General features: G+C 30.7%; 56 protein-coding genes and 1 pseudogene (1 of these 57 running past the window's edge). 8 read left to right on the forward strand and 49 right to left on the reverse strand.

Annotated elements, in window-relative coordinates:
- Positions 1-152: 152 nt before the first annotated feature.
- From HMPREF2647_RS05510 to rpmG, 4 genes are all read right to left on the reverse strand, one after another.
- Positions 153-1,178 (reverse strand): CAP domain-containing protein, encoded by a 1,026-nt coding sequence (locus HMPREF2647_RS05510; protein WP_019835491.1) that lies wholly within the window; start codon positions 1,176-1,178, stop codon positions 153-155.
- Between the two features lie 14 nt (positions 1,179-1,192).
- Entirely contained in the window at positions 1,193-2,170 is a 978-nt protein-coding gene (gene guaC / locus HMPREF2647_RS05515; RefSeq protein ID WP_070813188.1) for a GMP reductase, read from the reverse strand.
- A gap of 194 nt (positions 2,171-2,364) precedes the next feature.
- Entirely contained in the window at positions 2,365-2,634 is a 270-nt protein-coding gene (gene rpsN, locus HMPREF2647_RS05520) for a 30S ribosomal protein S14 (RefSeq protein WP_002449108.1), read from the reverse strand.
- Between the two features lie 171 nt (positions 2,635-2,805).
- Positions 2,806-2,955 carry a 50S ribosomal protein L33 gene (rpmG, locus tag HMPREF2647_RS05525; protein ID WP_001265708.1) on the reverse strand — a complete coding sequence of 50 codons (150 nt, stop codon included), beginning with the start codon at positions 2,953-2,955 and terminating at the stop codon, positions 2,806-2,808.
- 249 nt (positions 2,956-3,204) lie between these two features.
- On the opposite strand from rpmG, the gene HMPREF2647_RS05530 reads away from it, so the two are divergent.
- Positions 3,205-4,653 carry an amino acid permease gene (locus HMPREF2647_RS05530; protein WP_019835492.1) on the forward strand — a complete coding sequence of 483 codons (1,449 nt, stop codon included), beginning with the start codon at positions 3,205-3,207 and terminating at the stop codon, positions 4,651-4,653.
- Positions 4,654-4,789: 136 nt separating this feature from the next.
- The gene (locus tag HMPREF2647_RS05535) at positions 4,790-5,104 is read left to right on the forward strand and encodes a hypothetical protein (RefSeq protein ID WP_017174660.1); all 315 of its coding nucleotides are present in this window, start codon (positions 4,790-4,792) and stop codon (positions 5,102-5,104) included.
- An 83-nt stretch (positions 5,105-5,187) separates the two neighbouring features.
- Here HMPREF2647_RS05535 and HMPREF2647_RS05540 read toward each other — a convergent pair whose 3' ends face one another.
- Genes HMPREF2647_RS05540 through HMPREF2647_RS05555 form a run of 4 tightly spaced genes read right to left on the reverse strand, consistent with a single transcriptional unit; the run spans position 5,188 to position 9,305 of the window.
- Positions 5,188-5,991, reverse strand: a complete 804-nt coding sequence (locus tag HMPREF2647_RS05540; protein WP_017174659.1) for a Cof-type HAD-IIB family hydrolase — start codon at positions 5,989-5,991, stop codon at positions 5,188-5,190.
- Between the two features lie 50 nt (positions 5,992-6,041).
- Positions 6,042-6,959, reverse strand: a complete 918-nt coding sequence (thrB, locus tag HMPREF2647_RS05545) for a homoserine kinase (protein WP_017174658.1) — start codon at positions 6,957-6,959, stop codon at positions 6,042-6,044.
- A 1-nt stretch (position 6,960) separates the two neighbouring features.
- Positions 6,961-8,022 carry a threonine synthase gene (gene thrC / locus HMPREF2647_RS05550; protein ID WP_017174657.1) on the reverse strand — a complete coding sequence of 354 codons (1,062 nt, stop codon included), beginning with the start codon at positions 8,020-8,022 and terminating at the stop codon, positions 6,961-6,963.
- Positions 8,023-8,027: 5 nt separating this feature from the next.
- Positions 8,028-9,305: a homoserine dehydrogenase gene (locus HMPREF2647_RS05555; protein WP_070444116.1), complete on the reverse strand. Its 1,278-nt coding sequence runs from the start codon at positions 9,303-9,305 to the stop codon at positions 8,028-8,030.
- Positions 9,306-9,504: 199 nt separating this feature from the next.
- Here HMPREF2647_RS05555 and HMPREF2647_RS05560 point away from each other — a divergent pair, with 199 nt between their 5' ends.
- A complete protein-coding gene (locus HMPREF2647_RS05560; protein ID WP_019835493.1) occupies positions 9,505-10,884 on the forward strand; it encodes an aspartate kinase in 1,380 nt (459 codons plus the stop codon).
- A 50-nt stretch (positions 10,885-10,934) separates the two neighbouring features.
- On the opposite strand, the gene HMPREF2647_RS05565 is transcribed toward HMPREF2647_RS05560, so the two are convergent.
- Complete coding sequence (locus HMPREF2647_RS05565) at positions 10,935-11,516, reverse strand: hypothetical protein (RefSeq protein WP_017174654.1); 582 nt, start codon at positions 11,514-11,516, stop codon at positions 10,935-10,937.
- Between the two features lie 318 nt (positions 11,517-11,834).
- Here HMPREF2647_RS05565 and HMPREF2647_RS05570 point away from each other — a divergent pair, with 318 nt between their 5' ends.
- Entirely contained in the window at positions 11,835-12,692 is an 858-nt protein-coding gene (locus HMPREF2647_RS05570) for a hypothetical protein (protein WP_017174653.1), read from the forward strand.
- Positions 12,693-12,743: 51 nt separating this feature from the next.
- Here the strand turns inward: HMPREF2647_RS05570 and HMPREF2647_RS05575 are convergent, their stop codons facing one another.
- On the reverse strand, positions 12,744-13,289 hold the full coding sequence (locus tag HMPREF2647_RS05575; RefSeq protein WP_061544293.1) for a thermonuclease NucI: 546 nt from the start codon (positions 13,287-13,289) through the stop codon (positions 12,744-12,746).
- Positions 13,290-13,457: 168 nt separating this feature from the next.
- Here HMPREF2647_RS05575 and HMPREF2647_RS05580 point away from each other — a divergent pair, with 168 nt between their 5' ends.
- The gene (locus HMPREF2647_RS05580) at positions 13,458-13,649 is read left to right on the forward strand and encodes a hypothetical protein (protein ID WP_017174651.1); all 192 of its coding nucleotides are present in this window, start codon (positions 13,458-13,460) and stop codon (positions 13,647-13,649) included.
- A gap of 105 nt (positions 13,650-13,754) precedes the next feature.
- On the opposite strand, the gene HMPREF2647_RS05585 is transcribed toward HMPREF2647_RS05580, so the two are convergent.
- The 6 genes from HMPREF2647_RS05585 to HMPREF2647_RS05610 all read right to left on the reverse strand — a co-directional run bounded on the left by HMPREF2647_RS05585 (position 13,755) and on the right by HMPREF2647_RS05610 (position 18,905).
- Positions 13,755-14,357 carry a response regulator transcription factor gene (locus HMPREF2647_RS05585; protein ID WP_017174650.1) on the reverse strand — a complete coding sequence of 201 codons (603 nt, stop codon included), beginning with the start codon at positions 14,355-14,357 and terminating at the stop codon, positions 13,755-13,757.
- The gene (locus HMPREF2647_RS05590) at positions 14,354-15,448 is read right to left on the reverse strand and encodes a sensor histidine kinase (protein WP_017174649.1); all 1,095 of its coding nucleotides are present in this window, start codon (positions 15,446-15,448) and stop codon (positions 14,354-14,356) included. The genes HMPREF2647_RS05585 and HMPREF2647_RS05590 overlap by 4 nt, the downstream gene beginning before the upstream one ends.
- Positions 15,449-16,183 (reverse strand): ABC transporter permease, encoded by a 735-nt coding sequence (locus tag HMPREF2647_RS05595; RefSeq protein WP_017174648.1) that lies wholly within the window; start codon positions 16,181-16,183, stop codon positions 15,449-15,451.
- The gene (locus HMPREF2647_RS05600) at positions 16,176-17,054 is read right to left on the reverse strand and encodes an ABC transporter ATP-binding protein (RefSeq protein ID WP_061544292.1); all 879 of its coding nucleotides are present in this window, start codon (positions 17,052-17,054) and stop codon (positions 16,176-16,178) included. Before HMPREF2647_RS05600 ends, HMPREF2647_RS05595 begins: the two co-directional genes overlap by 8 nt.
- A 142-nt stretch (positions 17,055-17,196) precedes the next feature.
- The gene (cls, locus tag HMPREF2647_RS05605; protein ID WP_017174646.1) at positions 17,197-18,678 is read right to left on the reverse strand and encodes a cardiolipin synthase; all 1,482 of its coding nucleotides are present in this window, start codon (positions 18,676-18,678) and stop codon (positions 17,197-17,199) included.
- Between the two features lie 32 nt (positions 18,679-18,710).
- On the reverse strand, positions 18,711-18,905 hold the full coding sequence (locus tag HMPREF2647_RS05610; protein WP_017174645.1) for a hypothetical protein: 195 nt from the start codon (positions 18,903-18,905) through the stop codon (positions 18,711-18,713).
- A 224-nt stretch (positions 18,906-19,129) separates the two neighbouring features.
- Here HMPREF2647_RS05610 and HMPREF2647_RS05615 point away from each other — a divergent pair, with 224 nt between their 5' ends.
- Complete coding sequence (locus HMPREF2647_RS05615; RefSeq protein WP_017174644.1) at positions 19,130-20,155, forward strand: threonine aldolase family protein; 1,026 nt, start codon at positions 19,130-19,132, stop codon at positions 20,153-20,155.
- Positions 20,156-20,543: 388 nt separating this feature from the next.
- Here the strand turns inward: HMPREF2647_RS05615 and glnA are convergent, their stop codons facing one another.
- The 5 genes from glnA to hflX form a co-directional block, all read right to left on the reverse strand.
- Positions 20,544-21,884 carry a type I glutamate--ammonia ligase gene (gene glnA / locus HMPREF2647_RS05620; protein ID WP_017174642.1) on the reverse strand — a complete coding sequence of 447 codons (1,341 nt, stop codon included), beginning with the start codon at positions 21,882-21,884 and terminating at the stop codon, positions 20,544-20,546.
- A 20-nt stretch (positions 21,885-21,904) separates the two neighbouring features.
- Entirely contained in the window at positions 21,905-22,273 is a 369-nt protein-coding gene (locus HMPREF2647_RS05625) for a MerR family transcriptional regulator (protein ID WP_025987220.1), read from the reverse strand.
- 224 nt (positions 22,274-22,497) lie between these two features.
- Positions 22,498-23,472 carry a tRNA dihydrouridine synthase gene (locus HMPREF2647_RS05630; RefSeq protein WP_049379239.1) on the reverse strand — a complete coding sequence of 325 codons (975 nt, stop codon included), beginning with the start codon at positions 23,470-23,472 and terminating at the stop codon, positions 22,498-22,500.
- A 140-nt stretch (positions 23,473-23,612) separates the two neighbouring features.
- The gene (locus HMPREF2647_RS05635; RefSeq protein WP_049420067.1) at positions 23,613-24,851 is read right to left on the reverse strand and encodes a methionine gamma-lyase family protein; all 1,239 of its coding nucleotides are present in this window, start codon (positions 24,849-24,851) and stop codon (positions 23,613-23,615) included.
- 25 nt (positions 24,852-24,876) lie between these two features.
- Positions 24,877-26,115 (reverse strand): GTPase HflX, encoded by a 1,239-nt coding sequence (gene hflX / locus HMPREF2647_RS05640; RefSeq protein ID WP_037541003.1) that lies wholly within the window; start codon positions 26,113-26,115, stop codon positions 24,877-24,879.
- A 109-nt stretch (positions 26,116-26,224) separates the two neighbouring features.
- Between hflX and HMPREF2647_RS05645 the strand changes: the two genes are divergently transcribed.
- Positions 26,225-26,701 (forward strand): glutathione peroxidase, encoded by a 477-nt coding sequence (locus HMPREF2647_RS05645; RefSeq protein ID WP_037541002.1) that lies wholly within the window; start codon positions 26,225-26,227, stop codon positions 26,699-26,701.
- A 190-nt stretch (positions 26,702-26,891) separates the two neighbouring features.
- Here HMPREF2647_RS05645 and hfq read toward each other — a convergent pair whose 3' ends face one another.
- The 17 genes from hfq to HMPREF2647_RS05730 form a co-directional block, all read right to left on the reverse strand.
- A complete protein-coding gene (hfq, locus tag HMPREF2647_RS05650) occupies positions 26,892-27,134 on the reverse strand; it encodes an RNA chaperone Hfq (RefSeq protein WP_002448741.1) in 243 nt (80 codons plus the stop codon).
- Entirely contained in the window at positions 27,088-28,086 is a 999-nt protein-coding gene (gene miaA, locus HMPREF2647_RS05655) for a tRNA (adenosine(37)-N6)-dimethylallyltransferase MiaA (protein ID WP_037541000.1), read from the reverse strand. Before miaA ends, hfq begins: the two co-directional genes overlap by 47 nt.
- A 3-nt stretch (positions 28,087-28,089) precedes the next feature.
- Positions 28,090-29,025: an alpha/beta hydrolase gene (locus HMPREF2647_RS05660; RefSeq protein WP_049420066.1), complete on the reverse strand. Its 936-nt coding sequence runs from the start codon at positions 29,023-29,025 to the stop codon at positions 28,090-28,092.
- A 205-nt stretch (positions 29,026-29,230) separates the two neighbouring features.
- Positions 29,231-30,901, reverse strand: coding sequence for a glycerol-3-phosphate dehydrogenase/oxidase (locus tag HMPREF2647_RS05665; protein WP_017174637.1), 1,671 nt, complete (start codon positions 30,899-30,901; stop codon positions 29,231-29,233).
- Between the two features lie 147 nt (positions 30,902-31,048).
- Complete coding sequence (gene glpK, locus HMPREF2647_RS05670) at positions 31,049-32,548, reverse strand: glycerol kinase GlpK (protein ID WP_061815408.1); 1,500 nt, start codon at positions 32,546-32,548, stop codon at positions 31,049-31,051.
- 95 nt (positions 32,549-32,643) lie between these two features.
- Complete coding sequence (locus HMPREF2647_RS05675) at positions 32,644-33,462, reverse strand: MIP/aquaporin family protein (protein WP_048682785.1); 819 nt, start codon at positions 33,460-33,462, stop codon at positions 32,644-32,646.
- A 250-nt stretch (positions 33,463-33,712) separates the two neighbouring features.
- Complete coding sequence (locus tag HMPREF2647_RS05680) at positions 33,713-34,246, reverse strand: glycerol-3-phosphate responsive antiterminator (RefSeq protein WP_017174634.1); 534 nt, start codon at positions 34,244-34,246, stop codon at positions 33,713-33,715.
- Positions 34,247-34,261: 15 nt separating this feature from the next.
- On the reverse strand, positions 34,262-36,286 hold the full coding sequence (gene mutL, locus HMPREF2647_RS05685) for a DNA mismatch repair endonuclease MutL (protein WP_037540998.1): 2,025 nt from the start codon (positions 36,284-36,286) through the stop codon (positions 34,262-34,264).
- 12 nt (positions 36,287-36,298) lie between these two features.
- Positions 36,299-38,920: a DNA mismatch repair protein MutS gene (gene mutS, locus HMPREF2647_RS05690; RefSeq protein ID WP_070859710.1), complete on the reverse strand. Its 2,622-nt coding sequence runs from the start codon at positions 38,918-38,920 to the stop codon at positions 36,299-36,301.
- A 201-nt stretch (positions 38,921-39,121) separates the two neighbouring features.
- A complete protein-coding gene (gene thiW / locus HMPREF2647_RS05695) occupies positions 39,122-39,610 on the reverse strand; it encodes an energy coupling factor transporter S component ThiW (protein ID WP_017174631.1) in 489 nt (162 codons plus the stop codon).
- Between the two features lie 20 nt (positions 39,611-39,630).
- Entirely contained in the window at positions 39,631-39,999 is a 369-nt protein-coding gene (locus tag HMPREF2647_RS05700) for a YlbF/YmcA family competence regulator (protein ID WP_017174630.1), read from the reverse strand.
- Position 40,000: 1 nt separating this feature from the next.
- Complete coding sequence (gene miaB / locus HMPREF2647_RS05705; protein WP_017174629.1) at positions 40,001-41,545, reverse strand: tRNA (N6-isopentenyl adenosine(37)-C2)-methylthiotransferase MiaB; 1,545 nt, start codon at positions 41,543-41,545, stop codon at positions 40,001-40,003.
- A 184-nt stretch (positions 41,546-41,729) separates the two neighbouring features.
- Positions 41,730-42,026 carry a thiamine-binding protein gene (locus tag HMPREF2647_RS05710; RefSeq protein WP_002448768.1) on the reverse strand — a complete coding sequence of 99 codons (297 nt, stop codon included), beginning with the start codon at positions 42,024-42,026 and terminating at the stop codon, positions 41,730-41,732.
- 63 nt (positions 42,027-42,089) lie between these two features.
- Positions 42,090-42,710, reverse strand: a complete 621-nt coding sequence (locus HMPREF2647_RS05715) for a poly-gamma-glutamate hydrolase family protein (protein WP_017174628.1) — start codon at positions 42,708-42,710, stop codon at positions 42,090-42,092.
- A 146-nt stretch (positions 42,711-42,856) separates the two neighbouring features.
- On the reverse strand, positions 42,857-43,723 hold the full coding sequence (locus HMPREF2647_RS05720; protein ID WP_002448821.1) for a 2-oxoacid:ferredoxin oxidoreductase subunit beta: 867 nt from the start codon (positions 43,721-43,723) through the stop codon (positions 42,857-42,859).
- Complete coding sequence (locus HMPREF2647_RS05725; RefSeq protein WP_070859712.1) at positions 43,724-45,484, reverse strand: 2-oxoacid:acceptor oxidoreductase subunit alpha; 1,761 nt, start codon at positions 45,482-45,484, stop codon at positions 43,724-43,726. It abuts the gene before it with no gap.
- A gap of 109 nt (positions 45,485-45,593) precedes the next feature.
- Positions 45,594-46,388: a TIGR00282 family metallophosphoesterase gene (locus HMPREF2647_RS05730; protein ID WP_017174625.1), complete on the reverse strand. Its 795-nt coding sequence runs from the start codon at positions 46,386-46,388 to the stop codon at positions 45,594-45,596.
- Positions 46,389-46,541: 153 nt separating this feature from the next.
- On the opposite strand from HMPREF2647_RS05730, the gene HMPREF2647_RS05735 reads away from it, so the two are divergent.
- Positions 46,542-46,757, forward strand: a complete 216-nt coding sequence (locus tag HMPREF2647_RS05735) for a hypothetical protein (RefSeq protein ID WP_002448781.1) — start codon at positions 46,542-46,544, stop codon at positions 46,755-46,757.
- Between the two features lie 73 nt (positions 46,758-46,830).
- Here the strand turns inward: HMPREF2647_RS05735 and rny are convergent, their stop codons facing one another.
- The 11 genes and pseudogenes from rny to HMPREF2647_RS05790 form a co-directional block, all read right to left on the reverse strand.
- Positions 46,831-48,390, reverse strand: coding sequence for a ribonuclease Y (gene rny / locus HMPREF2647_RS05740; RefSeq protein WP_070436712.1), 1,560 nt, complete (start codon positions 48,388-48,390; stop codon positions 46,831-46,833).
- A 263-nt stretch (positions 48,391-48,653) separates the two neighbouring features.
- Positions 48,654-49,700: a recombinase RecA gene (gene recA, locus HMPREF2647_RS05745; RefSeq protein ID WP_002448773.1), complete on the reverse strand. Its 1,047-nt coding sequence runs from the start codon at positions 49,698-49,700 to the stop codon at positions 48,654-48,656.
- Between the two features lie 175 nt (positions 49,701-49,875).
- Positions 49,876-51,015, reverse strand: coding sequence for a CinA family nicotinamide mononucleotide deamidase-related protein (locus HMPREF2647_RS05750; protein ID WP_019835105.1), 1,140 nt, complete (start codon positions 51,013-51,015; stop codon positions 49,876-49,878).
- A 132-nt stretch (positions 51,016-51,147) separates the two neighbouring features.
- On the reverse strand, positions 51,148-51,723 hold the full coding sequence (gene pgsA, locus HMPREF2647_RS05755; protein ID WP_017174623.1) for a CDP-diacylglycerol--glycerol-3-phosphate 3-phosphatidyltransferase: 576 nt from the start codon (positions 51,721-51,723) through the stop codon (positions 51,148-51,150).
- Between the two features lie 32 nt (positions 51,724-51,755).
- Positions 51,756-52,148, reverse strand: coding sequence for a helix-turn-helix domain-containing protein (locus tag HMPREF2647_RS05760; RefSeq protein ID WP_017174622.1), 393 nt, complete (start codon positions 52,146-52,148; stop codon positions 51,756-51,758).
- A gap of 20 nt (positions 52,149-52,168) precedes the next feature.
- Positions 52,169-53,011, reverse strand: a complete 843-nt coding sequence (locus HMPREF2647_RS05765; protein WP_002448864.1) for a DUF3388 domain-containing protein — start codon at positions 53,009-53,011, stop codon at positions 52,169-52,171.
- Positions 53,012-53,129: 118 nt separating this feature from the next.
- Positions 53,130-53,834 carry an elongation factor P 5-aminopentanone reductase gene (gene ymfI / locus HMPREF2647_RS05770; protein WP_019835106.1) on the reverse strand — a complete coding sequence of 235 codons (705 nt, stop codon included), beginning with the start codon at positions 53,832-53,834 and terminating at the stop codon, positions 53,130-53,132.
- Positions 53,835-53,836: 2 nt separating this feature from the next.
- Positions 53,837-55,123 (reverse strand): EF-P 5-aminopentanol modification-associated protein YfmH, encoded by a 1,287-nt coding sequence (gene yfmH, locus HMPREF2647_RS05775; protein ID WP_048679827.1) that lies wholly within the window; start codon positions 55,121-55,123, stop codon positions 53,837-53,839.
- On the reverse strand, positions 55,123-56,322 hold the full coding sequence (gene yfmF / locus HMPREF2647_RS05780) for an EF-P 5-aminopentanol modification-associated protein YfmF (RefSeq protein ID WP_371089566.1): 1,200 nt from the start codon (positions 56,320-56,322) through the stop codon (positions 55,123-55,125). Before yfmF ends, yfmH begins: the two co-directional genes overlap by 1 nt.
- Before the next feature lie 93 nt (positions 56,323-56,415).
- The gene (locus HMPREF2647_RS05785; RefSeq protein WP_048762400.1) at positions 56,416-57,132 is read right to left on the reverse strand and encodes a GntR family transcriptional regulator; all 717 of its coding nucleotides are present in this window, start codon (positions 57,130-57,132) and stop codon (positions 56,416-56,418) included.
- A gap of 2 nt (positions 57,133-57,134) precedes the next feature.
- Positions 57,135-57,671, reverse strand: a pseudogene (locus HMPREF2647_RS05790) (DNA translocase FtsK) (its annotated part continues 1,137 nt past the right edge of the window); the annotation flags it as partial.

Here is a 57,671-nt window from a genome sequence, read left to right on the forward strand (position 1 = left end):
TAATTTGTTAGAAATTATGTCCCAGCCTCTTTATTTTTTATTTAAAATCTCTTTAACTTTATCAAGTATATCTTTTTTCTTATTTTTCTTTGTAGGCATAATATCAACTTCCTTGCAAAAAGAACATACCCCTATATATTATAAATCAAACATTATCCAGCATAGTTTTCTGTCCAAAATGGTTGTCGCTTATTATTAAAATCTACACCTACACCTAATGTATTAACGTGTGTATTTAAAATATTTTCCCGATGTCCTAGAGAATTCATAAGTCCTTCGTGAGCATAAATACTACTTTGTTGACCATAAGCTAAATTTTCAGCAGCAGCATTAAATTGTATACCATCACGTTTCATTCTATCGAAAGGTGAATGACCATTTAAATCAGTATGCTCAAAATAATTATTTTTAACCATATCTTCACTATGTTTTCTTGCAGTATTAGATATTTTTTTAGAGTAATCCAATGTATTTAATCCGTGTTGTTTTCTTTCTGCATTAACTAAATCAAAGTTTTGATATTCAAAGCTTTTTTCTAGCGTTGTAGAAGGTGCACCATATTGCTTTTGTAATCGGTTTTCCATCGATTCACTCACTTGCAACAACCCTGTTAAGTTATTTTTATTATGTTTATCGTAAAATGCAGTTGTATAAATGTGATCTTTATAAAAAACATCATATTCATCATTTTTTACAACAAAACGATTACGTCCTTTTGCAATTTTATCTACTGGCTTACCAAGACGTTGTTCAACCACTTTTTTAGGGGTATTATATTTAATTTTAGATTTAGAAGTTATAATGTTTTGATTACTAAATAAAGCATTAACTTTATTATTAATATAACTTACCATTAAAAAATTTTGATAATCATCATTATAATAAGTGTACCATTTTGTACCATATTCATTTGAAGTCACTCTTTTTGGTCGCCCTATCTTATTTTCTACTTCCTTTTGTGACATATTTAATTGAATATTATTAACTGCGAATTCTTGTTTTTTTGGAACTTTAAGCACATTATTTTTATAGCTTGTATCTTCATTTAATAAAACTTCTACTTTATCTCTTACATTATTTTGCAAATGAATAAAAAACTGGTTTTCTTCGATGGGTTTTATAATGATAAATAACAGAAATATTGCAGTAAATAAAAGGAATTTTTTAATAACATTCACCTACTAAATATATATTAATCTCTATCACCATTAAAAATTGAGTTTCTTACAATAACATAGTCAACAGTAGTTAGTGATTTTAAATCTTTGCCGCCAGCATAGGAAATTGAACTTTGAAGATCTTGTTGCATTTCAACTAAGGTATCTTTTAATGAACCTTTATGTTCCACAAACATTTTCTTCCCTTCAACATTCTTATGTTCTCCTTTTTGGAATTCGGAAGCACTACCAAAATATTCTTTATAACGTTTACCATCTAACTCAACTGTTTTGCCAGGAGATTCTTCATGCGCTGCAAATAATGAACCAATCATAACCATAGTGGCTCCAAAACGAATAGATTTCGCGATATCACCATGTGTTCTAATACCTCCATCAGCAATAATTGGTTTACGTGCAGCTTTACTACAAATGTTTAATGCAGCTAATTGCCATCCTCCTGTACCAAATCCAGTTTTAATTTTAGTAATACACACTCGTCCTGGTCCTATACCAACTTTAGTAGCATCTGCACCAGCATTTTCTAATTCTCTTACTCCCTCAGGCGTTCCTACATTACCAGCAATAACAAATGATTGAGGAATATGTTTTTTAATATGTTTAATCATATTAATAACCGAATTAGCATGACCATGGGCGATATCAATTGTAATATATTCAGGTATTAAATGCTCAGTTTTTAATTTTTCTATAAATTCAAATTCAGTTTCCTTTACACCCACTGAAATAGAAGCGAAAAGTCCTTTATTTTGCATTTTTTTTATAAAAGGTATGCGACCTGCTTCATCAAAACGATGCATAATATAAAAATAATCATTTTCTGCAAACCATTCAGCTAAAGATTCATTCATAACTGTTTGCATATTAGCAGGAACCACTGGCAACTTAAAAGTTTTAGGTCCAAATTGTACAGTTGTATCACATGCAGATCTACTATTAACAATACATTTATTTGGAATTAATTGAATATCTTCATAATCAAAAATTTTCATACTTTAAATTTCCCCTATACATTAAAAATTAAAAAGACACTGTAGACATAAATAAAATATCTGACGCTTTAAAAAATCATTTATAACGTAATCTAGAGCGAGAAATCACCTTTTCCTCGCTCTTATTATTTATATCCTTATATACTTTACAATTTTTTAAATACAATGTAAATGGACTAAAGTATTAGTTTCAGTTACCAACTAGATTTTTTCACACCAGGAATTTGACCTTTATGAGCATGTTCTCGAAATGCAATTCTAGACATTTCAAATTTTCTCATTACACCTCTTGGGCGTCCTGTAACTTTGCATCTTCTTGTTAAACGAGTTGGAGATGAATCTCTTGGCAATTTTTTTAATGCTTTATAATCTCCTTTTTCTTTCAGTTCTTTACGTAATTCATAATATTGATTTACTAATTTTTCTCTTTTTAATTCTTTAGCTATTTTAGATTTTTTAGCCATATAATATCTCCTTTTTACAAATCGTAATAATTACGTTTTATATCTTAACATACTTTTAAAAAATTACAAAGACAATTATTTTAAAATTAAAAGACTCACACATGTTATTCATCTTAAACATGTATGAGTCTATAATAGTTTATCTTTTTGTCGTATTTAAAAGATAAGGAATTATTTAGTTTCACGGTGTAGCGTGTATTTATTTAGTCTTGGGCAATATTTTTTCATTTCAATACGCTCAGGGTTATTACGTTTATTTTTTGTTGTAATATAATTACGATCGCCACATTCAGTGCAAGCTAAAGTTACATTAACGCGCATCAATAACATCCTTTCTTGTTATATATAATTAGGAATTCTTACGATTTAAAATTCTATCATATCCTTTATTTTTACGCAATAAGTTTCTTTTAATTTAATCAGTTTCCTTCTACGTACCAAAAACTAATCGTTTTAAAAAATCAGAAAATTTAAAATTTTTAAAACAAATTGTTCAAAAGTTATTGAATACTTGACCTAAAACGATTAAAATGATTTGTATATTTTAAATTTTAATTTAGGAGATATTATATGGAAGATAACAATATGAAACGCGGTCTTAAGTCAAGACACATATCTATGATTGCTATCGGAGGCGCAATAGGTACTGGACTTTTTGTTGCTACAGGTAGTGTCGTTTCTCAGGCAGGACCTGGAGGAGCTATCTTAGCTTATTTATTGATAGGAATCATGCTTTATTTTTTAATGTCGTCTATTGGAGAACTTGCTACATTTTATCCTGTATCTGGTTCGTTTAGTTCATATGCTACCCGTTTCATTGATCCGTCTATCGGTTTTACAATGGGATGGTTGTATTACATTCTATGGTCTTTAGTATCAAGCGTTGATGTAATGGTAGCTTCTAATGTTTTATTTTATTGGGATGTATTTAAAATTTTCAGTCCTCTGGTATGGAGTTTAATTTTTATAACGATTATATTCCTATTAAATATCTTTACTGTTAAAGCATTTGGCGAAACAGAATTTTGGTTATCATTAATTAAAGTAATCACAATTATTGTATTTATTGTTGTTGGTATATTAATGATTTTTGGTATTCTTGGTGGACATACATATGGATTCGAGAATTATACCAAAGGTGAAGCACCTTTTGTAGGTGGTTTATCTGGTTTCTTAGCAGTATTACTTGTAGCAGGATTTTCTGTGGGTGGTACGGAAGTTGTAGCTGTCACTGCAGGTGAATCTGATAATCCTGAAAAAACTATGCCAAGGGCTGTTAAGCAAGTATTTTGGAGAATTTTATTGTTTTATGTTTTATCTATTGTCGTCATTGCAGCTATTATTCCTTATACTGATCCTTTATTATTAAATAAAAATCAATCGGTATCTCAAAGTCCATTTACTATAGTTTTCGATCGAATCGGTATAGCATTTGCAGCATCAATTATTAATGCTGTCATTCTTACATCGTTACTATCTGCAGCGAATTCTGGAATGTATACAACAAGTAGAATGCTTTTCTCTTTGAGTGATGAAAAGCAAGCACCAAAGTTTTTAAGTAAATTAAATAATAAAACGAAATTACCGATGCGTTCAATAGTCACTACTTACATTTTAGTAGTAGCAATTATTATTCTAGCTAATTTCTATGCTAATGCAGTATTTAGCTTGTTAAATATCATTGGCTCTTTAGTAATTATTGTATGGGCAATAAGTGCATGGGCTCAAATACGTTTACGTAGAGGGATTAAACGTCAAGGCAAAGATATTAACACATTATTGCCTTACAAATCACCACTTTTCCCTCTAGGCCCTATCATTGTGTTTGCTACATTAATTTTCTTATACCTTGGTAATTCTATCGGTGATTTATTTAATGGTAATATAGGCGATTTTTTTGTTAATATCATGCCTTTAATTGTCTTAGCAATTATCTTTATCGTGCATAAATTGATTCGTAAAACTAAATTTGTAAAATTAGATCACATGGATCTTACAACCCATCATTATCATGATTAATATCATCGTTTATTTAGGAGTAGAATTAAATACAATTCTACTCCCGTTTTTATTCCTAAACACAATATGTATATTTTCTAATAGTCGTTTATTTTGTATAATGAGTATAACGATAACGACTTAGAGGTGACTGAGTATGGTAGGTCAAACAAATTTATTTGATGACGTAATAAAGAGTGATGAACGTTTTGTTATTGTCGTACAATCTTTAGAAGAAAGAAATGGACAATTACTGAAACGTACATTGCGTGAGTATCCTAGTCTAACTCATGATCAAATGGAAAACTTATTTACACACTTAAAAGATGTATTTCGAGATGAGCCATTTCACGTTAACCAATCTGCATATACAATAACAGTATATACAAATTTAGATTATGCAGCTGATCAAGTATATGCTCATGTAAAAAGAAATAAAGGTAAACATGACTGGACACATACTGCTAAATAATTAGTTATGATAATAAAAAAGAGGAAGCGAAACATGATTCAATACGAATTCATTCCGCTTCCTTTTTAATTTATATAAATGTTTTATAGCAATTCTTTAAGCGCTACTGGTATACCATTAGAATCATTATCTAATGTAACTTTATCTGCAATTTTTTTTAATTCTTCACTCGCATTTCCCATTGCTACAGCATATCCTACAACTTTAAACATTGATTGGTCATTGAGGCTATCTCCAAAACAAATCACTTCTGATAATGAAATATTTAACTTTTCGCATAAAGCTTTAATTGCATTACCTTTAGAAACATCTTTAGCCATGAATTCCAGGAAGAAAGGTTTGCTCGTCGTCACATCAATATCAGAATTAAATGTTCCATTTAATTCGTTACGTGCTTTTGAAATATTTTCTTCATAATCAACGCCCATTGTTTTAGGTACATCAGACTGAATATACGCTTTAATATCATCCACTTGTTTCATAGGTAGACCAGTTAATTCTGATTCAATTTTACGATATTCATGTTCTGTATCAAAGATAATTTGTCCGTCTTGATACGTTAATGTTAAAAAGCCTTTTTTACGACAATAGTCTGTAATTTTATCAAAATGATCTTTAGTTACACTTTTACTTACTTCAATTTCTTCTGTTTTAGCGTTAATTGTTTTACCGCCATTATAACTAATGATATAGCTTTGATAATGATCTAACTTTAATTCTTTAGCTACTGGAATCATTCCTTCAGTTGGTCTTCCAGAAGCTAAAACAATTTTATATCCTTCTTCTTGTAGTTGAATTAAATAGTCTTTGGTTTCAGGACTAACTACATTATCACTTGTCATTAAAGTGTCATCCATATCCATAACAATCATTTTATAGTTACTCATTTCTTAGTTGCTCTCCTTTCATTTTTGCTCTTATCTATTTTACAATAATTTTATGAAGGATACACAACTTCTTCAATAACACCTACATTATTAATTGTTGCATGTTCAGAATCGCAAGTTGTTATTTCTGATTTTAATGTTCTAACAAGTTCTCCACTTTTTTCTTTACGACTCAATGTCAATATCGTTGGACCTGCTCCACTAATCACTGTAGCATAAGCATCATATTTTTGGGATAGTACTTTTACTTTTTCAAATTCAGGAATCAAGTGTTGACGATAAGGTTCATGAAAACCATCTTGTGTCATCATTTTTCCGGCAAGGTCATAATTATGTTGAATTAATGCACAAATCATTGTATTGCTAATCGCACTATTTTGAACTGCCTTCTCATGAGAATAATTATCTGGAAGTACCCTACGTGAGTCTTCTGTTTTGAGTTCATATGTTGGGATAGTAAGAATTACATCTACATCAGGTATATCAATATGTGCCACATTTGTCTCTTTGGTTTCAGGATTATAATATCCTGCGAGTAATCCACCATAAATTGTAGGTGCTACATTATCAGGGTGCCCTTCTATTTCAGTAGCTAGTTGTAGTAATTCATACTTAGATAATTGAATATTACCGAAGTAGTTAGCGATATATAATGCTCCAACTAAAGCGGATGCAGATGATCCTAATCCTCTTGCTAATGGAATTTCACTTCTCATCGACACTTTTAAATTAGGTAAAGTTACATTATATTTTTCAGCTACTTGTTGTGCAACTTTATAGACATAATTACTTTTATCTTTCGGTAATGAGTCTAACTCTTCATTTAAATATTTAAATTCCCAGTTACTGCCTTCCGCTTCCTCAACATATAGGTATAAATATTTATTAATTGCCATACCAATAGAATCAAATCCTACTCCTAAGTTAGCAGTTGATGCAGGTATTTTCAGGTGAAGTGATGGCTTCATATTAAAGTGTTCCTTTAATATAATTGATAATACTTTCTTTATTGTTTGGAAGCGGTTGAATTGGATTATCTAAAATTGAGATAGCAGTGTCTGGATCTTTTAATCCATTACCAGTTAATATTGCTACTACTTTTTTACCTTTCGGCAATTTTCCTGCACGTTGTAATTTGATTAAACCAGCAATTGAAGCATTACTTGCTGGTTCACTAAATACGCCTTCTTTAGATGTCATTAATTGATATGCTTCTAAAATTTCATCATCAGTCACACTATCAATGAGGCCATTCGATTCTTCTAACGCAACAGTTGCTTTTTTCCAACTTGCTGGATTACCGATACGGATTGCTGTAGCGATTGTTTCAGGATTTTTAATGACTTTATTTTGAACAATTGGTGAGGCTCCTTCTGCTTGGAAACCAAATAATTGAGGAAGTTGACTTCCTTTTTTCTCATGATACTCTTTAAAGCCTTTCCAATAAGCAGTAATGTTTCCTGCGTTTCCTACTGGGATTGCTAGAACATCTGGAGCTTCTTCTAATTGTTCGACAATTTCAAATGCACCTGTTTTTTGTCCTTCTATTCTAAATGGATTAACAGAATTTACTAATTCAATATCATCATCATTTTGTGCAATCTCTTTAACGATTTCTAATGCTTCATCGAAGTTACCTTCAATTGAGACAATTTCTGCACCATACATGACCGCTTGCGAAAGTTTACCTAAAGCAATCTTTCCTTCGGGAATCACTACAATTGCTTTTAAACCTGCACGTGCAGCATAAGCTGCTGCTGAGGCAGAGGTGTTTCCTGTTGAAGCACAAATCACCACTTTTTTACCTTGTTCTTTCGCTTTTGTTACAGCCATTACCATTCCTCTATCTTTAAAAGAACCGGTTGGATTAGCACCCTCATATTTAACATATAAATCAATATCTAGCATTTCTGATATATTAGCACAGTGAATCAGTGGTGTATGTCCTTCATTTAAAGTAAGTTTAGGTGTATCTTCATTCACCGGTAAATAATCTTTAAATTCTTCTACTAAACCTTGCCATCTTTTCATAATTATTAAACTCCTTCAACTGGATAAATTTTTTCAATGTTGTAATTTTCTTTACTAAGTAGTGATTCAGGTGATTGGTCTAATCCGGTAACCACAACTCCATAAGAACTAGAATCACGTTGTTCTATTTGAAGTGATTTGTGGAATGGTAAATCTGATTTAAGTTGATCTTTAAGTTTATCAATTGATTCATCACTATGAATGACAACATAGTAATTTAATTTTTCTCCAATAGCAATTGCGTCACCATTATCCATTAATTCTCGAGTTTTATTTGTTTTTAATTCGAAATGAGGTGGAAGTGTATGTAAATTTGATTCAAAGAAGAGTGCTACATTTAATAAATCACTCACTACTGCACTACCAGTAGCTAAGCTACCTGCTCCTTTACCATAAAACATTGTATCCCCTACAGCATCTCCAATAACGTAAATTGCATTGTATTCATTTTCTACTGCTGCAAGCTGATGTGATTTATGTATTAAGGTTGGTTCAACGGATGCATTAACTTCTCTATGATGATATGTACTTTTACCAATCAATTTAATCTTATAACCTAATTTGTCAGCTACATTAATATCAGATAATGTTGTTTTACTGATACCTTTTACTTTCACATCATTTAACTTAATTACTTGGTTAAATGATAAATAAGACGTAATCACTACTTTTCTAGCTGCATCAATACCTTCTACATCATCAGTAGGATCTGCTTCAGCAAATCCTAATCTTTGTGCTTCAGCAAGTGCATCTTCAAATGAAGTTTGTTCTCTCGTCATTTTTGAAAGAATAAAATTTGACGTACCATTTAAAATTCCCATAAATTTAGAGATATTATTAGCATTTAACCCATTATTAATCGCGTTAACAATGGGAATACCACCTGCAACACTTGCTTCAAATTTTAAGGCTACGCCTTGTTGTTCTGCTAGGTTCTCTAGTAATTCTAAATGCACAGCAAGTAGATCTTTGTTTGCTGTAATGACATGTTTTTTTCTTTTTAAAGATTCTCTTAACCAATCAACAGTTGGTTCAATTCCTCCCATTACTTCTATAACGATATCAATATCATCATCGTTTAAAATTTCATTAATGTCTTCTGTTAAATGATATTGACTAATATTAATAGGTCTTTTTTTAGTGGTATCTCTTACTAAAATATGTTTAATAACAATATCTTTATTTAGAGTATCTTTAATTTGTTGTCGATTTTCTTCAATAATTTTTACTACACCTGAGCCTACTGTTCCTAACCCTAGTAACGCGACGTTTAATTCCTTCATAATTTTTATCTTCCTCCCATTTGTATTATTGAGAAGTACAATTGTTTTATTGAAAAACACTTAAATTTATTATACTATTAAATCAAATTAATTGAATAGGACTTTTAAAAGAAAAAGTGAATATGTAGATATATATTATCATGTAGTATCAGGAAATTAAATAGAATTTTCTGATTTTTTAGAAAGGTTGGTAAATTTTATGAAAGTTGCTAAGTTTGGTGGAAGTTCAGTTTCAAATGCAACACAAATTAAAAAAGTCCTAAATATTGTCAATGATGACCCAGACAGAAAAATTATTATTGTATCTGCACCTGGTAAAAGACATAAGAATGATGTTAAAACGACTGACTTACTTATTCGTTTATATGAAAAAGTAATCAATCAATTGGATTATCAAGATAAAAAAAGAGAGATTATTCAACGTTATGCAGATATTTTAGAAGAATTACATATGGAGTCTACACTCTTAGAAACAATAGATGAAACACTTGAAACAATCATTAAACAATTAAACGATAAGCATGATCGTTTATACGATGCATTGTTATCATGTGGTGAGAATTTTAATGCTCAACTTATCGCTAAATACAACGATTCACAAGGCATTAAAACAACATATCTCTCACCAAAAGATGCTGGTATCTTAGTAACTGACTTACCACAACAAGCACAAATTTTAGAAGACGCTTATGATAAAATTTATAAATTAAGAGAAATTGAAGGAAAAATTATTATCCCAGGTTTCTTTGGTGTTTCTAAACATAACTATGTTGTTACATTTCCGAGAGGCGGTTCGGATATCACAGGTGCAATCATAGCGCGTGGTATTAAAGCATCATTATATGAGAATTTTACAGATGTCTCTGGTATTTTTAAGGCAAATCCAAATGTAATTGAAAATCCTGAACTTATTGAAGAAATTACATATAGAGAAATGCGTGAGTTATCATATGCCGGCTTTAGTGTATTTCACGATGAAGCATTACAGCCTTTATATAAACATAGAATACCCGTAGTCATAAAAAACACAAATCATCCAGAGGACAAAGGAACCTTTATTCGCCATGATCGTGAAGTCACAGATAAAAATCAAATTATTGGCATTAGTTGCGATAAAGATTTCACAGTTATAAATATTAAGAAATACTTAATGAATAGACAAATAGGTTTTACAAGAAGAATTTTAGAAATATTAGAAAACTATCATATCTCTTTCGATCATATGCCATCAGGTATTGATAATATTAGTATTATAATGCGTTCTAATCAAATTAAAAATAAAGAGAATGAAGTATTAAGTGCGATTAGAAAAAAATGTGATATTGATGAATTAAGCATTGACCATGACCTTGCCATCTTAATGATTGTCGGTGAAGGAATGACTCAATCTGTCGGAACTGCTAACAAAATCACACATGCTCTAGCAGAATCAAATATCAACCTAAAAATGATTAATCAGGGTGCTTCTGAAATTTCTATGATGTTTGGTATTTCAAGAGAAAATGCAGATAAAGCTGTGTTATCAACTTATGAGTATTGCTATCATGGTGTATGCTTAAAAAATTTATGTCCTAAATAACAATTACATAAAAAAATCTGAGACATCTATTTTGTCTCAGATTTTTTATATTAAACTTTTTGTGTAAGTGCTTTTTTAATTTTATGCTCTCCCACTACCATTTTTAAAATCACAAATTGATAATAGCTTAGAGCATCTAAAACTGACTTATAATTGGCTTCTGAATTGTTTTGTTGATAATCTAGTAAATCATACATTAATACGATTTCAGGTTTGATATAATCGACATCCCAGGTTAATGAATGAAAATAAATACTATTTTTAGGTAATCGGATATTAGTGTTTAGTCTAAATATCCATTCCTCATTTATAACATCATAAATAAAAATACTTAAAATAACTTTATCATTATTAACAACGTTTATATGAGAAATAGATGGAATATCTAAATTATCTTTATCCATGTTATGATTGGACGTATCATAATATTTAAATGTATAACTTGAAGGAATAACTTTTAAAACCTCTACTATTCGTTTTCTTTCTACACAAATATCGACTTTCGAAGGTAATTCAAAAAGTTCATTTAAAAATAGTTGAATAGCAACTTCACCGTGAAATTTGAATGCTGTACGGCATTGATTTTTTAATATTCCAACTAGTTCTTCTACATGATTTTGGTGATGAGACATACAACTGTCCTCCTTAAAGGAAACGCTTTCATAAGTTAATTATACAGACACAATTTAATGTTTTCAATTTTTAATTTGTGAAAAATTTGTAAATCTTCTAATTCTTCTTTAGGGTGTGAGATATAATTTTACACAATTTTATATTTATAATAATGAATAAATTATATCCTGTTATTATGTTCTTTTTCAACTTAAATTATCATTTTTTGTTTATTGAACAATAAATATATTTTGTTTATAATTAATTATTGATTTCTATAGAAAATTAATTTAATCATTAATCTTCTAATTTACAAATATTAAATAGGAGGTGAGCATATGACACATACGATTATTCTAATTATTATTATTGTTATTCTTATACTTGCATTTGTACTCAATCAAAGATACATGCAAGATAGAATAGATACTGAAGTTTACGCTAAAAATCAAATGGTCTCTAAAAATTCTTTACTCAGTAAAGAAAATTTAGAACTTAAAAATAAAATATTAAGTTCTAATAACGAGATTAGTCCTCATTCCAAACGTAATGCTAAACGTGAATTACAAGATATCTTAGACCGTTTTAAAGCTTTAGGAAAATTAAAATATTATAATATTATTACGACTAGTAATTTAGCTACTAAACATCCACTGTTTGAGTATGCAAGAACATTTGACTATATAGTTGTGTCTGACGTAGGTCTTATTAATATTGACGTTAAAAGTTGGAAACAAAAAACATTTTATCATTTTGATTTACCTACTTCTGATCACTTAGAGGGTGATAATCAAAGTGTAGAACAAATTGTAGGGCATTATATTAGTAAACAATATCATAGTCAATTTGATTCAAATCGTAATGAAATATATACTTTTATTGAAAAAATTCAAAACAATCGAGTTATCTATGAGTTTTATCAACATGACCCTTATGAACAAGCCGCTATTAACGCAAAAATCTTAAAAGATGGCATTGAAAAATATTTTAATCATAAAGTTCAAAGTATTGGTGTCATTTATTTTAGTGATGGTAGTGTTAATATAATTGAAGGTGCTGAAGAAAGAGAAAAATATATTGATACAGTATCCACTAAATCTTCTTTAGAATCTGTTATTAATAATGCTATTGAATTATCTAAACACCCTCTATCTGAAACTCAAGTTAATACTATTGTTGAAAACTTTCATAACTAAAAAATGAGTATGGGAGAACATTCGTCAAGAATGTTCTCCCATACTCATTTTTTAACTCCAAAGATTCACTTTATCTTTTTTAGCTTGCTGTTCATCTTTTTCAAATGTACTTCTATATTTACCATTAGGTGAGAAGTATTTTTCACGAGCTAATCCTTTTTTAACTAATTCTTCGTTATACATTGTTTTTTCATCTAACCATACATAGGCTAATGTACGACCATAACGGTCTTCTTTTTCCTTATCATATTCTAAATACACATCTTTATTATTTAAATGTTGTTTGCTGTAATTAGAAGCTTCTTTTCCATAAGGTTGAACTGATGTGTTAGGTTTAACCGTTTCTGGTGTATCAACACCAATTAAACGTACCTTAATTTGCTCACCATTTGATTTCTTAGCCACAAATGTGTCTCCATCTACAACCCGATCAACGTGGACTTTTTCTTTTCCTTTAAGTTCTATCTGTGTTGAATTAGATGAAGAATGTTGACTATCGTCTTTAAATGGCCCTGTATGATTTAAAAATTGAAATGCTAATACGCCAATAACAATGATAGCAAGAACAATTATTGTTAAATTTTTCTTTGAATTCATAGGTGCCTCCTATATTATATTTTTAATACTCAAATATAATATATAATATGTATTTAATAATCAATCAATACTTTCGACCTAAAAAGTCTACCTATATTGAATTTATTTTCAAAAAATGATTAATTGATATTCAACATGATATAATTATACATGTTAGGAGTGAAATACATGAGCGAACGTAATGAAAATTTAGTCACGATGATTGCTGTCGTAATTGCTATTATCGTTGGCGTTATTTTACAAATCGTTTATAAACTGCCTATTATTGTTTCGGTTGTTATAGCAGTATTGTTAGGCATTTTAGTTGGATTTATTGTTTATATTATTCAAAGTATTATACGTAAACGAAAAGGTAAATAAGGGAGTATCATACAATGTCACTCTCAATAAAAGATTGAATTGAAAACATTAAATATTATTCAATTCAGTCTTTTTTATACATTCCTTAAATATTTTTCTTACTTTTTATATCCAGCCTTTTTCCTTTGCTTTCTTCCAAGCATTAAATCGATTCTCTGCATTTAATTTATCAATTATATTAGACGTATAATTTCTCACTGTCCCATCTGAAAGATAAAGTTTTTCTGCAATTTCTTTACTACTTAAATTATCTCCAATTTCACGTAATACCACTTGTTCTTTATGTGTTAAGGGATTAGATTCTTTGAATAAAGTAGTCATTAATGAAGTACTATATTCCTTTTCACCATTCATGACATGTTTAATAGTTTGTATTAAATCTTCTACGGAACGTTCTTTTAATACATAAGCATCTACTTCATTTGCCACAGCTTTTTCAAAATAACCTGGTCTTTTAAATGTAGTTACAATTATTACTTTAGTATCAATTTTAAATTCTCTTATTTTAGATAATACTTCTAAACCTGTTAGCCCTGGCATTTCGATATCTAAAATTGCAATATCTGGATGATATTTTTCAATAAACTCAAATGCGTCACCCCCATTATTACAATCATTAACTACTTTCATTTGCTCGTTAAATTCAATCAGTTGAACCATCGCTTTTCTCAACATATATTGATCTTCAGCTATTATAATGCTAATCATTTAATATCCTCTCTTGGTATCATAATACGTATATGCATACCATTTTTAGATTTAATTTCTAATTTTCCTTTAAGAAGTTGAACTCTATTTTCTATACTTTTTAATTTAAAGTCTTCAGTGGTGTTACAACCTTTTCCATTATCTTGAATAATTAGGTATAGATTATTATCTTCTTGTATCATTTCACAATAAATCTTACTAGCCTTTGCATGTTTAATGACATTATTGATTGCTTCTCTCAAAATCATTGATAGTATCGATTGCTTTGTTGGAGTTAAAACATTTACCTTTCTTATATTTTTTAATTCAAATTGAATGTTTGCATCTTTTAAAACATTTTTTATGGATTGAACTTCCTCTTCAAAACTTTGAGATTTTAAATTTTCAATAATATTTCTTACCTTAATTAAGGTATCTTTAGATATCTGATTAATCGCCAATATTTCATTTTTAGCTTTTTCTTGATCTTTATCAATCAACTTATATGCCAATTCTGATTTTAAACTAAGACTTACAAATACATGACCTAGTGTATCATGTAAATCTTGCCCTATACGTTGACGTTCTTGTTCTGCAATTAATGTATTAATATACTTATTTTTCTCTTCTATTTCATTTTTTAATGCTCCATCTTTTTTAGTTTTAAAATTCCCTAAAGTAATAATTAAAATAACTAAATAAAAGATAACTAATACAGTTATATATTGTATTTGATAAATACTTGTAATTATAAGACATAAAAATATTGCAATTATAAATGTGATAAATTCTTTTGACTTAATTGTTACTTCAAACATAAAAGGTAATGCAAATGCGCTAAAGAAAAAGAATAAGCTATTCATTGGATTAATTGCATAAACAAAATATATAATTCCTACATAATGAACCACTAATAGGCTATATATTACGTTATTGTTAAATCGATAATAATATATTACTAGCATAAGATATGACACAATAAAAATAGCTAAAACAATTAAATATACAGTTTGAGAACCTCGTTTTTCATTAAAGATACTTATAATTGGAAATAACAAATATATAAGCGTAGACAGCTCTCCTAATCTAACGCTCCATTTTCTTTTTTTCATCTAACTCACTTCTTTTCTGTGATTGATCCACACTGTAATAATTAAAAATAGTATACTATATACAATTAAAATAAATAATGAAGTAATATTTAAACCTTGATTTTTAGCTAATTCTAATGCAAAATTTTTCAAATGATATGTTGGAGTAATATTTGAAATTCTTTGTAACCAACTCGGAAATGTTTGAATTGGAAACCACAATCCTCCTAATATCGCTAATACCATATTAACTATATTGGCTAAACTACTTGCTTTTTGTGTTTCATTAAATTGAGCAATGATTAGTCCTAATGTTAAAAATAAACTTGCACCTATCCATAATGAAACACCTGAAAGCAACCATTGTTGTATACTCATATTTACGTGTTTATATAGATGAGCAACAGTAAAAATCAAAATAATAGCCAATAAAAATAACAATATTGTTTTTATCATTTTAGTAGTAAAATAGGTTTTACTAGATAAAGGCGTTACCATTAATCGTTTAAACCAACCTGTGTTTCTTTCTTCAATAATCTCTATAGGAAATTGCATTAAACAAAAACTCATCAAGCTAAACACTGTCATACTATACATATATTCTTTATAGAACTGCTGTTTCGCCTCTTCTGGTAAGTCTAGTAAAGAAGTAAATAATAAATAAAAGCCTACCGGTAATATGATTGATAAGAATGTTGTTAGTTTCTTTCGAAAAATAATTTTAAATTCTGTTTTTAATAAAGCGATATTATTCATTTTTAGTCCCTCCCTCTTTTACATCAGCAAATAAAATTGTTTCTAACAATGTTTGCTTTTCAATAGTCATGTCATTTAAATTTATATTTAATTTTTCCAAATAATATATTACTTTCTTAACATCAGATGTTTTAATTTTTAAAATAGTATCTTCAATTTTTACATCAAAATAATTTGTTAAATTCTGTAAATTATTGTCTACTGTATTTGGTACTTTAATTATTGAATATTGTTGGTTGGTTAATATATTTCTAGGTGAATCATTTAACTTAATAATGCCTTGATCAAGAAATATAACTTTATCTGCCATTCGTTCTACTTCTTCAATATAATGAGAAGTATAAAAAATAGATACATTTTCTTTTTTTAATTTCCCTATCATTGTCCAGAAATGTTCTCGCATTTCAACATCCATAGCTGCAGTAGGTTCATCTAAAATGATAAGCTTTGGTTTTCCTATTAAACATAACCCAAAATCTAATATTCGTTGTTGTCCACCAGATAAGTGATTTGCATACAGATTCAATTGGCTATCATTCAATTTTGTAATTTTTTTAAATTCATCTATCGAAATTGCATCCTTGTATAGTTGACAAAATAATTTATATAATTCTTTTACTTTTATTAACCTAGGAAAAGACGTTTTTTGAAATAATACACCAATATGATTTAAATTTAATAAATGATCTATATCTATAATTTCTCCCGTTTCTGCTTTCAAATGATTAATTAAAATATTAATTAAAGTTGATTTTCCGGCTCCATTTTTTCCTATTAATGCAGTACTCATACCCTTTTCTATATTTAGTGATATATTTTTCAATACTGTTTTTCCATTATATTTTTTGGATAAATGTCGAATTTGAATCATAACTCATCACTTCCTTTTGTTAATATAAATAATTTATCAACAAACAAGTTATAATTTCAGATAAAAATGTCACTATTTTCAAATGACATTTGTCATATTAATAAAACCGACAAAGCACAAAGCTTTGTCGGTTTTATTATTTTTACAAGATTGGTGATAATAATTTGGCAATATCTTCTTTGAATTTAATTGATAATGGTCGTTTTTTATATTTCTCAAGTGTAAGTTGTTTAGATTTTTTTATATCTTCTTTATACGCCTCTTTTAACTTCTTAGCTAATTGTTCATCATATACGAATGCATTAACTTCAAAGTTCAATACAAAACTTCTGTAGTCCATATTAGATGAACCTACACTACTGACTTCATCATCAATCATTAACATTTTAGAATGTATAAATCCATTTTGATACGTATACACTTTTACTCCATATTCAAGCAATTCAGCAACATTTGAAAATGTAGACCAGTAGACAAATGGATGATCCGGTTTACATGGAATCATTATGTTAACATCAACACCAGTATTTGCTGCCATTTTCAATGCATTAATGTAAGATCGATCTGGTATAAAGTAAGGTGTTTGAATATAAATAGATTTTTTCGCACTCATAATCATTTTGGTATATCCAAACTCAATTTGGTGTAATTCATATGCAGGTCCACTTGAACCAATTTGAATGGCTGAATGACCATCCTGTACTTTCTTTTTAGGAAAATACTTATCATCATATTCAAATTGTGGACGATGTGCTTGAGAGTTCCAATCAAGAATAAACCTAATTTGAAGTGCATTTACAACATCACCTTGTACTCTTAAATGCGTATCTCTCCAGTATCCTAGTTTACCTAAACCTAAATAATCGTCACCTACATTAAATCCACCAATATACCCGATTTGACCATCAATAACAATAATCTTACGATGGTTACGATTATTCATTCTAAAGTTAATAATTGGTAGTTTAGATGCAAAAAATGCTTCTACCTCTCCACCTAATGATTCAAAATGTTTAAATTTATGACGTTTTAAATTTTTTGAACCCACATCATCGTAAAGTAATTTAACTTCTAAACCTTCTTTTAACTTTGTTTCTAGGGCATCGATAATTCGTTTTCCTAGACCATCGATTTCAAATCCAAAGTACTCTAAATGTATGTAATCTTTCGCATTATAAATATCTTCGAGTACTTTGTCATATAATTCATGACCATCAATAAATAAATCAATTTTATTGTCTTCAGTAATAAAAGCATCTTGTTTCTTTAATAGCATTCTTGCCATATCTTGATGATTTTGTAGCTGCTTGTTTTCTGTATGATAGTTGTAATGATCAATTTTATGAGCTTGTTCATCAATCAAATCTTTATAAACATCTAGCTCTTTACCATTATTTTTTTCCATTTTTCTTTTTGAAACAGTTCTACCGAAAAATAGATAAAGAATAAATCCAAGCACTGGTAATACAAATAATACAAATATCCAGGCCCATGTTGAAGATGCACTACGTCTGTTACGCTCTAAAAAAATTAAAATAAAAGCCAACACTAAATTGCCTAAAAATCCAAGCACTAAAATTATATTCAATATTGTGCCAATTTTAGGGCCAAAAAGACTTATCATAATTCTAAACTCCTACTTCTCAAATTCAACTTTTATTTATCGGCTAATATTAAAAAGGCACTTAATATTTCTTCATTGTTAGGAAATTGGCGTTCTTCAATTTTATCAATTGAAACATTTAATAATTCATAGCGACGACCTTCTTCACTTGCTAAATATTGATTAATTTCATTTTCCAATTCTTCAATTGTTTGTTCTTGAATTCTTTTAAATTTTACTTTACTCATTTATAACACTCCATTTCATATATTTGTTTAAATCATAGTCTTTTTACATGTGTTTATCAACTAAATTGCAATGATAATAGGACGTCTTTTAAAAGCGTTTACATATTTATTTTTATTCTCTTAAATTCACATTACTAAAAAGGTAGTGTATACTAAATACATTCTATTCAAATTTTCAGAATAATCAGTTTAGAATAAGCATAAGGAAGTTAGGGAGGAATTCGATGATATCTTTTGAAAATGACTACCTAGAAGGTGCACATCCAAAAGTTTTACAACGTTTTATTGATACAAATTATATTCAAGCTTCGGGTTATGGGGATGACCAATTTTCAAAACAAGCCGCTGATCAAATTCGAAAAACGATTCAATGTCCTGAAGCCACTGTTCGCTTTTTAATTGGTGGTACACAAACAAATCAAGTTGTTATTAATACTGTATTAGAGCCATATGAAGGGGTTATTTCAGCAGATACAGGTCATGTGGCAGTACATGAAGGGGGCGCTATAGAATTTAGTGGTCATAAAGTATTAGCAGTACCATCTCATGAAGGTAAGATTTCACCTAAAGAAGTAAATACCTATCTTGAAACTTTTTATAATGATTTCAAACGTGAACATATGGTATTTCCTGGTATGGTGTATATTTCTCATCCTACTGAATATGGAACGCTTTATAGTAAAGAAGAACTTAGGAATTTATCAGAAGTCTGTAAGGAACATCATATTCCATTATTTATGGATGGCGCCCGATTAGGTTATGGTTTGATGAGTAATGAAACAGATGTCACAATTGAAGATATTGCTAATTACTGTGATATTTTTTATATTGGTGGTACAAAGATTGGTGCACTATGTGGTGAAGCGATTGTATTTACAAACAATAATGAACCTAAACACTTCACTACACGTATTAAACAGCATGGTGCCCTACTAGCTAAGGGACGTTTAGTTGGTATTCAATTTTTAGAATTATTTACTAATAACTTGTATTTTGATATTAGTCGACATGCTATTAATATGGCGAATAAAATGAAGCAAGGATTTATCAATAAAGGATATAAAGTATATTTTGATTCTCCTACTAATCAACAGTTTTTCGTATTAAATGATGATAAGATTAAAGATCTTCAGAGTAAAGTGAAATTTGCAATTTGGGAAAAATACGATGATACACATCGCGTTGTTAGATTCGCAACAAGTTGGGCCACAACTGAGGAAAATGTTGACAAACTTTTAGAATTAATTTAATTATAAACTTATTTAATATAGACCTTAAGATGACATACTTCGGGTCTATATTTTTATGTTTACATAATATTTTTATAATTCATATAGGTTTTATTGATATATTTAATAAAAATAGGAGCTATATATTATGAAAAAATATTTAGTGGTAGACGAACATGAAAAAACAAAAAAAGCTAAACAATCTATAATTAAACTAGAAAATTTTAAGAAGTATATAAAGACTGTTTTTTTTTAACTTACTTGACCAAAACTTGACCAAAACTTGACCAATTCACTACTTTTGAAGAAAGTGGTCAAGTAAAAATAGATTATTTTCAAATAAAAAAGAAGCTAAGGCAAATGCCTTAACTCCTTATGTCCCTAAGTCTTTCCCCTTTTTGCTTAGCGATTAGTATTGTTTCATATATTGATCGCGTTCCCATTCAGAAACTTGAGTTCTGTAATAGTCCCATTCGATAGATTTAGAATTAATAAATTGATTATAGATGTGATTGCCTAATGCTTTTTTAACTGTATCGTTTTCACGCATTGCTTTTAATGCAGTGTAAAGTGTAGATGGTAAATCTTGAATACCTACTGCTTCACGTTCTTCACGATTCATTTCATAGATATTTTGGTTTACTGGTTCTGGTACTTTAGTTTTGTTTTTAATACCGTCTAAACCAGCTTGTAAGATCGCAGCTAAAGCCATATATGGGTTAGCAGCAGGGTCAACTGAACGTACTTCAATACGAGTTGATAGACCTCTTGAAGTAGGTACACGTACTAATGGAGAACGGTTTTTACCACTCCAAGCAATGTAACATGGTGCTTCGTAACCAGGTACTAAACGCTTATATGAATTGACTAATGGGTTACATACTGCCGTAAATCCACGTGCATTATTTAAGATACCTGCAGTAAAGTGATAAGCATCTTCAGTTAATTGATCTTTGCCGTTTGGATCAAAGAATGCATTTTCTTTACCTTTGAATAAAGATACGTTGAAGTGCATACCACTTCCATTTACACCAAATAATGGTTTTGGCATAAATGTCGCATGTAAATTATGTTTACGTGCAATTGTTTTAACAACTAATTTAAATGTTTGAATGTTGTCACATGCTGAAATTGCATCTGCATATTTGAAGTCAATTTCGTGTTGACCTGGTGCTACTTCATGATGACTTGCTTCGATATCAAAGCCCATATCTTCTAATTCAAGGACGATGTCACGACGACAATTTTCACCTAAGTCAGTTGGTGCTAAGTCGAAGTAACCGCCATTATCATTTAATTCTAATGTTGGTTCACCTTTTTCATCCAATTTGAATAAGAAGAATTCTGGTTCAGGCCCTAAGTTGAAATCTGTATAACCTAAGTCTTCCATTTCTTTTAATATACGTTTTAAGTTCGTACGTGGGTCCCCAGCAAATGGTTCACCATCAGTTGTATAAACATCACAAATTAAACGTGCTACTTTGCCTTGACCTGCTGTCCAAGGGAAGATAACCCAAGTATCTAAATCTGGGTATAAATACATATCTGATTCTTCAATACGTACGAAACCTTCGATTGAAGATCCGTCAAACATCATTTCATTATCTAACACTTTTTCTAATTGGCTTACTGGAACTTCAACATTTTTAATTGTACCTAAGATATCAGTGAATTGTAATCTTAAATATCTTACGTTTTCCTCTTTTGCAAATTTGCGAATATCCTCTTTTGTAAAAGTATGTTTTGGCATGGTAAACATCCTCCAAGTTATTAATTAATAAATCGTGATAAATCGCCACGGTTTATCGGTAAAGCTTCACTGCGCGGTTTCTGAGTTGCATCTACAATCATTCTTTTTCTCGTCTCTTGTTCATCAGTAGTTAAGTGCCCTTGATTATTTGTAATTATTTGTTTAATACCTTTTAAATTAAAACCTTTTTCAATTAACGTTTTAATTTCTAACAGTCTCTCTAAGTCATTCATCGAGAATAACCTTTTATTTCCTTCGGTACGTTCGGGCTTAATGAGTTCATGTGTTTCATAATAACGTATTTGTCTTGCTGTGAGCTCTGTCAATTTACAAACAACACTCATAGAGAACACGGCCATATTACGTCTTATTGTATCGTTAGACACTATAACCTCACCTCTACTTTTGAACTTGTCTATAATTTAGCATAGATTAATATGAAATACAAAAATATGTTAGGTTTTCTGACATGAAAATTAAATATTTCTTACATATAAACGTAAAAGCCCATAGATACAGTTATCTACAGGCTTTTTACTATTTAAAAATTATTTTTCAAGACATCAATACGATAGCGTATTCTTATTGTTAAGTTTTAAAAATTTAAGTTTCATTAATGGTTATCTTCCATATTTGCTTCAAAGTCATCAAGTAATGCTCGAGCTTCATCCACAGTTTCTGTACTCATTAATTGATGCCGTAATTCACTTGCACCTCTAATACCTCGCACATAAATTTTAAAGAAACGTCGTAAACTTTTAAATTGTTGTGTTTCTTCATTTGAATACTTTTCAAATAACTCTAAATGTAATCTAAATAAATCCAAGAGTTCTTTACTTGTATGTTCGCGTGGCTCTTTCTCAAATGCAAAAGGATTATGGAAAATGCCTCTTCCTATCATAACTCCATCAATACCATATTTCGTCGCAAGTTCCATACCTTTTTGTCTATCTGGAATATCACCATTGATAGTTAATAATGTTTGAGGCGCCACTTCATCGCGCATTTCTTTAATGGCTTCAATTAATTCCCAATGTGCATCGACTTTGCTCATTTCTTTACGTGTACGAAGATGGATAGATAAGTTTGCAATGTCTTGCTTAAACACATGTCTTAACCATTCTTTCCATTCCTCTATATTATAATAACCTAGACGTGTTTTAACACTAACAGGTAGTCCACCTGCCTTGGCTGCTTGAATAATTTCAGCTGCTCTTTCTGGTCGTAAAATTAACCCAGACCCTTTACCTTTTTTGGCAACATTTGCGACAGGACAGCCCATATTTAAATCAATACCTTTAAAGCCCATATCTGCTAAACCAAAACTCATTTCTTTAAATTGCTCTGGCTTATCACCCCATATATGAGCAACCATAGGCTGTTCATCTTCACTGAATGTTAAACGTCCTCGTACACTATGTATCCCTTCTGGATGACAAAAACTCTCCGTATTTGTAAATTCAGTAAAAAATACATCTGGTCTCGCTGCTTCACTTACTACATGTCGAAAAACAATGTCTGTCACGTCTTCCATCGGCGCTAAAATGAAAAATGGACGTGGTAATTCATTCCAAAAATTTTCTTTCATAATTGATTTAAACCTTCTTATTCATTAGTATCTCGTATAATTAACCATGATATATTATCATAAAATAAATCCATATACAAAAGGAAATTCACTCTCATTATGTTTATTACTATCTATTTTTGAATATTGTGTTATATTACTTAAATTAAATTCTGTTCTTTTAAATTCATAACCGCACGTGTTACTGCAATTTTAACATGTTCATAAGTTAGACCACCTTGCACATATGCCTCATAAGGCGGACGAATCGGACCATCTGCTGATAATTCAATAGAGGATCCTTGCACAAACGTTCCTGCTGCCATGATGACATCATCTTCATAACCAGGCATATAACTAGGTTCAGGACTAAAGTGTGCATTAATTGGTGAAGCATGTTGAATACTTTGACAAAATGCAATCATCTGTTCTTTTGTATCAAATTGAACGGTTTGAATTAAGTCTGTACGCTTAGCATCGTACTTGGGAACTGTGTTCATATTCATTTTTTCAAGAAGTAAACTTGTAAATAGTGAGCCTTTTAAGCTTTGACTCACTACATGCGGTGCTAAAAAGAATCCTTGATACATTTCTTGCAATGAAAATAATGAAGCACCCGCTTCTTTACCAATACCAGGTGCAGTTAAACGATAACCACATCGTTCGATTAAATCTTTTCGTCCTGCAATGTAACCACCAATTTTTGCTAATCCACCACCAGGATTTTTTATTAATGACCCTGCAATTAAATCTGCACCCACTTCTATTGGTTCTCGACGCTCTACAAACTCTCCGTAGCAATTATCCACAAAAATAATTACATTTGGATATCGTTGTTTAATTTGAGAAATAGCAGTTTCTATTTCATCTACTGTAATTGAAGGTCGTTGTCCATACCCTTTTGAACGTTGAATAGCAATAACTTTCGTTTGTTTCGAAATAGTATTTAAAACAGTTTCAACATCAATCATTCCATCTTTTAATGCAACTTCTTTATATGTCACGCCATGCTCTTTGAGACTTTCAATACCATTACCATTAACACCAATCACTTCAAGTAAGGTGTCATAGGGACTACCTGTAATGTACATCAGTTCATCGCCATATTTGAGTGTACTTTGCAATGCTAATGTAATTGCATGAGTACCCGAAATAATTTGAGGTCTAACAATTGCATCTTCTGCTTTAAACGTATGAGCATATATCTCTTCTAAATGATCACGTCCAAAATCATCATAACCATATCCTGTAGAACCTACTAAATCATTCTCGCTCGCTTTAACATGATGAAATGCATTAAGAACCTTTTCCTGATTGATATAAGCAGTTTCTTCAATTTCTTTAAATAAGGGTGTTAACGTTTCTTCTACTTTAGAAACGATGTGTTGAATATCTGACATGCAATTTATCTTCCTTTATATATAATTATTTTCTATATCCTTTAACGATATAGCTTTCATTATTTTCATCAAATTTCATTTCTTCGATAAGTGTATGTTGTTTTAAAAAATATAATCTATCTGCATCTTCACTAGATACAGTTTCTACGTAATATGACAAAGTCGCTTTTATTTGATCAAACAGTAACTGCTTCACTTTTAATTTATCTTCACTATTACGACTTGATACAAATACAGACGGATGGCCTGATACCGGTACATCAGTTTCTTCAGAACATTGATCTTTTTTATTAAAAATGATTGCTTGTGGAAGGTCATCCATATCTAAGTCTTTTACCAATTGATTAACCGTATCATATTGAGCACGATATTCTGGATGACTTGCATCAACGACATGTAGAAGTAAATCAGCACTTTTCGCTTCTTCTAATGTCGACTTAAATGCTGCTACTAACGTTGTAGGCAACTTTTGAATGAAGCCTACGGTATCAGAAATAATTAAATTAAACCCATTGTTAATTTGTATTTGTCGTGTTTTAGGGTCAAGTGTGGCAAATAGTAAATCTTTTTCAAAAGTCGTTTCGTTTGCTAAAACATTAAACCAAGAAGATTTTCCAGCGTTAGTGTAGCCAATAAGTGCAATTTGAAACACTTGATTTTGTTCGCGTTGATTACGATATCTTTCACGATGTTCGACCACTGTTTTAAGTTGAAGTTTAATTTCATTCATACGTGTTCTAATATGACGTCTATCCATTTCTAATTTTGTTTCACCAGGACCACGCGTACCAATTCCCCCGCCTAAACGAGATAAACTTTTTCCATGTCCTTGTAATCTAGGAAGTAAGTAATCGAGTTGAGCTAATTCAACTTGTAATTTACCTTCTCTACTACGCGCTCTTAAAGCAAAAATTTCAAGAATGAGCTGTGTTCTATCGATAATTTTAATGCCCAAATTATCATTTAATGTTTTTGATTGTGCTGTTGTTAATTCATCATTTGTCACAACAACATCGATGTCATGAAATTCTATAAAAGCTTTAATTTCATCAATCTTACCTTTGCCAACATAATATTTATAATCAAATTGATCTTTATTTTGAGTGACTTGTCCTTTAACATCTAATTGACAAGTCAACGCTAAAGCTTCTAATTCTTCCATTGTAGATTCAAAATTATATTGATGATCACTTTGAGCATGTACACCAACTAATACAGCAGTTTCTAACTTTTTCTTTGTATCATAAGTGTGTTGCTGAGCCATGATATACATCTCCTTTTCTAACATGTCTTACATATTCTATCATAGAGCAAGTTTAAAGACTAACGACTAAAACTATGTTAAATTAAAGCTAAATTGAAAGGGTGATAGTATGGAAAATATTTATGATTTTGAAGTTCAAAAATCTAATGGTGAAAATTATAAATTAGATGTATATAAAGGCGATGTTATGCTTATCGTTAATACAGCGAGTGAATGTGGATTTACACCACAATTTGAAGGATTACAAGAACTATATAATAAATATAAGGACCAAGGATTTATTGTTTTAGGTTTCCCATGCAATCAGTTTGGAGGTCAAGAACCTGGTTCTGGTGCTGAAGCAAATCAAAATTGTAAAATTAACTACGGTGTCACATTCCCTATTCATGAAAAAATTGACGTTAAAGGCGATAACCAGCATCCATTGTTCCGTTATTTAACAAGTCAAGCTAAAGGCATGTTAAGTGAAAAAATTAAATGGAATTTCACTAAGTTTTTAGTTGACCGTGAAGGTAATATTGTTCAACGCTTCTCACCTCAGAAAAAACCTGCTCAAATTGAAAAAGATATTGAAAAACTTCTATAAATTAAATAAAAGCTTCAATATAGATGACTATGTCATAGACAATCGTTCTATATTGAAGCTTTGTTTTATTACAAACATTTCCTTTATTTGTTCAAAAGTGCAAAAATTGATGAGAATTTTGCAAGCTACGTATACATTTCGACCGTGGACTACGCTCTAAAAGTCAGTAACTTGGCACTTTAATTACAACTTATTCTTCACCTTCGCCTGTAGCTTCTGAATCAGTAGATTCTGTATCCACAGTGAAAGTGCTGATCGCATGTTTGTAAATCAAATGTTGTTTGCCTTGAGAAACTAAGCTAATCATGTATTTATCAAAGTCTTCAATAACACCTTTCATTTGAAAACCATTTAAGAAAAATACAGTAATTTCCGTTTGTTCTGCTTTAAAGTTCTCTAGTGCTTGATCTTGGATGTTTTGGTTTGCAATCATGTTTAGAACTCCTTTTATTTATTTGGGTTGTAATCTCATCTAACATCATTTGAAGTGACATTGTCTCTCTATCAAACCATTGAACATTCATTTTGTTTTTAAACCATGTGAGTTGTCTTTTCGCATATTGCCTTGAATGTTGTTTTAATAATTCTACAGCTGGTTCTAATTCCATTTCTCCTTTTATAACAGGGACAAGTTCTTTGTAACCAATTGCTTGCATACTCTGACTAGATTCAAAACCTTGTTCAACTAGTGCTTTCACTTCATTAAATAATCCGTGGCCCAACATAATATCAACACGTTTATTTATTCTTGTATATAATGTTTTGCGCGACATTTCAATCCCTACTAATAATGTATCATAATTTTCTGTAAATTGTTGAACTTTCTTTCGAGAACTTAAAAGTTTTTTTGTTTTTAAGTAATATTCAATCGCTCTAAGTACTCTTTTTCTATTATTTGGATGAATATCTTTAGCTGATGTTTCATCAAACGATGCTAAGTAACGATGTAAGTCATCATTATTCAATTGATTTAATGCATCTAATTTTTCTTTTACTCTTAATTCTTTTTCTACTGATACATTTTCATCATCAAATGGATAATCGTAAATTAAAGACTGAATATATAAACCTGTACCTCCTGCAATAATAGGTACTTTACCTCTTTTTGTAATATCTTCAATAAGCACTTCTGCTCTTTTTTTAAATTCGTATGCAGAAAATGATTCATCAGGATTTAAGATATCTATTAAATAATGGGGTATCCCTTCCATTTCTGTTTCTGTTACCTTTGCAGTACCTATATTCATTTGACGGTATACTTGCATCGAATCGCCACTAATGATTTCTCCATTCATTTTTTTAGCTAATTCGATACTCAATTCTGTTTTACCCGAAGCTGTCGGTCCTACAATAACTACTAGAAAAGGTTTTTTTGATGCTTGCAATGATTACGCCTCACTCTGATTATTTTTCAATACTTGTTTTTGAATCCAATCAAACATATGATTCCATATCATTTGTTGATCAACTTCAAATAATATTTCATGTCTTCTATTTGCATAAAGTTGTACCGTAATATGTTTAATACCAGCTTTTGTAAATTTTCTGGCCAAGGATTTAACACCTCTGCCATACTCTCCAAAAGGATCATTTTTTCCTGAAATCATCAATATTGGTAACTGTTTATTCATTTTTTTTAATTGAGTATAATTTGCAGTACGTGTCATATGTTTTACTGTTTCATAAATTAATTGGTTTGAAACTAAAAAGCCGGTATACTCATCGTTTACAAATTTATCAACTTCTGTAGATTGTGATGAAAGCCAGTCACTTTCAGTTCGTGGTTGATCAATCTTTTTGTTAAATGATTTGTAAACGAGTTGATTGACCCATTTTAAACGATTGCGCTTCCCAGTAAAAATAGAAATTAATTTCAAACTGATTCTTGCAGGAATTCCTTTCCATTTCGGATATTGTCCTGTTCCAGTTAATATCAATCCATTAGCAAAATTTGGATAAGTTTCAACAAATAAACGTGCAATAATAGATCCCATTGAATGGCCTAATACAATATAGGGTAATCCTTTCTCACTATCATATAATGTTTGTGCAATTTCAAACGCATCTTGAACAACTTGATTCATACTGTCGTAATGTCCACGTCCTTTCTCATCAATCTCTTTCCCATGTCCTCTATGATTATGTCTAATCACATCATAGCCTTGATGCGTTAAAGCATTAACAAGTGTTTCGTATCGATCCATATGTTCAGCCATACCATGAAATATATGTATAATACCATAAGTCGCTATGTTTGCTTTATCTACTTTAACTTCTAAAGTTGTTCCATCTTCTACAGTTATTTTATAAGCACTTTGCCCCATAGATATGCCTCCAATCTCTTTCTTTAATGGTATGTTAACAACGTACTATTCCTACTAATATACCTATACTCTTTAATGTTATCAAATAGTTTGTTACTTTTTAATAGGTTATATATACTTTAAATTTAAAAATTTTATCAAAATATAAAAAACTGAGATTGAGTACTTTTACCCAATCTCAGTTGCTATACTATTTTAACTATATTTATTTTTCTGCAGGTTGATGATTACCATGTGTTGCTTCTTCAATAGCTTCATCAACTTCTTTAGAAAATTCATTTTTCTGTTCAGCAGTATAATTTAATAATTTATCTAATTCATCAATAATTGCTTGTTTATATTGTTTAACTGTATTGATGTCAAAGTATAATTTACCAGTACGACGAATTAAGAAATCAGTTGGTTTATATACCATTTCGTTTTGTACACTATAAACTAATTGAACGTATAATTCTAATGGCATATTTAAATCTTTTTCATTCGTTAATTGTGCAATTGCGAATAATTTATCTACATTTGAACCGTATTTTGAAGCTAAATTATGTGCCACATCTGTGCTTAATCCAAGTGCTTTACCTTCTTGAACTTTACGATTTACGTAATTTTCAAAGTTTTTACTACCACCAACATCTCCACCAGAAATAGGTGTATTTTTAGTTTTGCTATCCGCAAATTTTAGACTATATTCTTGTTTTAAACGCTTAGCTAATAAATCAACAATTTCTAATGCCATATGACGATATCCAGTTAATTTACCACCAGCAATGGTTAATAATCCTGATTTACCTTCCCAAATTTCATCTTTACGTGAAATTTCTGAAGGATCTTTTCCATCTTCTAAAATTAATGGACGTACGCCAGCCCAAGTTGATTCAATATCAGCATCAGTAACATGTACATCAGGGAACATATAATTGATTGCATCAATTAAATAGTCTCTATCTTCTTGATTAGTTAAAGGTTTTGTTTTTTCATTATTATAGAATGTATCAGTAGTACCTACATATGCTTTACCTTCACGAGGAATAGCAAAAATCATACGACCATCTTTTTCAGTATCAAAGTAAACCGCTTGACGTAATGGGAATTTTGATTGATCGATAACTACGTGAACACCTTTTGTTAAACGTAATTGTTTATTGTTACGTGTATAATCTTTCTTTCTCACTTCGTCTACCCATGGACCAGCAGCATTGATTACTTTTTTAGCATTGATTTGATACTCTTCACCTGTAAGCATATCTTTTACTTTAATACCACTTACTTTATTTTTAGCATCGTATACGAAGTCAGTAGATTTAGTGTGATTAATGACTTCAGCGCCTTTTTCAGCAGCACGTTTCATCACTTCAATTGTTAAGCGAGCATCATCAGTACGATATTCTACGTAGTATCCGCCACCTTTTAAACCATCTTTTTTCACAAGAGGTTCTTTATTTAAAGTAGCTTGTTTTGATAACATTTTTTTACGTTCATGACGTTTAACGCCTGCTAAACGATCATACATTGTTAACCCGATGTTAGTTGTGAATTTACCAAATGTCCCCCCTTTATGCATCGGTAATAACATCCATTCAGGAGTTGTTACGTGGGGACCATTTTCATAAACTATTGCACGTTCTTTACCTGTTTCAGCAACAACTTTGATTTGTGCTTGTTTCAAGTAACGTAAACCACCATGTACTAATTTAGTTGAGCGAGAACTTGTACCTTGCGCAAAGTCTTGCATTTCTACTAAAGCTACTTTCATACCACGTTGTGTAGCATCTAATGCAATACCTGCACCAGTAATTCCTCCACCAATAACTACAACGTCAAATTCTTTATTTCTTAAATTCTTTTTAATTAAGTTCCTGTTAAAAGTAGATAATGCCATAATATACCCTCCAAAATTTATATTAAAAAAAGAGAGACCTATACACACAGAAGCATACTGCATGATAACAGGTCTCTCAAATCTCGACTAATGTATTAACTTAATTACATCATAACATATTCTTTGTAACTAAGCCATAATTAAAAATTAATCTTCTAATTTAAAGACTTGAGTAGCTTCTACTGCTTTCTTCCAACCTTTATATAACTTAGTTCTTGTTTCTTCAGACATTTCTGGATTAAATTCTGTTTCTAATTTCCATCTATCAGCAATGTCTTTTTTATCTTCCCAAAAGTCTACAGCCAAACCTGCTAGATAAGCAGCTCCAAGTGCTGTTGTTTCTTGAACTTCCGGACGTTCAACTGATGTATCAACAATATCTGCTTGGAATTGCATTATAAAGTTATTTTTTACTGCGCCACCATCAACACGTAAATTATTTACTTCAATTCCTGAATCTTTAGACATTGCTTCCATAACATCGCGTGTTTGATAACATAAAGATTCTAATGTTGCACGAATGAAATGTTCTTTTTCAGTACCACGAGTTAATCCGAAAATCGCACCACGTGCTTCAGAATCCCAATATGGTGTACCAAGTCCTACGAATGCAGGAACAAAGTAGACATTATCAGTAGAATTAACACGTGTTGCATAGTTTTCAGTTTGCGGTGCAGAATTAATAATTCTTAAACCGTCACGTAACCATTGAATTGCTGATCCAGATACGAAAATTGATCCTTCAAGTGCATAGTTTACTTTACCGTCAAGACCATAAGCAATTGTAGTTAACAATCCACTTTCAGACGTTACAGGTTCTTCACCAGTGTTCATTAACATGAATCCGCCAGTACCATACGTATTTTTCACATCACCACGTTCGAAACAAGCTTGACCAAACAATGCTGCTTGTTGGTCACCAGCAATACCAGCAATTGGTACTTCTTGACCAAAGAAATGATAATCTTTAGTATGTGCATAGATTTCACTAGATTCTTTAACTTCTGGAAGTATTGCTTTAGGAATGTCTAGTAATTCTAATAATTCATCATCCCATTTAAGTTCATGAATGTTATACATTAATGTACGACTGGCATTTGAATAGTCTGTAATATGTGCTTCTCCACCAGATAGTTTCCACACTAACCAAGTATCGATAGTTCCGAATAATAAATCCCCATTTTCGGCTTTCTCTCTTGCACCTTTAACATTATCTAATATCCATCTTACTTTTGTTCCAGAAAAGTAAGGGTCTAATAATAAACCTGTTTTATTACGAAATGTTTTTTCGTGGCCTTGTTCTTTTAATTCATTACAAATATGTTGTGTTTGACGAGATTGCCAAACAATTGCATGATAAATTGGGCGACCTGTTTTCTTATCCCAAATGACCGTAGTTTCACGTTGGTTAGTAATACCAATACCTTTAATTTGTTCAGGATCAATTTCATTTTCATTTATCACTTCAGCCATTACTGCTAATACTGATGTCCAAATTTCATTAGCGTCATGCTCTACCCAACCAGATTTAGGAAAATATTGTTTAAATTCTCTTTGCGCAACGCCTTGAATTTGTCCTTCTTTATCAAATAAAATTGCTCTAGAGCTAGTTGTGCCCTGGTCTATTGACATGATGTATTGTTCCATAATTTTTCTCCTTCTTTCATTCTGACTGTATGTGTTAAGTATCCTTTGAATCACATAGTCAATATATTATATGATTTAAAACTAAAATTTTTCTTTTAATAAATCGATTCAATATCTTTATGTTTATTTGATTTATTAAGCGCTAAACCAATCAGTAATGTAACAATCAAAACTACAATGCTAACACCACTCATAAAAGTAAATTCATTTTTATAAAAAACCTGATAAATCACAGCACCTAGCATACCGCCAGCAATTGGTCCTAGTACTGGTACAATAGCATACCACCAATTAGATCCTCCTTTACCAGCAATTGGTAAAATCGCATGTGCAATTCTTGGTCCTAAGTCACGAGCTGGATTAATGGCATAACCTGTAGGCCCACCTAAACTTAAACCTATTGCAATAATTAAACTACCCACAATTAATGGGTTTAATCCATCTGCAATTTTATTTACCCCAATAAATAAAATCCCTAAACTTAAAATAGCAGTTCCAATAATTTCACTTAAAAAGTTAGCAAAATAATTTTTAATAGCAGGTGCAGTAGAGAATACGCCTAATTTTGCACCTTGATCTTTAGTTGCTTTCCAATGTGGTAAATACATTAACCAAACAAGTGTAGCTCCTACAATTCCTCCTAACATTTGACAAACAATATATCCTGGTACTTTTATCCAACTAAAACTTCCCTCAACTGCTAAAGCAATTGACACAGCTGGATTTAAATGGGCTCCAGAAAATTGTCCTACTGCATAAACTCCCATAGTTACAGCTAAGCCCCATCCAGCGGCAATAACGATCCAATCAGATTCTTGTCCAGCGCTACGTTTTAAATTTACATTTGCACATACGCCTCCACCGAACAAAATAAGAATGGCCGTGCCTAAAAACTCTGCTAAATAAGCATTCATGTTTTAACCTCCTACAAGGCAAAGAGACTTCTACAAACTATATAATTAGGGTTGCAGAAATCTCTTCATCTCTCATTCAAATATTAACTTGTATAAATCATACAAAATAATTGTAAGCGTTGTCAATGATTTTTGTAAAAAAATTGTCACAATTTATTTTATAGATTAAAAGAGCGTATTATAATTATTTTTTATCAATACATAAAAAAACCTGAGACATCAATTTTGTCTCAGGTTAAAAATATAATTTCTACCATAATTTTCTGTTACTTGTGGTTACATAACTTGCACCACTATTAATTGCATCATTCACTTCTTTTTCTTCTTCGATTAGCCCACCTGCTATAATTTTAGCAGTCGTTGCTTCTCTTACATTTTCAACAATTTTATGAGCAATACCTGGTAGTACTTCAACATAATCTGGGTCCACTTTCTTTATGAGTTGTATACTACGATTGAGTGCTTGACTATCAATAATAAAAACTCTAAAAATAGTAAGTACATTTAATGATTTTGCTTTTTGAATAACTTTTGTTTTTGTTGAAACAATCCCTTTTGGTTTATAAGTTTGAATGATATATTCACATGCATATTCATCATGTGCCATTCCTTTAATTAAATCAATATGAATATATGCTTCAATGTCATGTTTTTTAAGTAACTCTATAATGCTTCTTAAATGACCTACATGCATATCTAAAAGGACACACACTTTATAATCCGTTTGAATTAATTTCTCTAAATCTTTCATATTTCGAATTGCTGGTAGTACGTGTTCTTTCATTTCTATGCATCCCTTCTACATTACTCGTTTAAATAATTTCTCTAATTCATAATTTGAAAAGTTAATAATAATTGGTCTACCATGAGGACAAGTAAATGGATCTTCCGCTTCTCTTAATTGATCAATTAAATCTGCCATTTCATTCTTTTTTAAATAATGATTTGCTTTAATTGACTTCTTACAACTCATCATAATAGCTGCGTCTTCACGCATTTTTTTAACGTCAATTTTTTTATGATTTAATACGAGTTCAATCATATCTTTAATAATTTCCTCTGCTTCCACTTTAGGAAACCATACTGGATAACTATTTACAATATAGTCATATCCACCAAAATGTTCTAAATGGACCCCTACTTTATCAAGTTCTTCTCGATATTGATCAATAATTAATTGCTCGTCTTTTGAGAAGTGAAATGTTAAAGGAATTAACAAATCTTGTACTTCATTTGATACTTCGCCTATCTTTTCTCTGAAATATTCGTATTTAATACGTTCTTGTGCAGCATGTTGATCTATCATAAACATTCCATTTTCATTTTGAGCAATAATATAGGTACCGTGTACTTGGCCAACTACTTCCATATATGGCACACGTCGAGACGGTGTTGAACTTACTTTACCTTTAATATCTTGTTCTTCTTGATTTGTAACATTCTCTTGAAAGTCATCATTTTCATCATAATTATAAATATTGGTTTCATCATGTCGAGTGTTATCGATTGAAGATTCGGCACGATCTAAACTATTTAAAATATCTTTTTGAATGTCGAAGTAATCTTTATCCATACTACGTTTATTATTATAGACACTAGAATTTTCGTTATCTTCTCTAGTGTAAGAATCATCAGAGGTATGTGCTTCATCATATTGATGACTTATTGTTGAAAAGGTATTGTTAGTCGAAATGTTGGGGTCATTTTTATTTTCTAATTGTTTTGTCTCATTTGAAATATTTTGTTGTTTTTGTTCAAAATCGATTTTTTGTTGTTCAAATGTATGCAATACTTTATTTTTTTTAGGTGTTCGATCTAAATCGTTTTTAGGAATTAATATTCTATCTTTAAATGCATGTCTAATTTTTTCAATAATTAAATTATAAAGTTGTTCTTCTTTTGAAAGTCTAACTTCAAGTTTCGTTGGATGCACATTGACATCTACTAAAATTGGATCCATTTCTATATTGATATAGCAAATAGGGTAACGACCTATGGTTAGAAGTGTATGATATCCTTCAGTAATAGCTTTATTTAAAGCGAAATTTTTGATATATCGACCATTAATAAAAATTGAAATATAATGTTTATTACTACGAGAATGTTCCGGTTTAGCAACAAATCCTTCTAAATGATAGTCACTAGTATCGCCAGAAATGTGAACTAAATCTTTTGCAACTTTAATACCATATATTTCAGCCATCACTTCATTTGTTCTTCCAGAACCATTCGTTTTTAACATCGTTTTTCCATCAGATATAAGTGAAAAGCGAATGTTTGGATGACTCATTGCCATTCGATTAACAATATCTGTAATTTTTCCTAATTCTGTATATAAACTTTTAATATATTTTAACCGAGCTGGCGTATTATAAAATAATGATTCTACTTTAATATCTGTTCCTTTTTTGGCTTTTGCTGGTTTTTGAGATAATATTTCACCATTTTCAGCATAAATTTCGTGACCATTTTCATTATCTGTACACGTTTTAAGTGTCACTTTAGCTACAGATGAAATACTGGCCAGTGCTTCACCTCGAAACCCTAATGTTCTGATATGAAACAAATCGTCATCATCATTTATTTTACTGGTAGCATGGCGATGAAAAACAAGTTGCAAATCATCTTGCTCAATTCCAGTTCCATTGTCGACTACACGAATTGAGGAAATACCTGATTGTTCTACTTCTATATTAATTTCAGTCGCCTTAGCATCAATTGCATTTTCAAGTAATTCTTTTACTACTGAACTAGGACGTTCAACCACTTCTCCTGCAGCAATTTTATTTGCTAAAGATGTTTGTAATTCTTTAATTTTACCCATGTATTAACACCTCTATCTTAACTGATTTTGTAATTCGCTTAACTTAAGTAATGCTTCAATAGGTGTCATATTTGAAATATTTAAATTTTTAATTTGTGCTTCTATTTCACTTTGTGTTTCATTCGAATTAAATAAGTCAAAACTTGTTTGTTCAAACACATCTGTTTGTTTAATAGTTGAGTGTTCTTCCTTATTATTTAAATGATTCTTATTTTCAATATCTTTAGAGTTGTCATTATAATGTTGACGATGGACATTCTCATCTAATACTCCATTTTGTTCAAACGCATTTAAAATAACTTGAGCTCTTTCAATTACTTTCTCAGGAAGATTTGCTAATTTAGCAACTTGAATACCATAACTATCATCAACGGCACCCTCTTTAACTTTATGAAGGAAAATAAGTTCACCTTGATACTCATCTGCTGCTACATGTACATTTTTTAAACTAGATAGCTGTTGATCTAATGTTGTTAATTCATGATAATGGGTTGAAAAAAGCGTCTTAGCATGTGATGTTTCAGATACATATTCAATCATAGCTTGCGCTAGAGATAAGCCATCATATGTTGACGTTCCTCGTCCGATTTCATCAAAGATGATTAAACTATCTGCTGTTGCGTATGTTAATGCTTTTTGTGCTTCTAACATTTCAACCATAAAGGTACTTTTACCGGATACTAAATCATCTGCTGCACCAATTCTTGTGAAAATTTGATCAAAAATCGGTAATATTGCATTATCACATGGTACATAAGCTCCCGTTTGTGCCATGATACTAATGATTGCCACTTGTCGCATATAAGTTGATTTACCGGACATATTTGGGCCAGTAATCAAATAAATAAAGTTATTTTGATCAAGATAACAATCATTTGGTACATAATCATTATAATCCATCACACGTTCTACAACAGGATGTCTAGAATTTTCTAAGTTCAATGTTTTATCATCACTAAATTTTGGTCTAACATAGTTATATTTTTGTGCAATTTCTGCAAAACTTTGTAAACAATCAAGCTCTGATATCACTTTTGCTTGTCTTTGTAATCTTTCAGTATATGATTTAACATGCTCTCTCAATCGAATAAACAGTTGATATTCTAATTCAATTGCTTTATCTTCTGCACCTAAAATAATATCTTCTTTTTCTTTTAATTCGTCTGTAATAAATCTTTCTGCATTAGATAAAGTTTGTTTACGATGATAGCCATGCTCGCTTGGTTCGAATCCTTGAAGATTAGCACGTGTGATTTCAATAAAGTAACCAAAAACTTTATTGTAGCTAATTTTTAAAGATTTGATACCTGTTCTTTCACGTTCTTTCGCTTGAAGTTGTGCGAGCCAATCTTTTCCATTTTTAGATGCTTCTAAATACTCATCTAGTTGTTTACTGAATCCTTGTTTGAACAGCCCCCCATCTTTAACTGAAATAGGTGGTTCTTCTACTAAACTATCTTCCAAGACTGTCAGTAAATCTTCTAATGGTTCTAATGTGCTAAACTGCGTTGTTGTCACACTATTCATTTGTTCAAGAAGTGATTTAATATTTGGAATTTCAGAAATAGAATGTTTGAGTTGAATCAAATCACGAGCATTTACATTTCCATAACTTACTCGTCCTACTAATCTTTCAATATCATATACTTGATTAAGGTAACCTCTTAGAGTATCTCTTTCTATAAAATGATCAATAAATGATTCTACGATATCTAATCGTTGTTCAATATTGTCTTTATGAATAAGTGGGCGATCAATCCACTGTTTCAAGCGTCTTGCACCCATAGGTGTTTTTGTTTCATCCATTAACCATAACAATGTTCCTTTTTTACTTTTTAAACGTATGCTTTCAGTAAGCTCTAAATTGCGTTTTGCATAATAATCCATTTTCATAAAGTCAATCGCCGCATAGGTTATCACGTCTTCAATATGAGACAAATCTCTTTTTTGAGTATGATGAATATAATCTAACAATAATTGTGTTGTCAAAAACATTAAATTATTTTCTAATGTATTGACACTATATTCCATATCAGAAATTTCTTCTCTAACTGTAATCGTTTCTGTAGTAAGTGAAATTTGTTTTTTTAAATCTTCATTTATGTCTTCTCGTACTACAATTTCATTTGGGTTAATCGTAATGATTTCATTAATTAACGTGCTTTCATCTTCAAAATTGGTAGCTTTTAATTCACCAGTAGAAACATCACAATAACTTAATGCGTATCCATTTTCATTCTGAATGAAGCTAAGAATATAATTATTTTGATTTTCATCCATTCCGCCTTGTTCCATCATTGTTCCAGGTGTGACTACTTTAACTACTTCTCTTTTAACCATGCCTTTAGTTTGTTTTGGATCTTCCATCTGTTCACAAATAGCAACTTTATATCCATTGTTAATAAGTGTTTCAATATAGCTATTTGCTGAGTGATACGGAACACCACACATTGGAATTGGATTTTCTTTTTTAGCATCTCTTTTAGTTAAAGTAATTTCTAATACTCTAGATGCTTCTTTAGCATCTTCAAAGAACATTTCATAAAAATCACCTAATCTAAAAAACAATAAGCAATCTTGATATTGAGATTTTATTTTTAAATATTGTTGCATCATAGGTGTCACATTAGCCATATTTTTTTCACAACCTTACTGATATATACTTGTTTCTCACATTTTAACTTGTATATTTTAACATATGTCATACTGAAGCGCTCGTTATCTAAATTAGAATATTATTCTACAACTTAAAAATAAAAGATTATCATCTCTTTATTCCGCTTAATAAACACTAAACTTATTAAGCGTATGAAATGATAATCTTAAATAAAATATTTATTTGAATTTATCTAATAATCCACGTTTTTTTAACACTATAAGTAAGATATAACTAATCGCCGCACCAAGGAAACTTGAAACTAAAAATACAAGCATTAATGGTTTGATAAAGAAATGTTGCAAACCTAATATCCAAGATAGTGGAATGCACATTAAACTACCAATGATTCCAGTTCCAATCACTTCTCCAACTGCAGCCATAAATATGTGCTTTCTATACATATAGAAGATGCTAGCTAGAAACACACCAATCATACTACCAGGAAAGGCAAATGCACTGCCAGTTCCAAATATTATTCTTATTAAAGAAGAAATCAAAGCCTGTGCTAAACCATACCATGGTCCTACAAAAACAGCACATAGTACATTTACAAAATGTTGTACTGGGGCTGCTTTTACTGGACCTAAAGGTATAATAATAAAACTACTAAATACGACATTAAAAGCAATGAGTAAAGCTGTAATGGTAAGTTTTTTAGTTTTCATCTTTGAATATTCCCTTCTGTTTATGAGTCATGATGTGCTTTTTCATTATGCTTATTTAAACTTTGTTCCATAGTAGAAACCATCAATTGCAACAACTCATTTGCTTCAAATTGCGCTGACCGAAACTCTTCAACAATAGGTAATGCATTGATTTCTTTTTCAAGTTGAGAAATTTCTTTTTCAGATTTTTGATAAGCCTGATGCTTGCCATAATTTTGAAAATTTACTGACTGTTTTTGTTGCAATTTTAATTGTTTCATTTTTTGGTCAATTGATGAATTCTCATGAATTTGTTGCTCTACATTTTGATATTGTTTAATCAATTCTAGTCCCTTTATTTTGTTCGATACACTATCTGCTTGTTTTAGAATATCTTCTTTCTCATACATATTAATTAGTCACCATAACTTGATTATGAAAATGTAAAAATTCACCATTTAATGAGTATTGTTTTGCTTCTTTAACTTTAACATCAACAAGTTGACCAATGGCTTCACGTGGTCCTTTAAAGTTAACTAATTTATTTTTTTCAGTATAACCTGCTAGAACTGTTTCATCTTTTTTACTTGTTCCTTCACATAAAACAGTAACAACTTGTCCTTCATAATGTTGCATTGCTTTTTCTGAATATTGACCAACTTTTTTATTTAAACGTTGCAAGCGATCTTTTTTCACTTCAGTTGGAACATTATCTTTCATTTTAGCAGCAGGCGTACCATCTCTTTGTGAATACAAATACGTATAAGCATGTTCAAATTGAACTTCATCGTATAATGAAAGTGTTTCTTCAAATTGTTCTTCTGTTTCGTTAGGATATCCTACTATTATGTCAGTAGTAAGGGCGACATTAGGAATAGCTTCTTTAATTCTATCAACTAAATCCAAGTAACTTTCACGTGAATATTTACGTCCCATTATTTTTAATACAGCATTATTTCCAGATTGCACAGGTAAATGAATGTGAGGAACGATATTTCCACCTTTTGCAATCACTTCAATCATTCTATCTGTAAAATCCCAAGGATGACTCGTTGTAAAACGTACACGTGGAATGTCAATTTTAGAAATATCCTCTAATAAATCACCTAGACCATAATCTAAATCTTTAATATCTTTTCCATATGAATTAACGTTTTGTCCTAGAAGCGTAATTTCCTTATAACCTTCACGAGCGAGACCTCGAACTTCTTCAATGATATCTTGTGGTCTACGACTGCGTTCTTTTCCTCGTGTAAAAGGTACAATACAATATGTACAGAATTTATCACATCCATACATAATATTAACCCATGCTTTTGTACTTCCTTCACGCACTTTAGGTAGGTTTTCAATAACGTCGCCTTCTTTAGACCAAACCTCAACGACCATGGCTTTTGATAAATATGCTTCTTCTAAAATTTCAGGTAATTTATGGATATTATGCGTTCCAAAAATCATATCCACATTTTGATATGATTTTAAGATTTTATTTACAACAGATTCTTCTTGTGACATACAACCGCATACACCAATTAATGTTTCAGGTCTATTTTTCTTTAAATGTTTTAAATTACCTATTTCACTAAATACTTTATTTTCAGCATTTTCACGAATAGCACATGTATTAATTAATATAACATCCGCTTCATTAATATCATCAGTTGCTTGATAGTCTAAAGCTTGCAAAATTCCTGCCATTACTTCAGTATCATGTGCATTCATTTGACAACCATATGTTTTAATTAAAAATGTTCGTCCTTTCCCCATACCTTTATATTTATCTTCAATATGAAAATCTCGGTTATATTGAACATCTTGTTTACCACGCTTTTTTGCTTCTTTAAGATTAGGTGGTTGATAAACATGTTCGAAATATTTACTATAGTCTTTTTCTGCTTTTTTATTACGTTCGTTTAAAATATCTATCGTACCAGCTTTTCTTTGCTCTTCATTCACTTTACAAAAATCCTTTCTATATGCCCTAATATCATTAGTACATTATATTAAAATTAGCATTAAAGTGCAAAAAGAGTTTACAAATTAATATATTCTATTATTAAATATTGAATAAAAAAGTGGAATAGATGTCATCTTGAATCTTACTCCACTTTAACTAAACTTCATTTAACTTTAACATATGTTATGCTTCATCATATTTACCAGTTAGAGTTTCAATAGATATCCCTTCTGGCACATGATAAAACTTCACTTGGCTAATAATACTAGGACATTCTAATTCAACCATTCTTTCATTCAATTTTTGAATTAAAATTAAGCATTCACTCATATCACCTTGGACAGTCGTTTCAAGAGGACCTACTCTGTAATGTAGCCCCGACTGATCGATAATTTTAATAGCTTCATCTACATAAGGAATAACATCATCATTATTAGGTGTTTTAGGAACTATTTGTACACTCATTAACGTATCTTGCATAAATTTCACCTCTATGATTTATTTATAATTTTATTTTATCATGATTATCTTTATAAATCTGAGTTATTCTATATTTTCTATTGCAGATTTTATGGCTTTTGCAAAGTCGTACATTAATTTATCCCAATTTGACTGATTTTCTCTACTTTTTCGATTTATTTTATTATTTTTGAAAAAAGCCTTACGTAATGAGGTAGTTAACTCAATTTGTACACCTCTACCTCTAGTTGTACAATTAACAATATTATTATCCTGTTGACCTGAAATATGACTTGGTGCTTCTTTTGCTTTTATACCAATATGATTTAATTGTTCTTTGATGAGTGATTTTAGACGTTCATCTTTTCCACCAACATAAGCAATGCTCTCGTTCCCTTCACAACCATGAATAGCAATAGCTTGGTTACTTTCAGTTACCAGATTCATTGCATCTTTATTATCATAACGTGTAGAAGTTACGTGCAATTCTTTATTTCCTTTACTACGTAAACCTTCGAAAATAAAGTAATTATATCCTCCTTCATCAGCAATTATACTTGCTAATTCAGTTGTAGCAGGTTCAATGCCTCCACCATGAATTGCTAATATTGAAACACTACTATTTCGATTTCTAGTTATTATTTTCCAGTCTTCATTTTCTATCGTTTCTTTTTCCAATTCTTGCATTGATTTAAATTTGTCCAACATCCCCACTCCTTTTATTTACTATATTATTTTCTTCCCTAATAAAAATAAATAAATGAAGTTTAACAAGATTTTTATAAATTTAAACTTAAATTAAAAGACATTCTTGAAGTCATATGATACTTTCAAGAATGCCTTTAAAAAAATTATACAAATTGAGCAGTTAAGTCATTAAACTCTTGTTCAGAAAGATGGATATCTCTTTTAGTTAATGCACTTTCATCTAATTCTTCAATTTGTGATTCATATGAAGGTGTTGTTGTGTCTTGATATACAATACCTTTAACTAGTGATTCATGTTCTAATACAGTTTTCATCGCTAATTGTTTATCTGTTGGATCATAATTTTCAATATCTTCTATACTAGTTAAGTGTTCTTTAAACCAATCATACGTATTCACTTTATTATATGTTACACATGGAGAAAACACATTTACAAATGAAAAACCATCATGATTAATTGCATCTTCAATTAATTTCGTCAATGCTTTAATATCACTTGAAAAACCTTGTGCTACAAATGTAGCACCTGATGATAGTGCTAATTCTAATGGCGCAACATTTTTTTCTATATTTCCTTTAGGTGTTGATTTAGTTACAAATCCAACAGCAGAAGATGGGGACGTTTGACCTTTAGTTAGGCCATAAATTTGGTTATCCATAACAATATAAGTAATATTCATATTGCGACGTAATGCATGAATTGTATGACCCATGCCAATCGCATAACCATCTCCGTCGCCACCTGAAGCAATGACTGTTAAGTCTTTATTAGCCATTTTCACTCCCTGTGCAAGAGGTAATGCACGACCATGAATACCATGTACCCCATAAGAGTTAATATAACCTGATAAACGACCTGAACAACCTATTCCAGTAATTAATGCCACTTCTTCAGGTTCTAAACCTAAATTTGCTGCCGCTTTTTGGATTGCAGCTTGTACTGAAAAGTCTCCACACCCTGGGCACCAGTTTGGCTTCACACTGTTTCTAAAATCTTTAAATGTAGCCAATTACATCATCTCCTTCATATCTTTAGCTACTGAAAGTCCTTTTTCTTCTATTTCATGTGGTAAAAAAGGTGTACCATCATATTTAGTTTGATTAACTAATTTGTCTTGAATGGCAGTATTCATTTTTAAGATATTTGATAATTGGCCTTGATAGTTATGCTCAGCTACTATGACGCTTGAAGCTTTATCAATAGCTTGTTGAATAATATCTTTTGGTAATGGGTGAAGTTGGCGAATTTGCATCGTATTAACTTTAATACCATTATTATTTAATCGTTTACTTCCTTCTTCAATTGCACCTTTACTTGAAATAAATCCAATATATAAAATATCTGCTTTCTCATGTTTCTCATCATAATCAACAGGTGTTTCAATAAGTAAGTTCGCAGTTTTACTCATACGTTTTTCCATTTGTTCACGTCTGTTGTCAGCAGCTTCACTTGGCTTACCTTCTTGATTATGTTCAACACCAGTAACATGGTGAATACCACCTTTAACACCAGGGATTGGACGTTGTGAAATTCCAGATGTTGTAAGTGCATAACGTTTAAAGTATGATCTATCACCTTCATCACGTTCAATATCTGATTGAATAAGCTCTCCACGTTTAATTTGAATTCTATTGTAATCGAGTTGTTTTACTGTTTGTTTACCTAATGACAATTGCAAATCGCTTAATACGATAACTGGACATTGATATTCTTCAGCTAAATTAAAAGCTTCCATAGTTAAATAAAAAGCATCTTCAGCATCAGTTGGTGCTACTACTATCTTAGGAATATCTCCATGTGTTCCATATATCATTTGCATTAAATCTGACTGTTCTTGTTTTGTAGGTAATCCAGTTGAAGGGCCTCCACGTTGCGTATTAACAATAACTAGTGGTGTTTCAGTCATACCTGATAAACCAATGGCTTCCATCATTAAAGATAAACCTGGTCCCGCACTCGCAGTAAATGCTCTAACTCCTGCATAGTTCGCACCAATTGCCATATTCGCTGCAGCAATTTCATCTTCAGTTTGTACTACAGTTCCTCCTACTTTTGGAACATTTGCAATCATATACTCCATAATTTCTGAAGCGGGCGTAATTGGATAAGCTGCCATAAATCTTGAACCAGCCGAAATCGCGCCTAATCCAATTGCATCGTTACCAATCATGTATAAATGTGGTGTACCCTCACTATCTTCTAGTAAATAATCACCATTTACTGTATCTAATTTATCCTTCATCAACTCATAACCCTGATGAAGCGCTTCTATATTCATTTCAACAACTTTTTGACCTTTTTTAGTAAACATATTTGTAATTAACGTTTTGAAAGTTGTTGTATCTAATTTCATTACTGCGCAAGTTGCACCAATCGCTACCATATTTTTCATCAGTGCAGTACCTAATTCTTTAGCTGTTAATGTTAACGGTAATTCAATCAGTTGAGCGCGACAATGTTCTGGTTTAGAAGGTTTAGCTTTAGCATCTGCAATAATAATACTATCTTCTCTCATTTCATGATGATTTAATTCAATTGTCTCTTGATCAAATGCAACTAAAATATCTAAATCATCACTAATTGCATAAACTGGAGAAGTTGAGACTCTTATTTTATTATTTGTATGACCGCCTTTAATTCGGCTTGAGAAATGTCGATATCCATATAAATAATAACCTTTTCGATTCATTGCAGTAGCAAATATTTCTCCAGTTGACTCAATACCTTCACCTTGTTGTCCGCCCACTTTCCATGATATTTGTGGTTTCATATCATTAGCCTCCTGTGGAATTAATTCATACTAAATCATAACAAAAATAACCACCGTCTTACTATGTCAACAGTGGCTTTTATTTAAATTCATACTAATGGACTATACACTATTTATCAAAAGGATGATCCTCATTGATTAAAATGCGTTCTATGAGTTTGGTTCTTCCATTTTTATCTAAATCTATAATAACACCTGAAAGTACACTTCTACCATTATCAGGCACTACATGTCGTTGTGGCAAACTTGTAATAAAACGCTTAATAACTTCCTCGCGATTAATCCCTAGTATTCCATCATAATAACCAGTCATACCTACATCTGTAATATAGCCTGTACCATTGGGCAAAATACGCTCATCAGATGTTTGAATATGAGTATGTGTGCCTACAACAGCGCTGACTCTTCCATCTAAATACCAACCCATTGCATTTTTCTCTGAAGTAGTTTCTGCATGAAAATCTACAAAAATATAATTAGTTTCTTTTTTAGCTTCTTCAATCAATTGATCTGCTTTTTTAAATGGATCATCAATATCTTGCATAAATGAGCGTCCTTGCAAGTTAATGATGGCAACTTTAATATCATTAACCTGAATAAAACGCATACCAACACCTGGCGCTTCACTCGGAAAATTAGCAGGTCTTATCATTCTTTTAGCATCATCAATAAAGTCATAAATTTCTCTTTGACCATAAGTATGATTACCCATTGTCATAAAATCCACGCCATCTCTAAGCAATTGTTTATATAATTTTTCAGTTAAACCTTTTCCATGAGCAGCATTTTCTGCATTAACAATGCTCAACGTAGGCTTATAAGCTTGCTTTAATTTAGGCAAATATTCAGCAATGGTATTTCTCCCTACTTTTCCTACGATATCTCCAATAAATAAAATTCGCATTAATGTTCATCCTCTCACAATATAGTGTAATTGAAATAACTATATAATTAAAGGTAGAGTTTCATATTTTTTAAAATTACACAGTCTTAACTTTAGCATGCATACAGCATATGTTATTATAATATTATAAAAATTTAGGAGTTGTATAATTAAATGTCTATTAATATCGATCCAGAAAAATTTGCAGAACTAGTTGTAAAAGCAAACCCATCAAAATCAGAAGATGCAGAAGATATGGCCAAAGAAAGCTTAGAATTATATATTAACGCATACCGTTTAGCAGAAAGATATTCTAATATTGCTACAAATTGTTATGATACAGCTGAAATTCTTTCTGAAATCAAAAAAACTGATTTACAACTTAAATAATGAAAAACCTGAGACATTTTAAACATGTCTCAGGTTTTTTAGTACTCAGTGAGTCCCTATTTAATTTTAAAAATTACTTCGCATACTCTACTGCTCTAGTCTCTCTAACAACTGTCACTTTAATATGTCCTGGATATTGTAATTCTTCTTCAATTTGATTTTTTATATCTCTAGCTAATCGGTAAGATTTTAAATCATCTATTTCTTCAGGAGAAACAATAACTCTAATCTCTCTACCAGCTTGAATTGCGAACGCTTTTTCAACACCTTCATAACTTTCTGAAAGAGTTTCTAAGCGTTCTAATCTACGAATATAATTTTCAAGTGTTTCTTTACGTGCTCCTGGACGCGCGGCCGATAATGCATCTGCAGCAGCTACTAGAATTGAAATTATAGATGTTGGTTCAACATCTCCATGATGTGAATGAATCGCATTAATAACAGTTTCAACTTCACCGTATTTTTTAGCTAATTCAACACCAATTTCAACATGGCTACCTTCAACTTCATGATCAATTGCTTTACCTACATCATGTAGTAATCCAGCTCTTTTTGCTAAACTAACATCCTCGCCTAATTCAGCAGCTAACATTCCAGAAAGATGTGCGACTTCCATAGAATGTTTTAAGACATTTTGGCCGTAACTTGTTCTATAGTTTAAACGGCCTAAAATTTTCACTAAATCTGGATGCATATTGTGAACATTGATTTCAAATGTTGCTTGTTCACCTGCATCTCTAATGATGTCATCTACTTCTTTTCTAGCTTTATCTACCATTTCTTCGATACGACCTGGATGAATTCTTCCATCAGAGACCAAATTCACTAATGCAGTCCTAGCGATTTCACGTCTAATTGGATCAAATCCAGATAAAATCACTGCTTCAGGAGTATCATCAATAATCAAGTCGATACCTGTTAACGTTTCTAAAGTACGAATATTTCTACCTTCTCTACCAATAATTCGACCTTTCATCTCATCATTTGGTAAATTAACTACTGAAACAGTAGATTCCGTTGTATGATCAGCAGCTAATCTTTGTACAGTAGTAGCTAACAATTCTTTTGCTGATTTGTTAACTTTTTCTTTAGCTTCTCTTTCTTTTTCCTTAACAAGCACTGCAATATCTTGTGACAGTTCTTCTTCCACTCTATGAAGTTGTTCATTAACTGCTTCCTCTTGAGTGAGACCGGAGATGCGTTCTAATTCTTGTTCATGCTTCATTATTAACGTCTGAACACTACTCTCTTTTGCATCTACTTGTTGTTGTCTTTCTTCAATTTTGGATTCTTTTTGATCTAAAATCTCATCTTTTTTATCCAATAATTCTGATTTACGATCTAAATTTTCCTCTTTTTGAAGATTTCGGGCTTCTTGTCTTTGAAGCTCACTACGTCTTTCACGTAGCTCTGTTTCAACTTGTTCTCTAATGATTTGATTTTCTTCTTTTGCCTCTAATAATTTCTCTTTTTTGATATTATCTGCTTCTTTTTGTCCTTGTTTGATAATATCATTAGCAGTTTGTCTAGCTTGAATTTGCTTTTGATGTAATATATTTCGGGCTAAAAAATACCCTACAACAACCCCTAGAATAATCCCCAGCAAAATGAGTAGGAGGTCTAATAAATTCACATAAACACCTCCTTTTTCTAGGTATTTGCTTGTATATTAAAATCTCTATGATTTTTTATAAATTGTATAAATAATATACATATTAATTGTACGTTTATGTACTCAGTAGTGTCAAGATATGAAATTTCACTTCAATTTCACTACACATACTTATAAAAGAAAGAGAGTGACATTGAATTCATTTCGAACTCATCATTCACTCTCACACAAAATAATTTTAATATTTTTAAGTATATTCTAGTTAAAGCATTAAAAATTTAACATTATTCTTCATCGAATAATGTTTGTGATGATTTATCTTCATTTTCTTCAACATCACCATCGAAAATGCCTAATTTTTCACGTAATTTGCGATCGATTTCATCTTTAATTTGAGGGTTTTCTTTAAGATATGTTTTAACATTTTCCTTACCTTGACCCATTCTCTCACCATTATATGAGTACCAAGCACCAGATTTATCGACAATATCATTTTCTACACCTAAGTCAATTAATTCGCCCTCTTTTGAAATACCTTGACCATACATGATATCTACTTCAGCAATTCTAAATGGTGGTGCTACTTTATTTTTAACAACTTTAATTTTAGTTCTGTTACCTACAATATCTTGACCTTGTTTTAATTGTTCTGCACGACGCACTTCTAAACGTACTGAGCTATAGAATTTTAATGCTCTACCACCTGGTGTAGTTTCTGGATTACCAAACATTACTCCAACTTTTTCACGAATTTGGTTAATAAATATAGCTGTAGTATTTGATTTTGAAATTGCACCTGAAAGTTTACGCAAAGCCTGAGACATTAAACGTGCTTGAAGACCAACATGTGTATCTCCCATTTCACCTTCAATTTCAGCTTTAGGAGTCAAAGCAGCAACTGAGTCTACAACAACAATGTCAACTGCTCCACTTCTTACGAAAGCTTCTGCTATTTCTAAACCTTGTTCACCATGGTCGGGTTGAGAAAGATATAAATTATCTATATCAACACCTAATGCTTCAGCATATACTGGATCAAGTGCATGTTCAGCATCGATAAACGCAGCAACGCCTCCATTTTTTTGTACTTCAGCAATGGCATGAAGTGCTACTGTTGTTTTACCGGAACTTTCAGGACCATATATTTCAATAATTCTTCCTTTAGGATAACCACCTACACCTAGTGCATTATCTAAAGTAACTGAACCACTTGATACACTAGATACACGACGACCTTTATTATCGCCTAATTTCATTACTGCACCCTTACCAAAGGATTTTTCCATATTTTTTATAACTGTATCTAAAGCTTTTTGACGATCATTATCCAAAGCGAAACCTCCTATATGAGATAGTTATCTATTTAATATTATATATATATTATACTCTTAACCATATTCAAACACAAGTATTTTGCGAATATTTGTTCGTATAAAAAAGAACAATGAATACAAAATCGAACAAATGTGCCCGAAAATTATAACCATTTTTTAATTTAAGTACATTTTAGTGCCAATTTAATAATCTTATTAATACATAATTTTGACTTCTGTTGGGCAGTATATTTCTTGATTGTGTTATCTTAAATGTAGTCATTTTAAAATCATCTTTTGTATTAATTGCTAGATAAACTTCCTCTTTCTCATGTAATATTGCTATACCCATTTCAGTTTTATATAAATCTTTTACATATGAAGAGGCGTCTCTTAATTGCATTTCAATACTTGAATGATGATTTAAAAATATATCATTATCTGGTAATATTCCTTTTAATATATTTTGTTTATCAAAGCGTTTTAAACGAGTATAAATCGCTCCATCCGTTACCCCGTCATATATACTTACTGTAGAATTCATTTGTTCCATTACAGATTGTTCTAACAATGTGTCATCTGAACCATAATAAAATTGACCAATTCGTTCTAGTATTTCTTCTTTTATAGGTTGAATCAATGTTTTACATTCACTTTGTGTAGAAGCATTTGCTGTTAATCTAATATATACTTCATGTTTCCCTGCTAACGGAGCTATCGTAGGATTAGTTTGTTTTTCAATTAAATCCATAAGTTCTGTTTCAACTTTCGATTCTCCAATTCCTGCAAATCTCAGTTGCTCTGAAAAAATAGTATTGTCATTATCTATAAGTAATGGAAGCAACTCATTTTTAGCCATAGGTTGCATTTCACTCGGAGGACCAGGTAACAGAATTACTTTTTTATTATCCATTTCAATAAACATACCTGGAGCCATACCATAATGATTTTTTAATACTTTCGCTCCCTCTACTACAAGTGCTTGTTGTTTATTATTAGGTGTCATTTCTTGCCCTTGTTCTTTGAAAAAATCTTCAATATAATTTAATGCTTCTTCATTAGTCACTAAGTTTTTATTTAATACTTTTGCTACTGTCTGTTTAGTTAAATCGTCTTTAGTTGGGCCCAATCCACCAGTGAGCACTAATGTGTCAAATCTTTTTAGTCCTTCTCTAATAATAAATTCTAAACGATCAGGATTATCACCGATAACTGTATGTTCAACTATATTCTTTCCAATTTGATTGAAAAGTTTTGATAAATATTGGCCATTTGTATTTGCTATTTGACCTAATAATAATTCTGAACCTACTGCTATGATAGATATATTCATATGTCCCTCTCCCTTATATAGTCTTAATTCATATTTTATACTTAATCTATTATATAATCTAAAAAATAACTCAAAAAAATGAGAGTCATTTTATGCGACTCTCATTACATTTCACTTTATTTGATTATACTTTTATTGCTTAAACACATCTCTACCTTTATAGAAATATTCAATTCCTGATAATATTGTAAAGAATACGCCAATGTATAATAATACTTGTCCTAATTGGAATCCAATCCAGTTTGAGAATAAATCACCAAGTAAAATCCAAATAATTGCTACCATTGTAACAGCTGTTTTAATTTTACCTAATTGGCCTGCTGCACTCACAAATCCTTGTTCAATTTGAAGTAAACGTAAACCTGTAACCGCAAACTCACGAGCAATGATAATAATTGCTACAACTGAATTAGTTAGCCCTAATTGAACCATAACAATAAGAGCACTAGAAACTAATAATTTATCCGCTAATGGATCTAAAAACTTACCCATATTTGTCACAAGTTGCCATTTTCTTGCTAAATAACCATCTAAAAAATCACTTAAAGAAGCTACAATAAAAATAATAGCAGCAATAAGTTGCTCTATTCTTATGTCATATCCACCTAATACAGATACACTTCCAAAACCAAAGTTTACTAGAGCAAATAATATAAATACTGGAATCAAAATCACTCTAAAAACTGTAATCTGGTTAGGTATATTCATTTTAATACCTCATTTCTTAATTTATATGTATATTATATTAATAATACTGCTAATACCCACATAATAAAAGTAATAATTATAACAATACTAATCATAATCAATAATTGAATAGGTTCTTTATTTTTAGTACGATATTCGGGCACTTCGTTGTGTCGATAATGATGTAAAAGTGTATCGAGTTGATTATGTTGATTAGGAATTTCTTCATGATGCACTTTAATGAGTTGATTTACATCCATATTAACTACACTTGCATAACGTCTAATAAAACCTTCAGCGTAATCCACTTTGGCAAGTTGATCAAATTTATTCTCTTCAATATATTTTAACGTTTCTCGCTTTAATTGTGTACGTTGTTCTAATTCTGTTAATGTCATTCCTAATCTTTCTCTTCTACCTTTTAAGGTTTCACCAATTGTTTTCACTTTTGACGCCTCCACCTTCATTACTCAAAAAAACCGAAGCCACCGCCAAACACATCTTCTCCAAAATCTAATGTGTTTTTGCTTTTAATTGCTTGTTGTTTAACTTGTTGTTTCATGTGATCATATTCAATTTTTTGATTCTCATGTTCACGTAGCTCGATAATATAATCAAAATCATCGATGCTATATTGATTTGTTTCTATAAATAAATCTGGATGCTCAACTACTTTTATTGACGGTAAAGTCATCACTTCTTCAACTAACTGTTGATGTTTAGGATTTGTTTCTCTAGCAGTTACCGCACCATCAATAATATAAACATGATTAGCATCATATTCACCTTTTATAAGAGAACTACGAACTGTCTGTTTAATTAATGTTGAACTTATAAATAGCCATCGTTTATGCGCACAGACACTACCTGCGACAATCGATTCTGTTTTTCCAACACGAGGCATCCCTCTAATACCTATTAATTTATGACCATCTTCTTTAAATAATTCTGCTAAAAAGTCGACAAGTAAACCTAAATCTTCACGTTCAAAACGAAATGTTTTTTTGTCACCAGCATCTTGTTCAATATAGCGACCATGACGCACTGCTAAACGATCACGTAACTCTGGAATTCTTAACTTTGTTATTTCTATTTCTTTCAATTCATGAATGATATTTTCAAAACGTGTGACTTTTTCAAGACTATCTGTCTTAATAAGTAATCCACGACGCCCTTGATCAACACCATTTATAGTAATAATACTAATTCCTAACATACCAAGTAAACTCGATACGTCGCCTAAAAGTCCAGCCCGATTAACAATTATCTCGTATTCTAAATACCATTCCTTTTTTTTAGCAACAGTCATCTAACCAACCCCTTGTTTAAATACAATTTGAAATATTCCCCTTATATAATTAAATTTATTATATCATTGATTATAAAAAACGAATCGTCAAATCTGCATTTAAAATTTAGGATACTTTTTAAATATACCAACCACCATTAACCTTTTGGACTGTTCCTGTAATACTCTTAGCATTAGGATGGCATAAATAAGCACACACATGTGCTACTTCTTGTGGAGCTATCATTCTTTGTTGTGGTAGTTCAGATAAGATAACTGCTTTGTCTTCATCACTGAATGCTTTAGCCATACGTCCTGAAACAAAACCAGGTGCTATAGCATTCACAGTGACATTCGTCAATGCTAGCTCTTGACTGAGGGCCTTTACAAATCCAATTTGAGCACTTTTCATTGCTGAATAAATAGTTTCCATACTTGCTCCCGTCTCGCCCCAAATTGATGAGATAACAATAATTCTACCATTTGTACTTTTTCTCAATAGGTCTATGAAATATCGACAGCATCGAATCAACTGTTTGACATGAATATGATAACATTCATCTATCTCTTTATCTTTCATATCTTGTAGCATGCCATATAATGATGTACCACTACTATAAATTAAACAGTCTAACTGTTTTATATGACTAAATATATCATTTAAATCAATATCATGAGTCAAATCCATTTGAATGAATTCTACGGCTTCACCTTTATACTTTTTTTCTAAGGATGAGATATCAGATTGATAATATTGAAGTACTACTTCATATCCCTCTTTTAATAAACGATCTACAATCGCACTACCAATACTACCAGAACCACCAAATACTAATGCCTTCATATTTAATCTATCTCCAAGCGACTATCAACAAGACGGTCAATATTTAGATATTGTTTGGCAGTTTCATTAATACTATCTAAAGTAATATTTTCTACAATATCTAACATATCAAATACACTTACACCCTCAAAATATAATTTTGCATATTGATTTGCAATATATTCTGGGGAATTCAAACTAGAGATAAATTCACCAATAAACTGCTTCTTCAATAATTCAAATGCTTCTGAATCTTTTAAGTTTCCTCTATATTTCTTTAATTCAGTAAGTAACCTATCCTTTAATTGATCCGGTTCATGAGTAGCACTTGTAATAATTGAGAAACTATAAGTAGGTTCAAGAACAAATTGATATCCAAATGAATCATCAATTAAATCATCATTAAGAAGAGATTGATAGAAATCTGTTTCTTCACCGAATACGAGTTCAAAAAATAAAGTCATTTCTAAATCTCTTTGAACATATTTCTCAGGGGCTTCATCCAAAGGTTCATTTTTAAACCCTAGCATTAAACGTGGAGACTGTAATTTCATTTTTTCAGATACAAATGATTGAACTACTTCATTTGGTTCTTTTATTGCTCCTCTTTGAATAGAAGGTTGATTTGTTTTATGACGACGATTTTCATGTTCTTCAATAACATTACAAATACGTTTAGGATCCACATCTCCTACGACAAATAATACCATATTGGATGGATGATAAAACGTTTCATAACATAAGTATAAATCATCTTTAGTGATACTATAAATACTCTCAACACTACCTGCAATATCTACTTTAATTGGATGATGATGATACATTGCGCGTAATGTATTGAACATAATTTTATATCCTGGTTGTTCTTGATACATTTTAATTTCTTCAGCAATAATCCCTTTTTCTTTGTCTACTGTTTCTTTTGAAAAATAGGGTGTTTCCACCATATCAAGTAAACGTAGAATATTTCGTTCAACTTGATCAGTTGCACTAAACAAATAACTCGTACGATCAAAACTTGTAAATGCATTGACTTGAGCATTATCATTGGCAAAAGCAGTAAATAAATCTTCATCATCGTCTTTTTCAAATAACTTATGCTCTAAAAAATGTGCTACTCCATCTGGTACAGTCACATATTGATCTTTATGATGAGGTTTAAATGTATTATCCAACGAACCGAATTGAGTTGTATAGGTCACATATGTTTTTTGAAATCCTTTTTTAGGAATTACAAATAAGCGTAATCCATTATTTAGTTCATGTTTATAGACGCGTTCATCAATTAATTCATAATATTGTTCTTGCACTATGATTGACCTCCCTTCGTTAATACATATATCGTATCTAAATAGGCTTGATTTGCCATTTTAACGACATCTTCTTTAGTCACTTTATTAATTAATTCCATGTATTCTTTATCTGATTGAGGCTGATTTAAAAGTAGTTGATTTTGCATGACTTCAATAATACCTTTAGGTCTATCTGCAATTTCTTGTCGTTGTGAAATGATAATTTTTTTAGCTAATGCTAATTTTTCTTCAGAGAAATCTCCTACTTTAAACTTCTCGAATTCTTCAATAATTGTAGTTTTTGCAATATCGTATTTTTCAACAGATACACCACTTAATACAAATAAATAGCCATTTTTTCCATCTAATTGCGAATGAATAGAATAAGCTAGACTTTGTTTTTCACGTACTTCATTAAATAGTACTGAAGAAGGATCACCGCCAAACATAGTATTTAATACGACAAGTGCATAGTAATCTTCGTTTCCATAATGAGTTGGAAAACGATAACCTAAATTTAATTTAGCTTGGTCAACGGTATCTTTTTCAATGATTGTTTCAGTAGATTGGTCGGTACAGTCAGTATTTACATTATGATTAAAGTCAAACGTCGTTGAGCTAAGACTAAATGAATTTTCTATGAGTGATGTAACTTCTTTTTCATTTACATTTCCCACTACATACACTGAACACATGTCATTATTTATCATAGATTTATATGTATCATACAAACTTTCATTTGTAATACGCGCAATATTTTCTATTTGACCTATAGCTAAATAACGATAAGCTTCATTTTTGAACATATATTTTAATAAATTAATAAATGAATATTGCGCTTTATTGTCAATCATCGCTTCTATTTTTTTATGTAATAATGATTTTTCTTGAGTAACAAATGTAGAGTTGAATGAATTATTCTCAACAAGTGGATTCATGATGACTTCTTTTAATAAATTCAAACCTTTTTCAAATAATGGTGTAGTATCTTTAAGATAACGTTCATTTACAATTTCTAAAGAAATAGTAATGACATGTTTATCTTTAAATTTAGAAACAAAGCTATTAATATAAGCTCCATAAAGCTCTGATAATTGTTTATTAAATGATTTATCTGTTGGCCATTTTTTTGTGGCACGAACCAATACTTTACTTAGTAATGAACGAGCAGTAATTGTTTCGTAATCAAGTGGTGCCATAAATTTAAATGTGATCATCGTTGTTTTAAATTTCTCAGTTGGAAGAATATCAATATGTATTTGATGATTAGTATATTGTTTCAAAATAATCAATCACTCCTTTACCTGTTATTAAATTTTTGTGCGTGTTAATTTAAACTTCACTAGGCTACTTTTTATATAATTTAATGAGTATAAAATAGGTTTACCCATTTCATCATAATGGACAACCTTTAATAACATTAATCCCTCATGTGGTTCAGCATTCAATATGCTAGAAATATGAGGTTCATAACTGATTGCTTCAATTTCAGTTTCAGCAGAAGCTACCTTATGCCCAGTATTAAGTTCAATTGCATTAAGCATCGATCCATCACTTTCTTGATATTCGGTACAAGTTAAATGATGTTCAGCAATCTTATCTAAACAATAAATAACTGGATGATGATTCGCAGTACGTAGTCTTTCAATAATTGTTATAGGCTGCTTATCTTCAATATCTAACATTTTTGCATCTAATAAAGAAGCGGGTTGCTGCTCTAAACTCAAATATTCTGTACTTGCTTCATATCCCGCTTTTTTAATCATTTCACTAATACTAAATAATTTATTTAAAGGATAATAAAAGGGCTGTAGAGCCTTTATACTTGTTCCTTCTTCAAAATTATCAGTTAAAACTTGTTCAATAATAAGTTCTCCAATCGCTTCATAGACATCATCTGTTTTAACGTTAACTTCTCTAGCAATAGATAAATTGCTAGGAAGTTTATCACCAGGTTTTAAAGAATGATTTTTTATTTTTTTAAAAATATATTCTTTTACTTTAAAAACTGAGTTCAATTCAGTCATACTCACACCTCTTCATTCTCAAAATCTATTAAAACTTGTCTTGGTTTACTGCCTTTTTGTGGACCAATAACATTATTTCTCTCTAAATCGTCCATTAATCTTGATGCACGATTATATCCAATTCTGAATTGTCTTTGTAAAAGCGACGTACTTGCTTTTTGTTTCTCAATTACAAAAGCGTATGCATCATCATATAGTGCATCTTCACTTTTCATTTCTGATTTCTCTACAGGAGCATCAGGTTCCATTTCTTTTACGTAATTTGCTTTTTGTTGTTCAACTACATAATTTACAACTTCTTGTACTTCTTGATCACTTAAAAATGCACCTTGAACACGTGTCTGTGTGGATTCACCATTACCAACATAAAGCATGTCGCCTTTGCCTAATAATTTCTCTGCTCCTCCAGAGCCTATGATTGTTCTAGAGTCTGTTTGTGAACTTACAGCAAATGCAATTCTTGAAGGGATATTATTTTTAATAATCCCCGTGATAACATCTACAGAAGGACGTTGTGTTGCTACAATTAAATGTATACC

Origin of the sequence: Staphylococcus sp. HMSC035D11 (genome assembly GCF_001836075.1) — a bacterium.
Taxonomy (GTDB): domain Bacteria; phylum Bacillota; class Bacilli; order Staphylococcales; family Staphylococcaceae; genus Staphylococcus; species Staphylococcus hominis.

Coding starts and splice junctions, on each gene's coding strand:
- HMPREF2647_RS05675 (WP_048682785.1), bottom strand. CDS start 33,462: ATGAATGCTTATTTAGCAGAGTTTTTAGGCACGGCCATTCTTATTTTG.
- cls (WP_017174646.1), bottom strand. CDS start 18,678: ATGATAAGTCTTTTTGGCCCTAAAATTGGCACAATATTGAATATAATT.
- thiW (WP_017174631.1), bottom strand. CDS start 39,610: ATGAAAACTAAAAAACTTACCATTACAGCTTTACTCATTGCTTTTAAT.
- HMPREF2647_RS05615 (WP_017174644.1), top strand. CDS start 19,130: ATGATATCTTTTGAAAATGACTACCTAGAAGGTGCACATCCAAAAGTT.
- thrC (WP_017174657.1), bottom strand. CDS start 8,022: ATGAAAAGATGGCAAGGTTTAGTAGAAGAATTTAAAGATTATTTACCG.
- HMPREF2647_RS05665 (WP_017174637.1), bottom strand. CDS start 30,901: ATGGCATTATCTACTTTTAACAGGAACTTAATTAAAAAGAATTTAAGA.
- HMPREF2647_RS05630 (WP_049379239.1), bottom strand. CDS start 23,472: ATGAAAGAAAATTTTTGGAATGAATTACCACGTCCATTTTTCATTTTA.
- HMPREF2647_RS05785 (WP_048762400.1), bottom strand. CDS start 57,132: ATGACTGAATTGAACTCAGTTTTTAAAGTAAAAGAATATATTTTTAAA.
- HMPREF2647_RS05570 (WP_017174653.1), top strand. CDS start 11,835: ATGACACATACGATTATTCTAATTATTATTATTGTTATTCTTATACTT.
- HMPREF2647_RS05580 (WP_017174651.1), top strand. CDS start 13,458: ATGAGCGAACGTAATGAAAATTTAGTCACGATGATTGCTGTCGTAATT.
- guaC (WP_070813188.1), bottom strand. CDS start 2,170: ATGAAAATTTTTGATTATGAAGATATTCAATTAATTCCAAATAAATGT.
- HMPREF2647_RS05645 (WP_037541002.1), top strand. CDS start 26,225: ATGGAAAATATTTATGATTTTGAAGTTCAAAAATCTAATGGTGAAAAT.
- HMPREF2647_RS05595 (WP_017174648.1), bottom strand. CDS start 16,183: ATGAATAATATCGCTTTATTAAAAACAGAATTTAAAATTATTTTTCGA.
- hflX (WP_037541003.1), bottom strand. CDS start 26,115: ATGGCTCAGCAACACACTTATGATACAAAGAAAAAGTTAGAAACTGCT.
- HMPREF2647_RS05635 (WP_049420067.1), bottom strand. CDS start 24,851: ATGTCAGATATTCAACACATCGTTTCTAAAGTAGAAGAAACGTTAACA.
- HMPREF2647_RS05730 (WP_017174625.1), bottom strand. CDS start 46,388: ATGCGAATTTTATTTATTGGAGATATCGTAGGAAAAGTAGGGAGAAAT.
- HMPREF2647_RS05700 (WP_017174630.1), bottom strand. CDS start 39,999: ATGTATGAGAAAGAAGATATTCTAAAACAAGCAGATAGTGTATCGAAC.
- HMPREF2647_RS05585 (WP_017174650.1), bottom strand. CDS start 14,357: ATGATTAGCATTATAATAGCTGAAGATCAATATATGTTGAGAAAAGCG.
- glpK (WP_061815408.1), bottom strand. CDS start 32,548: ATGGAACAATACATCATGTCAATAGACCAGGGCACAACTAGCTCTAGA.
- HMPREF2647_RS05590 (WP_017174649.1), bottom strand. CDS start 15,448: ATGAAAAAAAGAAAATGGAGCGTTAGATTAGGAGAGCTGTCTACGCTT.
- hfq (WP_002448741.1), bottom strand. CDS start 27,134: ATGATTGCAAACCAAAACATCCAAGATCAAGCACTAGAGAACTTTAAA.
- HMPREF2647_RS05660 (WP_049420066.1), bottom strand. CDS start 29,025: ATGGGGCAAAGTGCTTATAAAATAACTGTAGAAGATGGAACAACTTTA.
- HMPREF2647_RS05555 (WP_070444116.1), bottom strand. CDS start 9,305: ATGAAGGAATTAAACGTCGCGTTACTAGGGTTAGGAACAGTAGGCTCA.
- HMPREF2647_RS05750 (WP_019835105.1), bottom strand. CDS start 51,015: ATGAATATATCTATCATAGCAGTAGGTTCAGAATTATTATTAGGTCAA.
- ymfI (WP_019835106.1), bottom strand. CDS start 53,834: ATGAAGGCATTAGTATTTGGTGGTTCTGGTAGTATTGGTAGTGCGATT.
- HMPREF2647_RS05540 (WP_017174659.1), bottom strand. CDS start 5,991: ATGAGTAACTATAAAATGATTGTTATGGATATGGATGACACTTTAATG.
- yfmF (WP_371089566.1), bottom strand. CDS start 56,322: ATGATCACATTTAAATTTATGGCACCACTTGATTACGAAACAATTACT.
- HMPREF2647_RS05725 (WP_070859712.1), bottom strand. CDS start 45,484: ATGAAACCACAAATATCATGGAAAGTGGGCGGACAACAAGGTGAAGGT.
- pgsA (WP_017174623.1), bottom strand. CDS start 51,723: ATGAATATACCTAACCAGATTACAGTTTTTAGAGTGATTTTGATTCCA.
- HMPREF2647_RS05735 (WP_002448781.1), top strand. CDS start 46,542: ATGTCTATTAATATCGATCCAGAAAAATTTGCAGAACTAGTTGTAAAA.
- HMPREF2647_RS05535 (WP_017174660.1), top strand. CDS start 4,790: ATGGTAGGTCAAACAAATTTATTTGATGACGTAATAAAGAGTGATGAA.
- HMPREF2647_RS05710 (WP_002448768.1), bottom strand. CDS start 42,026: ATGCAAGATACGTTAATGAGTGTACAAATAGTTCCTAAAACACCTAAT.
- HMPREF2647_RS05600 (WP_061544292.1), bottom strand. CDS start 17,054: ATGATTCAAATTCGACATTTATCCAAAAAATATAATGGAAAAACAGTA.
- HMPREF2647_RS05560 (WP_019835493.1), top strand. CDS start 9,505: ATGAAAGTTGCTAAGTTTGGTGGAAGTTCAGTTTCAAATGCAACACAA.
- HMPREF2647_RS05575 (WP_061544293.1), bottom strand. CDS start 13,289: ATGAATTCAAAGAAAAATTTAACAATAATTGTTCTTGCTATCATTGTT.
- HMPREF2647_RS05765 (WP_002448864.1), bottom strand. CDS start 53,011: ATGACTGTTGCTAAAAAAAAGGAATGGTATTTAGAATACGAGATAATT.
- mutS (WP_070859710.1), bottom strand. CDS start 38,920: ATGGCTAATGTGACACCTATGATGCAACAATATTTAAAAATAAAATCT.
- thrB (WP_017174658.1), bottom strand. CDS start 6,959: ATGAAGCCATCACTTCACCTGAAAATACCTGCATCAACTGCTAACTTA.
- HMPREF2647_RS05530 (WP_019835492.1), top strand. CDS start 3,205: ATGGAAGATAACAATATGAAACGCGGTCTTAAGTCAAGACACATATCT.
- HMPREF2647_RS05680 (WP_017174634.1), bottom strand. CDS start 34,246: ATGAAAGAACACGTACTACCAGCAATTCGAAATATGAAAGATTTAGAG.
- rpsN (WP_002449108.1), bottom strand. CDS start 2,634: ATGGCTAAAAAATCTAAAATAGCTAAAGAATTAAAAAGAGAAAAATTA.
- HMPREF2647_RS05610 (WP_017174645.1), bottom strand. CDS start 18,905: ATGAGTAAAGTAAAATTTAAAAGAATTCAAGAACAAACAATTGAAGAA.
- rpmG (WP_001265708.1), bottom strand. CDS start 2,955: ATGCGCGTTAATGTAACTTTAGCTTGCACTGAATGTGGCGATCGTAAT.
- HMPREF2647_RS05565 (WP_017174654.1), bottom strand. CDS start 11,516: ATGTCTCATCACCAAAATCATGTAGAAGAACTAGTTGGAATATTAAAA.
- mutL (WP_037540998.1), bottom strand. CDS start 36,286: ATGGGTAAAATTAAAGAATTACAAACATCTTTAGCAAATAAAATTGCT.
- glnA (WP_017174642.1), bottom strand. CDS start 21,884: ATGCCAAAACATACTTTTACAAAAGAGGATATTCGCAAATTTGCAAAA.